Below are 52,640 nucleotides of genomic sequence, written 5' to 3' on the forward strand. Positions count from 1 at the left end.
GGCTGTGGATTTGTGGACGATGCGGCTGGCGCCGCACCGGCAGGCTTGCCGTGGACAACGCTGCGCGTTGCCCACCGCGCCCGCCTTCGCCCACAAGCCCCACAGCCTTCGACCACTATTGGTCAGCGACCCTGAAAGATACAAGGCGCACCGGGCGCGCCAGCGCCCTCGACTGCATCAATCGGGCTTGATGCCCGCCTCGCGCACCACGGCGCCCCATTTCGCGTTCTCGGCCCGGATGTACTTGGCGGCCTGCTCCACGTTGCCGCCGACCGGCGCACTGCCTTCGGCCAGCAGCTGCGAGATGGTGCCTGGCTTGGCCAGCGCCTTGTCGACCGCGGCGTTGAGCGTCTTCACGATCTCCGGCGGCGTGCCGGCGGGCGCGACGATGGCCTTCCAGTCGACGGCCTCGAAGCCCTTGTAGGTCTCGGCGACGGTCGGGACGTCGGGCATCACAGGCAGCCGCCTGGCGGACGTCACGGCCAGGGCGCGCAGCTTGCCCCCCTTGACCATCGCGAGCGCGCCCTGCGGCGTGGCGAACATGTAGTCGGTCTGGCCGCCGAGCAGGTCGGTCAACGCGGGCGCCGCGCCCTTGTAGGGCACGTTGAGCACCTTGAAGCCGGCCCGCTTCGCGAGCACCTCTCCGGCCATGTGGCCGAGCGTGCCGGTTCCGGCGAGCGCCTGCTTGAGGTCGCCGGGCCTCGCCTTGGCGGCGGCAATCAGCTCGGCCAGCGACTTGTAGGGCGACTCGACGTTCACCACCAGCACCACGGGCTGCGAGGCGACGACGGAAACCGCCACCACGTCCTTCAGCGCGTCATAGGGCATCTTGGGAAGCAGCGTCGGATTGATCGCGAGGTTGGCGGTCTGGCCCATGCCGATCGTGTAGCCGTCAGGCTTGGCCTTGGCGACCGCATCGAGCCCGATGGTGCCGTTGCCGCCGCTGCGGTTGTCGACGATGAAGGTCCAGTGCGTGTCCTCGTTGATCTTCTGCGCGATGAGCCGCGTCACCGCGTCGGTCGCGCCGCCGGGGGTGTAGGGCACGAAGAAGCGGATGGGCCTGTCGGGCCAGTTGCCCTGCGCCAGGGCCGGCACGGCGATGAGGGCGGCGGCGCAGGCGATGAGAGCGCGGCGGTGAATGCTTCGCATGGGTTCAGTCTCCGGTGGTGATGTTCTGGGTCTTGAGCGCGGCGATCTGTTCGTCGCTATAGCCGACTTCCTTCAGCAGCTCGCGCGTGTGTTCGCCGAGCAGCGGCGGCTGCAGCCGGATGCCGGGACGCGCGCCGTCGAGCGTGAAGGGCATCAGCGGCACCTTCGACTGGCTGCCGTCGTTCATTCGGATCGGCGCGAGGCCGCCGGTGGCGTTGAGGTGCGGATCGTCGAAGAGATCCTGCGGCTTGGTGATGGGGGCAAAGGGGAGTTCGTTCTTCTCGAACACGGCGCTGAGTTCGGCGGCGCTGTGGCCCGCCAGGTGCGAGCGCAGGATCGGCATCATCCAGTCGCGCGCCAGCACACGGTCGTTGTTGGTCTTCAGGCGCGGATCGGCCAGCATCTCCTCCAGGCCGAAGGCCTTGCAGAAGATGGTCCACTGCTTGTCGCTGACGGCCGCCAGGAAGATCTGCTCGCCGTCCTTGACGGTGAAGACGTCGTACACGGCCCAGGCCGAGATGCGGCTGGGCATCGGGTCGGCGGCCTTGCCCGTGGCGGCGAACTGCATCATGTGCTGCGCCACCAGGAAGATGTTGTTCTCGAACAGCGCCGACTGCACTTCGCAGCCCTTGCCGGTGAGTTCGCGCTGGCGCAGCGCGGCCATCGCGCCGATGGCGCCGAACATGCCGCCCATGATGTCGTTGACGCTGGTGCCCGCGCGCAGCGGGTCGCCGGCGCGGCCCGTCATGTAGGCAAGGCCGCCCATCATCTGCACGACTTCGTCGAGCGCGGTGCGATGCTCGTACGGTCCGGGCAGAAAGCCCTTATGGCTCACGTAGATGAGGCGCGGGTTGAGCTTCTTCAGGCTGTCATAGTCCAGGCCCAGCTTCTTCATGGTGCCGGGCTTGAAGTTCTCGCTCACGATGTCGGCGGTGGCGATCAGGCGCAGCGCGGCCTCGACGCCCTCGGGCTTCTTGAGGTCGAGGGCGATGCTCTTCTTGTTGCGGTTGAAGGTCGGGAAGAAGCCCGCGCCGGAGCCGAGCAGGCGGCGGGTGTTGTCGCCCTCGATCGGTTCGACCTTGATGACCTCGGCGCCCAGGTCCGCGAGCAGCAGGCCGCAGGTGGGGCCCATCACCATGTGGGTGAACTCGACCACGCGGATGCCCGCATAGGGAAGCGGCGTGGACTCAGACATGGGCGCCCCCCTGGATGAAGCCCTTGGGCAAGCCGGCCTCGGGCGTCATGCCGTAGACCGGTTCGCCCGGCAGGCCGGCGACGAGCGGCGCGCGTGCCGCGATGAGCTTGTCGAGGTCGATGCCGGTCGAGATGCCCATGGCCTCGAACATGAAGACCAGGTCCTCGGTCACCACATTGCCCGAGGCGCCGGGCGCATAGGGGCAGCCGCCCAGGCCGCCGAGCGAGGCGTCGAAGGTCCGCACGCCTTCTTCGTAGGCGGCGAGGCAGTTGGCGAGGCCGAGGCCGCGCGTGTTGTGCATGTGCGCGGCGCCCGCCTTGTCGCCGATCTCGGCGCGCAGGCGCCTGAAGAGACGGCGGACCTGTGCCGGGTTGGCATAGCCGACGGTGTCGGAAAGTCCCGACTCGTCGGCGCCGGCGGCGACGCACTGGGCCGCGAGCCGGATGACTTCGTCCTCGGGCACGTCGCCCTGCAGCGTGCAGCCGAAGGCGGTGGAGATGCCGGCTTCGAGCCTGACCTGCGGCGCGATCTCGCGGCGCAACTCGGAGATGGCGCGCACTTCCTCGACCATCTCCTCGCGCGTCTTGCGCACGTTGGCGAGCGAATGCGCCGCGCTGGCCGACACCGGCATCGTGAGCTTGTGGACGCCGGCGGCGAGCGCGGCCTCGGCACCCTTGCGGTTGGGCACTAGCGCCATCACCGTCAGGCCGGGCAGCGTGATGGCGTGGCGCACGACCTCGGCGGCATCGGCCATCTGCGGCAGCAGGCGCGCCGGTACGAAGGAGGCCACCTCGATCTCGCGCACGCCGGCGTTGTAGAGCGCGTCGATCCAGCGCAGCTTGTCGGCCGTGGGCATCGTCGCCTTGACGGACTGAAGGCCGTCGCGCGGGCCGACCTCGCTGATGAGGACATCGGGGGCTGTCATGGTGGGTCTCCTGGCCGGGCGGCCTTGACTGTTCTATCTTACAGAACTATATTCTGCCAAACAGAATTAGACCGTCGGCAGTCCGTCCTGTCAACCCTGTCAAGGAAGTCCCCGTGCCCCGCAAAGCCCAGACCGAATCGGTCTCCGACCTGAACGCCGCGCCCGGCGGCGCGGCGGCGGTCGATCGCGCACTCAGCCTGCTGTCATCCTTCCAGCCGGGGGACGACGCGCTGACACTGGCGCAGTTCGCCGAGCGCACCCAGCTCTACAAGAGCACGGTGCTGCGCCTGCTCGCCTCGCTGGAGCATGCGCGGCTGATCCGCAAGCAGGACGATGGCCGCTATGCGCTCGGCATGGAGATCGCGCGCCTGCACTCGCTGTACGGCGCCTCGCTCTCGCTCGACCGCATCGTGCCGCCCGTGTTGCGCGAATTGGTCGCGGCGACCGGCGAGAGCGCGGCCTATCACGTGCGCCAGGCCCAGGGCGAGCACTGGGCGCGGCTGTGCCTGTACCGGGTCGACTCGCCTCACGTCGTGCGCGACCACGTGCGCGCCGGGGACCTGCTGCCAGCCGACCGCGGCGCCGGCGCGCGCATCCTGATCGCCTTTGGCCCGGAGGCCGAGCGTCCGCGCGCGGGCAAGGACCGCAAGCTCTGCGAGAGCATCCGCGCCCAGGGCTATTGCGCGCTGATCGGCGACCGCACGGCCGAGCTGGCCGGCATCTCGGCGCCGGTGTTCCATGCCGATGGCCGGCTCGCCGCGGCCGTCACGCTGACCATGCCCGCCCATCGGTACGACGAGGCGTATATCGAACCGGTGCGCGCGGCGGCGCGGCGGCTCAGCGGTCAGGTCTGAGCGCGGCGAGCACCGCCCGGTTCTGCTCCGGCAAGCCGACGGTGATGCGCAGCCATTCAGGCAGGCCGTAGCTGTCGAGCGGCGACACGGCGATGCCTGCAGCCAGCAGGCGCGCATGCACGGCCTGTCCGTCGCCGACCCGCACCATGAGGAAATTGCCTGACGAGGGAATGCAGTCCAGCCCGAGTTCGGTCAGGTCCGCGGCGAGTTGGGCGCGTTCCGCGAGATTGAGTTCGTAGGTGCGCGCCAGAAAATCCCTGTCGGCCAGCGCCGCCAGCGCGGCTGCTTGCGCCGGGGTGGTCACGTTGAAGCGCGGCCGCTGGGCGTTCATCCGCGCGGACAGTCCGGGCTGCGCAACGCCGTAGCCGATGCGCAGGCCCGCCAGGCCGAAGGCCTTGGAAAAGGTGCGCGCGACGATCAGGTTGGGAAGCTGCCGCACCCATTCGATGCTGTCGTAGCGCTCCGCGGGACTGAGGTACTCGGTATAGGCCTCGTCCAGCAGCACTGTGGCGTGCGCCGGCACCGCCTGCAGGAATTCGAACAGCGGCTCCGCTTCGAGAAAGGTGCCCGTGGGGTTGTTCGGATTGGCCACGAAGACCAGGCGCGTGTCCTCGCCGATGGCGGCCCGCATGGCATCGAGATCGTGCCCGAACCGGCGCGCGGGCACGACGGTGCTTCGCGCATGGGCATGTGCTGCCGCCTGCCCGTACACGACGAAGCCATATTGCGAATACACGACGCCCTCGCCGGGCTTCACGCTCACTTGCGCGGCCAGTTCGAGGATCTCGCTCGAGCCGCTTCCGAGCGTCAGCCAGCCGGGCGGCACGTCGAGCCGCGCCGCCAGCGCATTCTTGAGCGCGGTGCCGTTGCTGTCGGGGTAGTTGCCCGCGTCTTCGAGCGCGGCGGCCGCGGCGCGGCGTGCCGATTCGGGCATGCCGAGCGGGTTCTCGTTGGAGGCCAGGAGGATCATCTCGTCAGGTTCGGAATTTATTTAAGAGATTCAATATATCCGCCGTGGACGCGGCGCCTGTCAGGGCCTACCCTTTGACGCGAAAAGCCTCGGTGGGTCGAGATTACCTTCATTTTTGTCATTGATAAAACCCACTTTCGACTCTTACTCGTCAACGAGGTATCGAATAAAGTCTTTGCCTGCCCCTGTTCTCAAGGAGAAAAGAACCATGACCGCCCGCACCACCGTTCACGGCCTCCAGGTCGCCACCGAATTGCATCACTTCATCGAAGAGAAGGTCCTGCCCGCGGCCGGCGTCGCCAGCGGCACCTTCTGGAAAGGCTTCGATGCCATCGTCAGCGATCTCGCGCCGCGGAATCTCGCGCTGCTGGCCGAGCGCGACCGCCTGCAGACCGAAATGGACGCCTGGCACAAGGCGCATCCCGGCCCGATCGCCGACATGCCGGCCTACCGCAAGTTTCTCGAATCGATCGGCTATCTGCTGCCGCAGCCAAAGGACGTGAAGGCGACCACCGCCAACGTCGATGCCGAACTCGCGCAGCAGGCCGGCCCGCAACTGGTGGTGCCGATCCTGAACGCGCGCTACGCGCTCAACGCGGCGAACGCGCGCTGGGGCTCGCTGTACGACGCGCTTTACGGAACCGATGCGATCGCGGAAGCCGACGGCGCTGAAAAGGGCAAGGGCTACAACCCGGTGCGCGGCGCGAAGGTGATCGAATTTGCCCGCAATGTGCTCGACCAGGCCGCGCCGCTCGAAAACGGCTCGCACAAGAAGGCGACGGGCTATTCGGTGAAGGACGGCAAGCTGGTGGTCGCGCTGCAGAGCAGCAGCACCGGCCTTGCCGACCCCGCGCAGTTCATCGGCTACCAGGGCGAGGCCGCCTCGCCCTCGTCGGTGCTGCTCAAGCACAACGGCATCCACCTCGACATCCGCATCGATCGGGGCACCGCCATCGGCAAGACCGACGCGGCCGGCGTCAGCGATCTCGTGCTCGAAGCCGCGCTCTCCACCATCCTCGACCTCGAGGATTCGGTGGCCGTGGTGGATGCCGCCGACAAGGTGCTCGCCTATTCGAACTGGCTCGGCATCCTGCAAGGCACGCTGACCGAGGAAGTCACCAAGGGCGGCAAGACCTTCACCCGCGGCCTGAACCCCGATCGCGAATACACGGGCGCGGACGGCAAGCCGGTGAGGCTGCATGGCCGCTCGCTCATGTTCCTGCGCAACGTGGGCCATCTGATGACCAACCCGGCGATCCTCTACGGCGACGGCAAGGAGATTCCCGAGGGGATCATGGATGCGGTCGTCACCACGGCCATCGCCACCGTCGACCTCCAGCGCAAGGGCAATTCGCGCACCGGCAGCGTCTACATCGTGAAGCCCAAGATGCACGGCCCGGCCGAAGTGGCGTTCGCGAGCGAGCTCTTCGGTCGCGTCGAGCAGCTGCTGGGCCTGCCCGCCAACACGGTGAAGCTCGGCATCATGGACGAGGAGCGCCGCACCAGCGTCAACCTCAAGGCCTGCATCGCCGAAGCCGCCGCCCGCGTGGCCTTCATCAACACCGGCTTCCTCGACCGTACCGGCGACGAGATGCACACCGCGATGCAGGCCGGCCCGATGCTGCGCAAGGGCGACATGAAGAGCACGCCATGGATTCAGGCCTACGAGAAGAACAACGTGCTGGTGGGCCTGTCATGCGGCCTGCGCGGCAAGGCGCAGATCGGCAAGGGCATGTGGGCCATGCCCGACCTGATGGCCGCGATGCTGGAGCAGAAGATCGCCCACCCCCGGGCCGGCGCCAACACGGCATGGGTGCCCTCGCCCACGGCCGCGGTGCTGCACGCGCTGCACTACCACCAGGTCGACGTGGCCGAAGTTCAGAAGGAACTGGAGAAGATCGACGCCAACGCCGAGCGCGACAACATCCTGAACGATCTGCTGAAGGTGCCCGTGGCGCCCGAGGTGAAATGGACGGACGCCGAGCGCCAGCTGGAGCTCGACAACAACGTGCAGGGCATCCTGGGCTATGTGGTGCGCTGGATCGACCAGGGCGTGGGCTGCTCCAAGGTGCCGGACATCCACAACATCGGGCTCATGGAAGACCGCGCGACCCTGCGCATTTCGAGCCAGCACATCGCGAACTGGCTGCTGCACGGCGTGGTGAGCGCGGCACAGGTGAAGGCGACCTTCGAGCGCATGGCCGCGGTCGTGGACCAGCAGAACGCGGGCGACCCGCTCTACCGGAACATGGCGGGCCATTTCACGACCTCGGCCGCGTACCAGGCGGCGCAAGACCTGGTATTCAAGGGCATCGAGCAGCCGAGCGGATACACGGAGCCGCTGCTGCATGCATGGCGCTTGAAGGTCAAGGCCGCGGCAGCCTGAGATTGCGCGCCCTCTCCCGAGGGAGAGGGCGCCGGCGAGGGCCTTCAGGCTCGCCGGCCGCCGCCCAGGGTCCGGGCGACTTCGGCCGGGTCCATCCCGTACATCTCCGCGAATTCCGCCACCGTGCGGCCGCTGGCCTCGAAGGCCCGTTGCAGGGCCTCGCGCTTGGCGGTCCGCTCGCCCAACTCGGCGAAGGCCTCGTCGAGCACAGCGGTCGAGAACTCGTCCTGCGCGCGAACGGCCAGCATGTATTCCTCTCGCGACAGGCCCGAGGCCTCGATCGCCTCGACCAAGCGCGCGCGCAGCTTGGGGCGCAAGTCTTCGGGCGTGCGGGCCTGGCGACGGCGAAAGACCTCCAGGATGGCATGGTGGACGTGCTCGGCGGAGACATCCTCCACCGGCTGCCCGTTGAGATCGTGGCGCTTCTCGCCCGCGGCCACGGCCTCGAGGTAGCGCGTGGAGCGCGCATGAAGCCCGAGCGCGACCTTGAGGTCTTCGCGCTTGAATTCGTCCGGATGCAGCGCCAGCAGGTCATGGAACACGCCGAGCTTGAGCGGCAGGAAGCGGGCGCCGAACATCTTGGGATAGAGCTCGAACAGGCGCTCCAGCACGGGGTTGACCTTGCGCTGAGGCCGCTGGCCCTTGGGGGCCGCAGCCTCCCTGGGTCCACCGGGCTTGGCGTTGCGCCGAGGGCGGCCGCCCTCTTTCTTGGCGGCGATTGTTTCTGGAGCGGTGTCGGTTTCGGTCATCGGAGTCATCAATTCAGGCGGAGTGCTTGACCCGAACTGTAATGCCGCCGCTCAGCCGCGCTGCGCCGCCTCGGCCTCGGCACGCAGCCAGCGCACGAAATCCTGCGCGTCGGCATTGGTGGCGGCGCGGCGCGAGGTCTCGATGAAGTAGGCCCGGCGCGACGCCGCGCCTTCGCCCAAGGGGGCGACCAGCCGGCCGCCTTGCACCAGGTCCCGCAGCAGCGGCAGGCGGCCGATGACCACGCCCTGGCCGGCGACCGCGGCGGCCACCGCGTCGGTGTAGAGCGTGAAACGCATCGTGTTCTTCATGCGCAGATCCGTGAGGCCCATCACTTCGAGCCAGGGCTCCCAGTCGGTGGTGGGGGCCTGGGCGGGGTCCGACGCCTCGATGGTCAGCAGCGTCTGCGCCGCCAGGTCGGCCGGTTCGCGCAGTTCGGCGGCGACCTGCGGTGCGCACAGCGGCAGCACCGACTCCTCGAAAAGCGGGGCGCCGGTGCCACGGCCGATCGGCACGAAGCGCACCGCCACGTCGATGCGACTGCGCTCCAGGTCGAGCACCTCCAGCGTGGCCGACACCCGCACGTCGACCAGCGGATGGTCGGCAGTGAAACGCGCAAGCCGGGGAATGAGCCAGAACGAGGCAAAACCCGGTGTGCTGGTGATCGCGACATGGCGCAGGACCGGCGCAGCGCGCAGGCGCGCGGTGGCGTCGCGCAGGCGCTCCAGGCTGTCGACGACGGCGCGCTGCAGCACGCGGCCGGCCTCGGTGAGCGCCAGCGCGCGATGACGGCGCTCGAACAGCAACACGCCGAGGCTGGCCTCCAGCTGCTGGATCTGCCGGCTCACGGCCGACTGGGTCAGGAACAGCTCGCTCGCCGCCAGCGTGAAGCTGAGCGTGCGCGCTGCCGCCTCGAAGCTGCGCAACAGCTCCAGCGGCGGCAGCTCGACCCCCGCTGGTGGGGCTTTCGCATTCTCTGGGCGCATGCAACGAGTTCCCAATCACCGTATGACACGGGAAGGTCGGCTGACTATATTCATTCTCACAGTGAATGCCAAGGAAGCCACCATGAACAGCCAGCCGCAACGCCTCAGCGTGAGCCTGCCGGACAAGGCCATCTTCGAGCTTCCGGATGCCCACGAGGTCGACATCGAATGCCGCAGCGGCGCGGTGTGGATCACGCTCGACCACGACACGCGCGACATCGTGCTGGCGCCAGGGGAGCGCTTCCGCAGCGACACCCACCGGCGCGTGCTGATCGCGGCGCTGGAGCCCTCCTGCCTGCGCCTGCGCGCGGCGGGGCTGTCGGTGGCCAAGGCCTCGGAGGTCCCGCAGCGCGCCAGGTCGCCTTGGCGACTGTGGTCCCACGGGATGTCCCCGGCTTGACCGGGGGCGCCCGGGCGTTGAACCATCGACGCTCGTGGCCATGGATGCGGGTGTCTGCGTCGGGCCTATTCTTGCGGCAATGAGGGAATATCCATGGCAGAGGCATACATCGTGGCCACCGCGCGCACCGCCGGTGGCCGCCGCGGCGGCAAGCTCGCGGGCTGGCATCCGGTCGACCTGGCGGCACAGGTCATCGACGCCTTGGTGGCCCGGAGCGGCATCGACCCGGCCGCGGTCGAGGACGTGATCCTCGGCTGCGTGAGCCAGGTCGGCGAGCAGGCGACCAACGTGGCGCGCAACGCGGTGCTGGCATCGAAGCTGCCCGAATCGGTACCGGGAACCTCGATCGACCGGCAATGCGGCTCCTCGCAGCAGGCGCTGCATTTCGCGGCGCAGGCCGTGATGTCCGGCAGCATGGACGCGGTGATCGCGGCCGGCGTCGAGAGCATGACGCGCGTGCCCATGTTCACGCCCAACGCCTTGGCGGCCAAGGCGGGGCTGGGCACCTGCATGAGCCCCGCGATGCAGCGGCGCTATCCGGGCGTGGAGTTCAGCCAGTTCACGGGCGCGGAGATGATCGCGAAGAACTATGGGCTCTCCAAGGACACTCTCGATCGCTATGCCTTCGAAAGCCACAGGCGAGCGATTGCGGCGAGCCGCGAAGGCGCGTTCGACGGCGAGATCGTGCCCGTCGAGATCCGCCTGGCCGACGGCTCGGGCAGCGGGGAGATGCACACCGTCGACGAGGGCATCCGCTTCGACGCGACCCTCGAAGGGATCGCGGGCGTCAAGCTGATCGCCGAGGGCGGGCGCTGCACGGCCGCCACGGCCAGTCAGATCTGCGACGGCGCGAGCGGTGTGCTGGTGGTCAACGAGCGCGGGCTGAAGGCACTGGGCGTGAAGCCGCTCGCGCGCATCCACCACATGAGCGTGCTGGGCCACGACCCGGTGATCATGCTGGAGGCTCCCCTCCCGGCGACCGCGCGCGCGCTTCGGAAGGCCGGCATGAAGATCGAGGATATCGACCTCTACGAAGTCAACGAGGCCTTCGCGCCCGTCCCACTGGCCTGGCTGCAGGCGCTCGGCGCCGACCCGGCGAAGCTCAATGTGAACGGCGGCGCGATCGCGCTGGGCCATCCGCTGGGCGCGTCGGGCACCAAACTGATGACCACGCTGGTGAATGCGCTCGGCCAGCGCGGGAAACGCTACGGACTGCAGACCATGTGCGAGGGCGGCGGCATGGCGAACGTCACCATCGTGGAGCGACTCTGATGACGGCCGTTCTGTGGGACCTGGAAGACGGCGTGGCCACCCTCACGCTGAACCTGCCCGCCAAGCTCAACCCCATTGCCCTCGACCTGCAGCACGAGTTGCGCGAGGCCTTCGCGCGCGTGCGCGCCGACCATGGCGTGCGGGCCGTGGTGCTCACGGGCGCGGGCAAGGCCTTCTGCGTCGGCGCCGACCTGAGCGCGATGCGCGCGCCCGAGGAGGGCCAGTCGCTCGGCGACCAAACGGCGCAGTGGATGCGGTCGGTGAGCACCCCCCTGATCGAGGAAATGCGCGCGCTGCCGGTGCCGGTGGTGTGCGCGGTCAACGGGGCTGCGGCAGGCGCCGGCGTGGGCCTTGCACTTGCGGGCGACGTGGTGCTCGCGGCGCGGAGCGCCTACTTCTACCTGTCCTTCCTGCCCAGGCTGGGCATCGTGCCGGACCTGGGCTGCACCTGGTTCATTCCGCGCCTGGTCGGTCCCGCGCGCGCGCTCGGCATGAGCCTGCTCGACGAGCGGCTTCCCGCCGAGCGGGCGGCGCAGTGGGGTCTGATCTGGGCCTGCCTTGAAGACGATGTGATGCTGCCCGAGGCACGGCAGACGGCGCAGCGGCTTGCGCGCCTGCCGGCGCATGCGGTGCTCGAAGCGCGCGCCGCGCTGCAGGCGTCCGAGCACCACACACTTTCCGAGCAGTTGAAGTACGAGAGCGAGCGTCAGCGCGAATTGATCGAGAAGCCGAGCTTCGCCGAAGGCGTCAACGCCTTCCTGCAGAAGCGCCAGCCGGTCTTTTCTCCACGGTGAAGCGCATGATCGAACGCACCCTCTTCACACCCGACCACGAGGCCTTCCGCGACAGCTTCCGCCGCTTCATGGACAAGGAGATCGCGCCCTTCCACGAGGCCTGGGAAGAGCAGGGCTACGTCGACCGGGAGGTCTGGAACAAGGCCGGCGCGAACGGCTTTCTCTGCATGGCGCTGCCGGAGGAATACGGCGGCGCGGGCGCCGACCTGCTCTATTCGGTGATCCAGTTCGAGGAGCTCTGGGCGCGCGGCTTCACCGGCATCGGCTACGGGCTGCACAGCGAGATCGTCGCGCCGTACATCCTGCGCTACGGTACGCAAGCGCAAAAGAAGAACTACCTGCCCAGGCTGGCGAGCGGCGAAATGATCGGCGCCATCGCGATGAGCGAACCCGCCGCCGGCAGCGACCTGCAGGCGGTGCGCACGACCGCCATCAAGCAGGCCGACGGCAGCTATGTCATGAACGGCAGCAAGACCTTCATCACCAATGGCTGGCATGCCGACCTGGTGATCGTGGTCGCCAAGACCGACCCGGCCGCCGGCGCCAAGGGCACCAGCCTGTTTCTGGTGGAGCGCGGCACGGCCGGCTTCAAAAAAGGCAAGCGCCTGAAGAAGCTGGGGCTGAAGGCCCAGGACACCTCGGAGCTCTTCTTCGACGATGTGCATCTGCCGGCCGAAGCGCTGCTGGGCGGCGCGGCGCAGGAGAACCGCGGCTTCGTCTGCCTGATGGAGCAGCTGCCGTGGGAGCGGCTGCAGATCGCGATCAGCGCGGTGGCCGCTTCGCAGGCGGCCATCGACCAGACCATCGCCTATGTGAAAGAGCGCAAGGTGTTCGGGCAGCCCGTCGCCGCCTACCAGCACACGCGCTACACGCTGGCAGAACTCCAGACCGAGGTGCAGGTGGCGCAGGTGTTCGTCGACAAGTGCATCGAACTCCTCATGCAGGAGAAGCTGGACACCGCGACCGCGAGCATGGCCAAGTACTGGACCACCGACCTGCAATGCAAGGTGATGGACGCGTGCGTTCAACTGCACGGCGGCTACGGCTTCATGTGGGAATACCCGATCACCCGTGCCTATGCCGACGCGCGGGTGCAGCGTATCTACGGCGGCACCAACGAGATCATGAAGGAGGTCATCACGCGGGCGATGGGGTTGGGCTAGGGCCCGCCCCTGGGCGAAAATGCGGGGCTGTTGGAGAATGCGCCATGACCATCCAGAACGCCTTCTACGCCCAGTCGGGCGGTGTCACCTCCGTGATCAACGCCTCGGCCTGCGGAGTGATCGAAACCGCGCGCCGGCACCCCGACCGGATCGGCAACGTCTACGCCGGCCGCAACGGCATCCTCGGCGCCTTGACCGAGGACCTGATCGACACCGGCAAGGAGTCCGCGGAGGCCATCGCGGCACTGCGCTCGACGCCGGCGGGCGCGTTCGGATCGTGCCGCTACAAGCTCAAGTCGCTGGAGAAGAACCGTCGCGAGTACGAGCGCCTGATCGAGGTCTTCAAGGCGCACGACATCGGCTACTTCTTCTACAACGGCGGCGGCGATTCGGCCGACACCTGCTTCAAGGTGAGCCAGCTGTCGGAGTCGCTCGGCTATTCGCTGCAGGCGATCCATGTGCCCAAGACCATCGACAACGACCTGCCGCTGACCGACTGCTGCCCCGGATTCGGCTCGGTCGCGAAGTACGTCGCGGTGTCGACGCTCGAGGCCTCGCTGGACGTGCGCTCCATGGCCGCCACCTCCACCAAGGTGTTCGTGCTCGAGGTGATGGGGCGCCATGCGGGCTGGATCGCCGCAGCCGGCGGACTTGCGGCGGACCACGGCATTCCGGTCGTGATCCTGTTCCCCGAGATTCCCTTCGACCAGCCGGCCTTCCTCGCCCGCGTGGATGCCCTGGTGAAGCATCACGGTTACTGCACCGTGGTCGTGTCCGAGGGCTGCCACCATCCGGACGGCACCTTCCTGGCCGAGCAAGGCTCGAAGGACGCCTTCGGCCATGCCCAGCTCGGCGGCGCCGCGCCGGTGGTGGCGCAGATGGTCAAGGATGCGCTGGGCTACAAGTTCCACTGGGCGGTCGCCGACTACCTGCAGCGTTCGGCGCGGCACATCGCATCGGCCACCGACGTTCGCCAGGCCTATGAACTCGGTCAGAGCGCGGTGCAGCTCGCGCTGGCGGGCCACAACGCCGTGATGCCGACCATCGAGCGCACCTCGGACGTGCCCTACGCCTATCACATCGGCAGCGCCCCGCTCGATGCCGTGGCCAACACCGAGAAATTCATGCCGCGCGATTTCATCTCGAGCGACGGCTACGGCATCACCGACAAGTGCCGGCGCTACCTGCTGCCGCTGATCCAGGGCGAGGACTACCCCGCATACCGCGACGGGCTGCCGGTCTACGTGACGCTGGCGAACGCTGCGGTCCCCAGGAAGCTGGCGACGTTCGAGATCGCATAGATGGGCATTGCGGCAGCGCCGGACCCCTCACGCTGCCCGCTGTGCGGCGAGTCGAATCGCTGCGCAATGGAAGTCGAACGTGAAACGGGCCAGCCGCAACCCGCCTGCTGGTGCATGCGGGCCGACTTCAGCGCCGCGCTGCTGGCCCGCGTACCCGTCGAACAGCGAGGGCTCGCGTGCGTCTGCGCGCGCTGCGCGGCGCTGGGGGCGGTTCAGGGCTGAGGGTCCGGCGCGGGGCCCGGCAGGGGCTCGCCGCGCTCGCGCTGCTCGGTGATCACCTGGTGGATGAACTGTAGCTTGCCGACGGCCACACGCGGCAGCACGAAGGGGTAATAGTCCGGCTGGCCCATGCTGCGCGACAGCTCGTTGAGCACATTGGTCAGGCGCACCCACCCGTTGAGGAAATCCAGGAAATTCGCCGCATCCGGATGCTCGGGCTGCCAGAGATCGGCCGTGTCGAAGAGGTCGCTGGTGAGTTCGACGTTGCGCGCATCGACGCCGAAGCTCATGGCCGTGTCGACGGTGTCCGCCATGTGCAGGTAATGGGCCCAGGTCTCGGCCCAGTCTTCCCAGGGATGGGCGCTGGCATAGCTCGTGACATAGCGGTCGGCCCAGTCGGGTGGCGGGCCGTTCTCGTAGTGATTGCGAAGGGCGGTGGCGTAATCGGCCCGCTCGTCCCCGAAGAGTTGGCGGAAGCCTTCGATCCACGGCGCGGGAAAGACCAGCAGGTCCCAGTAGTAGTGGCCGATTTCATGCCGGAAATGCCCCAGCAGCGTGCGATAGGGCTCGCGCATCTCGGCGCGGATGCGTTCCCGCACGGCGTCCTCCGCTTCTTCGGCGTTGAGCGTGACTACGCCGGCCTCATGGCCCGTCATCACGTGCGGTCCGCCGGGCATCTTGCTCAGGAAGTCAAAAGCCAGGCCGTGCACCGGATCGCTCAAGCGCGTGACGACAGGCAGGCCCAGCGCGAGCAGCTGCGAGATCAGGCGGCGCTTGGCGAGTTCGAGCTTGCGCCATGAGACGTCATTGCCCTCGGCCGAAAGGTCGGGGATGGTTCGCGTGACGCTGCACGACAGGCAGAAGCCCGGCGCGAGGCCATCGATATGGAATGCCGGGCCGTCGCCCTCGCGCGGCGCGGGGACCATCCAGTTGCAGCCCGCGGCGGTCATCAGATTGGCGCAGCGGCGGTATCTCTTTCCATGGGTGTCGCCGAACACCGTGAAGGTGTCGGGCTCCGCATCTTCCTGGGTAACCGGCGCGAGCGGCACCACGCCCAGGCGCTCGATCACATAGCCCAGCGGCGTGCGGCAGGCCAGGCACTGGCTGTTGCCCAGGAACACGGGGCGCCCGCACTGGCATTGGTAGGCGCGGCTGATGCTCGGCGCCTGCAGGTCCGCGGCGAGCGAGGGCGCGGTCTGGTTGCCGGTTTCGGGGAGCTCGGCGGGGTCGCGGTCTTGGGCTGGGGATTCCATGCGGGTCTTCTTCTGGCGTCGAGATGGGACAGCCAAAGCATTTTGAGGCGCGCAATGCACGGAGCCGGCGCGGAAACACCGATATCCTTGTAGGACGGCCGAACCAGCCAATCCACCCGATGACCCAGACCCCTACCCAATCGCTGAGCGCCCGCTACGGCCCGCGCTATCGATGGCTCCTCCTCCTGTCGGTAATGGTGGGCACCATGGCGTCCATCATGTCCTCCACGATCGTGAACGTGGCGATCCCGGGTATGAGCCATCACTTCTCGCTCGGGCAGGAACGTGCGCAATGGGTCAGTTCGGGCTTCATGGTCGCGATGACGGTGTCGATGCTCACGACGCCGTGGCTGCTCTCGCGCTACGGCTACCGCCGGACCTACGTGGGCACGATGGTCCTGCTGCTGACGGGCGGCGTGGTCGGCGGACTGGCGAATCACTTTCCCGTGGTGCTGATGGCACGGGTCGCCGAGGGGCTCGCGGCCGGCGTGGTGCAGCCGATTCCGGCCATCATCATCCTGCGGGCCTTCGAACCGGACGAACAAGGCCGGGCGAGCGGCATCTTCGGCATGGGCGCGGTGCTCGCGCCGGCCATCGGGCCGAGCATCGGCGGCGTGCTGGTGGACCTGTTCGGCTGGCGCTCGATCTTCTTCATGGTGGTGCCCTTCTGCGTGAGTTCGATCTGGCTGGCCTACAAGTTCGTGCCGACCACCGCCCCGGGCGGCGTGGTGGCCGCGCGCAGCGGCGGGCTGGATTGGCGCGGCCTCGCACTCGGCACGCTGGGCACGCTGTGCCTGCTCAACGGGCTGGTCGCGCTGCGCGGCGATTCGCCGACCCAGGCCGTGCTGCTGCTGACGGGCGCGTGCCTGGCGTTCGCCGCGTTCATCACCTGGCAGAAACGCTTCGCGGCGGCCGGCGGCTCGCCGCTGATGAACCTCGAACTCTTCCAGTACCGGCAGTTCGCGATGGGCAGCATCGTCGCCTTCATCTATGGCACGGCGCTGTTCGGCTCGACCTACCTGCTGCCGGTCTACATGCAGGTGGCCCTGCAGCTTTCGGCCTCGCACGTCGGCACGATCCTGATGCCCGCGGGCTTCGTGCTGGCGATCACCATTGCCGGGGTGGGCCGACTGGCCGACCGGCAACCCACCTGGCTGCTGGTGAGCATCGGGCTCGCGCTGCTCGCCGCCTCCTTCGCGCTGATGATGGCGCTGCGGCTGAACAGCGCGGTCTGGCTGATCGCGCTCTTCGCGATCGTCGGGCGCCTCGGGCTGGGCTTCATCCTGCCTTCGCTGAACCTGGGATCGATGCGCCCGCTGGCCAAGGTGCTGATTCCGCAGGGCGCGAGCGCCATCAACTTCCTGCGCATGCTCGGCGGCGCGGCCGGCGTGAGCATGTGCGCGGTCGTGCTCGAATGGCGGCTGGCCGCCCATGGCGATTCGCTGGCCAATCCGCTCACCAGCACCGCGCGGCTCGCCGCCTTCGACGAGGTGTTCGCCCTGCTGGCCGGTCTGTGTACGCTGGCGATCTGCGCGGCATGGCAGTTGCGCGAAGGTCGCACGGCCGCCGTGCCCCAACAGGAGGCTTGAGACATGTGCCAGTTGCTCGGAATGAACTGCAACACGCCGACGGACGTGACCTTCAGCTTCACCGGCTTCGCCCAGCGCGGCGGACGCACCGACCACCATGTCGACGGCTGGGGCATCGCCTTCTTTGAGGACCGGGGCCTGCGGCATTTCGTCGACCACCTGCCGGCCTGCGAATCGCCGGTGGCCGACCTGATCCGGCGCTACCCGATCCGCAGCCGCAATGTCATCGCCCACATCCGCAAGGCCACGCAGGGCGCGGTGAACCTGCAGAACTGCCACCCCTTCGTGCGCGAGTTGTGGGGCCGCTACTGGGTGTTCGCCCACAACGGCGACCTGAAGGACTACAGGCCGCGGCTGCACGGCAGCTTCCGTCCGGTCGGCAGTACCGACAGCGAGCACGCCTTCTGCTGGCTCATGCAGGAGCTCGCGAAATCGCACGCCGGCGTTCCCAGCGTCGAGGAACTCACGCTCACGCTGCGTGAACTGGCGCCGCGCCTGGCCGCCCGGGGCACCTTCAATTTCATGCTCTCGAACGGGCAGGCGCTGTGGACCCACGCCTCGACGCACCTCTGGTACGTCGAACGGCGGCACCCCTTCGTGAGCGCCCAGCTCTCGGACGAAGACCTGAGCATCGACTTCGCCCAGCACACCACGCCCAAGGACCGCGTGGCGGTAGTGGTGACGGCGCCGCTCACCAACAACGAGAACTGGACCGCCTTCGCACCCGGCGAGCTGGCGGTGTTCGTGGACGGCTGCCGAGGCAGCTGAGCGGCGCCCTACGCTGGCTTCAACTCCGCTTCGAGCGCATCGATGAACATGGCCGGCACGTCGAAGCCGGTCTGTTCGGTGATTTCCTGAAAGCAGGTCGGGCTGGTCACGTTGATCTCGGTGAGCGAACCGCCGATGACGTCGAGCCCGACCAGCAGCAGGCCTCGCTTGCTCAGCACCGGGCCGATGGCCTCGGCGATCCGGCGATCCTGATCCGTCAATGGCTGCGCCACGCCCTTGCCGCCCGCAGCCAGGTTGCCGCGCACCTCCGTGCCCTGCGGAATGCGCGCGAGGCTGAAAGGCACGGGACGGCCGCCGATCACGAGCACGCGCTTGTCGCCCTGCGCGATCTCGGGCACGAAACGCTGCACCATGATCGTCTCGGCCCCGTGCTTGTTGAGCGTCTCGACGATCGACCCGAGGTTCAGCCCGTCCGCCTTGACCCGGAAGATGCCCATGCCGCCCATGCCATCGAGCGGCTTCAGGATGATGTCCCGGTGCTCGGCGTGGAAGGCTCGCACGGCGGCCGCGTCACGCGTGACCAGGGTCGGCGTGGTGAACTCCGCGAACTCCATGATCGCAAGCTTCTCGGGGTGGTCGCGCAGCGCGCGCGGCTTGTTGACGACGCGCGCGCCTTCGCGCTCGGCCTGCTCGAGCAGGTGAGTGGCGTAGATGTATTCGGCGTCGAAAGGCGGGTCCTTGCGCATCAGCACGACGTCGAAGGCATGCAACGGGCTCTCCCGGACCCCCTCGTCGCGGAACCAGTCGTCGGGGTCGCCCGTGAGTACGATCGCCCGTGATTTTGCGGTCACCGGCTGGCCGCGTTGCCAGCTCAGATGGTGCGGTTCGCAGGCCGAGACGGTGTGGCCGCGCCGCTGCGCCTCCCGCATCATCGAGAAGGTGGTGTCCTTGTAGATCTTGAACTGCTCGAGCGGATCGGCGACGAAGAGGATGTGCATGTCAGGAGGTCTTTCCGGCGGTCGGCGATGAAGCCTTGGAAGGTGGCGCCGCATTCGCTGCGCGCGCCTCTTGCTTGATCTTGCATGCAGGCGCGATTTCCCTGCTTGCGAAGGGTCTGCGGCCCAGCTGCTGGATACCGAGCGCCATGGCGCCGGCCACCACGCCCCAGAAGGCGGAGCCGATGCCGGCAATGGTGACGCCCGACAGCGTGACGAGGAAGGTGATCAGCGCGGCCTCGCGGTGCGATTCCTCGCGCACCGCCGCCGCGAGCCCCCCGCCGATGGTGCCGAGCAGCGCCAGGCCTGCGATCGCCGCGACGAGCTCTTTGGGAAAGGCCGTGAGCAGACCGGTCACGGCGGCGCCGAACAGGCCGATCACCACGTAGATCGCGCCGCAGCTCACCGCGGCCGTGTAGCGCCGCGCCGGATCCTCGTGCGCCTCGCGTCCCATGCAGATGGCCGCGGTGATGGCACTGAGGTTGAGCGCGAAGGCGCCGAAGGGTGCGAGCACCAGCGTGGTGAGCCCGCTGAGGGTGATGAGCCTGGAAACCGGCAGTTCGTAGCCCGCGGCGCGGATGGCCGCGACACCCGGCAGGTTCTGCGATGCCATGGTGACCACGAACAGCGGCAGCGCGAGGCTGACCGCCGCCTGCCAGGTGAAGACGGGCATCGTGAACAGCGGCATGGCCAGGCTGAAATGGGCGGCGCCCCAGGCCAGTTCACCGCGCGCGCTCACGAAGAGTGTTGCGACCAGCAGCGTCAGCGGCACCGCGTAGCGCGGCAACAGCCGCCTGCCGACCAGGTAAGTGCCGAGCATCACCAGCACCAGCGGCAGGGCCGTTCTGGCCGCGAGAAAGGCTTCCAGACCGAAGCGCGCAAGCACACCAGCGAGCAGCGCCGATGCGAGCGCCATCGGGATTCTGTTCATCACGCGCTCGAACCATCCGGTGGCCCCCGCGAGAGTCATCAGCAGCGCGCAGACGATGAAGGCGCCCACCGCCTCGCCCATGCCGTAGCCGGCACCGGCGACCGCGAGCACCGCCGCCCCCGGCGTGCTCCAGGCGATCATGACGGGTTTGCGCCACCACAGCGAGGGCAGCGCCGACGCCAGCCCCATGCCGAGCCCCAGCGCCCACATCCACGAGCTGATCATCTCCGGGGTGGCGCCAAAGGCGCGCGCGGCCTGGAAGACGATCGCCACGGAACTCGTGAAGCCCACGAGCACGGCGACGAATCCCGCGGTGAAGGCCGAGAGGCTCAGGTCCTTGAAGAATCGCATGCGGGCGATTGTGCCGGAGCGGTCGGGAGCGCGTTCAACGGGGCTGGAGGGCTTCCTTCACGAGCAGGACCACCCCCGCGACGAGCAGGATGCATAGCAATACGATGACCACATACCCCACCAGCTTCTCGACACGATCGACGGTCTTTTCGCGCTCGCGGCGCAGCGGACTCTTGCCCAGGAACCAGACCATCGCGCCCACGGCGAGAAACAGGAAGAACCAGGCGCCTGGGTGAACCGTCTCAACCGACATGAAGGTCTCCTTTCAGCGACGGGCAATCCCGCCTGAATGGAAACGAATCACCCGCCGCGTGCGCGGCTGTGCCCTGCAGTCCCTGCATCAATCTCTCCCCGACCTGGTTTTGTCGAGGCGCGACGATACCCGAGCACGGATGCGCAGGAAAGGCCCGTTCAGATTTCGATCTTCGATCCGAGCTCGACCACGGCGTTGTTCGGCAGCCCCAGGAAGTCGGCCGCGCCGCTCGCGTTGTGATGCATCTGCGCGAAAAGCTTTTCGCGCCACGGCGCCATGCCGCTGCCCAGGGTCGGTATGACCACGTCGCGCGACAGGAAGTAGCTCGTCGTCATCGGTTCGAGCTGACATCCGCGCAGACGGGCATGCTCCAGCGCGCGAGGCAGGTCGACGTCATTCTTGAAGCCATAGTGCACCACCACCTGCCAGCAATGGTGGCCCAGGGGTTCCATCTCGATGCGCTTGTCCATGGGAATCCACGGCACCTCGTGATTGCGCACGGTGACGAAGAGGTTCTGCTCGTGCAGCACCTTGTTGTGCTTGAGGTTGTGCAGCAGCGCATTGGGGACGACCCCCGGCTCCGCCGTCAGGAACACCGCCGTGCCGTCGACGCGCGCCGGCGGGTTGACGAACACCGAGTCCAGGAAGCCGCGCAGGTCGATGGCCTCCTGCAACTGCATCTTGCCCATCAGTCGCCGGCCTTCCTTCCAAGTCAGCATCAGGGTGAAGATGGCGCCGCCGATCATGAGCGGGAACCAGCCGCCTTCGAACAGCTTGAGCAGATTGGAAGCGAAGAACAGGAAGTCGACGATGAAGAAGGCGCCGGTCGCGCCGATGCACAAGGCCAGGGGGTACTTCCAGGCATAGCGGATCACGAAGAAGGTCAGCACGGTCGTGATCAGCATGTCGGTGGTCACGGCGATGCCGTAGGCCGCCGCCAGGTTGCTGGACGATCGGAACATGACCACCGCGAGCACGATCGCGACGAACAAACCCCAGTTGACGAACGGGATGTAGATCTGTCCCGCAGTGCGCACACTCGTGTGCTCGATGTTCAGCCTCGGCAGGTAACCGAGCTGGATCACCTGCCGCGTGACGCTGAAGGCGCCCGTGATGAGCGCCTGCGATGCGATCACCGTGGCGGCCGTGGCGAGCAGCACCAGCGGCACCAGCGCCCACTCGGGCGCCATCATGAAGAACGGGTTCTTCACCGCCAGCGGGTTGCCCAGCAGCAGCGCGCCTTGCCCGAAATAGTTGAGCGTGAGCGCCGGCATCACGACCGAAAACCACGCGATGCGGATCGGCCGCTTGCCGAAATGACCCAGGTCCGCGTAGAGCGCTTCGGCGCCAGTCACGCACAGCACGGTCGCACCCAGGATGATGAAGCTGGTGACCGGATTGCCCCACATGAAGCGCAGCGCATAGTGCGGACTCAGCGCCTTCAGGATCTCCGGATGGGTCATGATCTGCGACACGCCGAGCAGCGAGATCACGAGGAACCAGGCCAGCGTGATCGGGCCGAAGAAGCGCCCGATGCCGGCCGTGCCGCGCTTCTGCACGGCGAAGAGACAGAAGAGCACCACGAGCGTGATGGGTATCACGTAGTGCATGAACTGCGGCGACACCACCTCCAGGCCTTCGACCGCCGACAGAACGGAGATGGCCGGCGTGATGACGCCGTCCCCATAGAAGAGCGAAGTGCCGAAGATGCCGACCACCAGCAGCACGTGGCGCAGGCGAGGCTTGTCGGCGACGGCCTGTGAAGCCAGCGCCAGCATCGCGACCAGTCCGCCTTCGCCTTCGTTGTCGGCCCGCAGCACCAGAACGACGTACTTGAGCGAGACGATGGTCGTCAGCGTCCAGAAGAACATCGACAGGATGCCGTATACATTCTCGATCGTGAAGGGGACGCGGCCGTGTCCGAATACCTCCTTGACCGCATACAGGACGCTGGTGCCGATGTCGCCATAGACGACGCCGATGGCCGCGAGAATCAATGCAGCGGCGGAGGATTTGGAGGGAGACACGAAGTCGTTGCACAGGGTCGCTGGGGGTGATGAGGCACCCGCCGGGGCGCGTCGACAGCCTCGTCCGGCCGTCGCATCGCCCTCCGCCCTCTCGTTTGCGTTGCTGTGGGGCCGCTATTTTGCCGTCACCAGGAGGCCCCGCAAGGCGCGCCTGGAAATCATTCGTAGATTTCGGCGTCCGGATTGGTCGCTTCCAGCTCGTAACTGGCCGCCACCATGGCCAGGCGGCCGATCACGCCGTACATGTAGAACCGATTGGGTGCGCTCGCGCCGGGCTTCGCACCAGGCTGCGGTAAGTGCGCACTCTCCGAAAAAGCCAATGGAACGAAGCTCGCACCCGGCAGGTTGAGGTTCTCATCCGGATTGCGCTCCGCATGCACGCGGTAGAAGCCGCCCACCACGTAGCGGTCCATCATGTAGACCACGGGCTCCGCCACGCCGTTGTTGACGCGCTCATTGGTGAGGACACCCTCCTGCACGATCAGGTCATCGGGCGCCTGGCCCTCCCGCAAGGGGCTGGCCTTGGCGCGCGCCCTGCGGCCCAGCGCTTCGAGTTCCTTGACATCGCGCACCGTCATCACGCCCAGGCCGCGCGCACCGTTGTCGGCCTTGACGACCACGAAAGGCTTTTCGTTGATGCCGTACTCCTTGTACTTGCGGCGTACCTTGGTGAGCAGCGCATCCACGTGGCTGGTCAGCACGTCCATGCCCGAGCCGTCGGCGAAATTGACACCCGCGGCCTTGGCGTACATCGGATTGATCAACCAGGGGTCGATGCCCAGCAGCTTGCCGAAGCGCTTGGACACTTCTTCATAGCTGTGGAAGTGATTGCTCTTGCGCCGCACCGACCAGCCGGCGTGCACGGGCGGCAGCAGGTACTGCTCGTGCAGGTCTTCCAGGATTCCCGGCGTTCCGGCCGACAGGTCGTTGTTGAGAAGGATGGTGCAGGGGTCGAAGTTCTTCAGGCCCAGGCGGCGCTTGCTGCGCACCACGGGCTCCAGGCACACCGTTTCGCCGTTCGGCAGCTCGATCTTCTTGGAGGTCTTGATCGCCGGATCGATCGAACCCACGCGCACGTTGAGCCCCGCCATATGGAAAATGCGCACCAACTGGGCCACGTTGGCAAGGTAGAAGGTATTGCTCGAGTGGTTCTCGGGGATCACCAGAAGGTTGCGCGCCTCGGGGCAGATCTTCTCGATGGCGGCCTGCGCGGCTTGCACAGCCAGGGGCAGCATCTCCTGCGTCAGGTTGTTCCATCCGCCCGGGTAGAGGCTGGTGTCGACCGGCGCCAGCTTGAAGCCCGCGTTGCGAATATCGACCGAGCTGTAGAAGGGCGGCGTGTGCTCCATCCATTCGAGCCTGAACCAACGCTCGATGGCGGGGGTGGAGTCGAGAACGCGCTGTTCGAGTTCGTTGATGGGGCCGGTCAGGGCGGTGACGAGATGGGGAACCATGCGGCGGCCTTGTTATACGAATTCTGCGACAGAGGGAGACTGGAATTGTAGGATTTGGGGACGGCCGTCCATATGACAAGCATCGTCCGCGCCGCCCCTGACCATGCGATCAGGTTCGCACTTCACCCTGGCCGAGCACCACGTACTTGAGCGAGGTGAGTCCCTCGATGCCCACCGGCCCGCGGGCGTGAAACTTGTCGGTGCTGATGCCGATCTCGGCGCCCAGCCCGAACTCGAAACCATCGGCAAAGCGCGTGCTCGCGTTGACCATCACGCTGGCCGAGTCGACCTCACGCAGGAAGCGCTGCGCATGCATGTGGTCGCGCGTGACGATGGCGTCGGTGTGGTGGCTCGAATAGCGGTTGATATGCGCGATGGCTTCGTCCACGCCTTCGACCACCTTGATGCTGATGACCGCGGCCAGGTATTCCTCGGACCAGTCGGCCTCCACGGCGTCGACCACCGCCGCGCCCGGCACCAGGGCGGCATCGGCGCGCAGGATGCGCGCCGCGACGGGATCGCATCGCATCTCCACGCCCTTGGCCGCGAAGATCGCGCCGATCTCGGGCAGGAAGCTCTCGGCCATCGAGGCCGCCACCAGCAGGCCTTCGGCGGCGTTGCAGGGGCTGTACTTCTGGGTCTTGGCGTTGTCGACGATCTTCAGCGCCATGTCGATCTCGGCGGTGTCGTCCACATACACGTGGCAGTTGCCGTCCAGGTGCTTGATCACCGGCACCTTGGCTTCGCGGCTGATGCGCTCGATCAGCCCCTTGCCGCCGCGTGGAATGATCACGTCGACATATTGCGGCATCGCGATCAACTGCCCCACGGCCTCGCGGTCGGTGGTCTGCACCAGTTGAACGGCCTCCAGCGGCAGGCCCGCTTCGGCCAGCGATTCGGACACCAGCTGGGCCAGCGCCTTGTTCGACTCGATCGCCTCCGAGCCGCCGCGCAGGATCGCCGCGTTGCCGCTCTTGATCGCGAGGCTCGCAGCCTCGATGGTCACGTTGGGGCGGCTCTCGTAGATCATGCCGAACACCCCGATCGGAACCCTCATCTGGCCGACGCGGATGCCGCTGGGCTGCTGCCGCATGCCGATGACCTCGCCGATGACGTCGGGCATGGCGGCGAGTTGCTCGCAGCCGAGCGCCACGGTCTCGATGACCTTCGGCGTGAGCCTGAGCCGGTCGATCATCGGCGCCGACAGGCCGGCGGCCTTGGCGCGCTCGATGTCGCGCGCATTGGCCGGCGCCAGAGCCTCGACGCTTTCGCGCAGGCGGCGCGCAAGGGCCCTGAGTGCCTTGTTCTTGGTGGCGGCGGGAGCCCGTGCCATGAGGGCCGAGGCGGTCTTGGCCTGCAGGCCGAGAGCCTGCACGTGTTCGTTGACGTTGAAGGCATTCATGCGGGCATTTTCCCACGTGCCCAGACCGGTCGGCGCGCAAGCCCGGAAACGCGTTGTTCGCAAAAGAAGAACAACGGGCGCGTGGCGTTCTTCCGCCGCCCAGGTCAATTCAAGCCCGGGCCGACACTGCGCATGCCCGGCACAGCATGAGCGCGAGGCGCTGCAACGCCTGCCATCCGTTGGCAGGCCAGTCGGGCTGCTTCAGGCCCTTCACGATCCCGTCGACCACATGCGCCGCGCGCAGCATGCGCGCGAGTGCACGGTCGTCCAGCCGCGGCAGCACCCGCTCGAAGGCGCGCTCGCGCGGCCCCCAGATGCGGTTCTCGCGCAGCGCCATCGGCAGCGGCCGGCCGGCAGCCATGGCATCCTTCACGCGCTTGAGGGCGCGGATGTCCTCGGCGAGCGCGTAGTGCACCAGCACCTCGGCCTCGCCTTCGGCCTGCAAGCCGTCGAGCATGCGCGCGACCCGCTGCGGATTGCCGGCCAGCACCGCCTCGGAGAGTTTGAAGACGTCGTAGCGCGCGACGTTGTTGACGGCGGCTTCCACCTGTTCCCAGCCGAGTTCGCCCGCAGGATGCAGCAGCGCGAGCTTCTGGATTTCCTGGTGCGCGGCGAGCAGATTGCCTTCGACGCGGTCGGCGAAGAACTGCAGCGTGCGCTGGCCCTCCTCGCCGCCCTTCACGCGCTGGCCCTGCCGCGCAAGGCGCTGTGCGATCCACTGGGGCAGAGCCGCGCGCTCGATGCTTTCGATCTGCAGGCTGACGCCGTTGTTATCCAGGGCCGCGAACCATGCGCCGGTGCGCGTGGCCTTGTCCAGCCGCGGCAGCAGGACCAGCGTCAGGGTGCTGTCGTTGCCCTGCGCGGCCTCGGCGATCTGCTGCAGCGCGACGCTGCCGTCCTTTCCCGGCTTGCCGGAGGGGATGCGGATCTCGACGATCTGCCTGTCCGCGAAAAGACTCAGCGATCCACCGGCGGCCAGCACCGCGCTCCAGTCGAAATGCGCGCCGGCCACGGTGTGGACGCTGCGCTCCGTGTAGCCCTGCGCGCGCGCGGCGGCGCGGATCGCATCGGCCGCCTCCTGCGCAAGGAGCGGCTCGTCGCCATGGATGGTGTAGAGCGGCTTGATGCCCTTCTGCAGATGGGCTTCCAGCTGCGCGGAGCCCAACTGCATCTAGAGCTCCTTGATGGCCGCGAGGCGGCGCATCGTCTGCTGACCGATGTCGCTGAGCATGTCGCGAAACAGCAGTTCGGTCTCGCCTTCCTTGCCGAGCGCCTGGGTCTCGTTGTAGGTGATGTCGCGCTGCTGCTGGATGTCGGTCGGCGGCAGCAGCTCCTTGCCGGCGGGCGTGCGCACCTTGAAGCGCAGCGTCAGCCGCAACTGCAGCTCGCGCGTCTGGCCCGCGGCATTGCTCGAGACCACGATCTGCTCGCGGTTCTCGCCGAGGATGTCGAGAATCGCTTCGGCCGTGTTGGCCCGCTCGGCCGGGATGATCTCGACGGTCCCGCCCGAGCGGATGTTGCGCCGCAGGTAGTTTGCGAACGACGAGCTGCCCGGTATGGAGAGTGTCTTGAACGCATAGACCGGCGCCTTGCGCAGTTCGAAACCGCAGCCGGCCAGCGAGAAGGCGGCGACGGTCGAAACGGCGAGGAGAAAACCGCGGCGCGGCGGGGCATGGCGCGGGGTGGGCATGCTTCTCACAGCACCACGTTGACCAGCCGCCCGGGAACCACGACCACGCGCTTGGGCGTGGCGCCTTCGGCATGCCTGGCGAAGACTTCGCTCGCCAGCACGATCTTCTCGATCTCCTGCTTGGAGGCCGTGGCCGGCACGCGCAGCGATCCGCGCAGCTTGCCGTTGACCTGAAGCATCAGCTCGATCTCGTCCTGTTCGAGCGCGGCCACGTCGACCACCGGCCAGGGCGCGTCGAGCAGTTCGCCCATTTCCTCGCCATAGCCGAGCTGTTGCCAGAGCTGGTGCGTGATGTGCGGCGTTGCGGGATAGAGGCAGCGCAGCAGGATGCCCAGGCCCTCGTGCACCGCTGCCCGGTCGCCCGTGTTGGCGGGATCGGCCTTGAAGCCCTCCAGTGCGTTCAGGAGCTTCATCGCGCCCGAAACCACGGTGTTGTACTGCATGCGCTGGTAGTCGTAGTCGATCTGGCGCAGCACGGTGTGGATCTCGCGCCGCAGGGCCTTGGCTTCATTGCCGAACGCGCTGGGCCGGCCCGGCTTGCCGGCCTCGGCCATGCGGGCGTGCATCGCCACGCCGAAATTCCAGACCCGGCGCAGGAAGCGATAGCTGCCTTCCACCGCCGCATCGTTCCACTCGAGCGTGGCCTCCGGCGGCGCGGTGAACATGGTGTAGAGGCGCGCGGTGTCGGCGCCATACTTCTCGATCAGGTCCTGCGGGTCGACGCCGTTGCGTTCGCTCTTGCCCATCTTGCCCACGCCGCCGTACTCGACGCGGGTGCCGTCGGCCGCCGTGCCGCCGCTGATGCGACCCTGCGCGTCGAGCACCGGCGTCACTTCGGAGGGCGGGAAGTAGTCCTTGCCGCCCTTCTCGTTGCGCTTGTAGAAGATGTGGTTGAGCACCATGCCCTGCGTGAGCAGCTTGGCGAAGGGCTCGTCGACCTTCACCAGGCCGAGGTCGCGCATCACCTTGGTCCAGAAGCGCGCATACAACAGGTGCAGGATCGCATGCTCGATGCCGCCGATGTACTGGTCCATCGGCATCCAGTACTTCGCGCCATCACCCACCATGGCCTCGTCGTTCTGCGGATCGCAGTAGCGCATGAAGTACCACGAGCTGTCGACGAAGGTGTCCATCGTGTCGGTCTCGCGCCGCGCGGGCTTGCCGCAGGTGGGGCAGACGACGCCGGCGTGGAAGCCTTCGTGCTTGGCGAGCGGGTTGCCCGAGCCGTCGGGCACGCAATCGGTCGGCAGCACGACCGGCAGGTCCTTCTCGGGCACCGGCACCGCGCCGTGCTCCTCGCAATGAATGATCGGGATCGGCGTGCCCCAGTAGCGCTGGCGGCTGACACCCCAGTCGCGAAGGCGCCAGGTGGTCTGCATCTCGCCCAGGCCCTTCTGCCCGAGCGCATGCGCCACCGCCTTGACCGCCACGGCATGCGACATGCCGCTGAAATTGTCGGAATTGATGGTCACGCCGCGCTGCTTGTCGGCGTACCAGTCCTGCCAGCGGTGGTAGTCGAAGTGCGGCTCGTCGTCGACCAGCACGACCTGGATGATCTCGATGCCGTACTTGTTGGCGAAGGCGAAGTCGCGCTCGTCATGGGCGGGCACGCCCATCACGGCGCCGTCGCCATAACCCATGAGCACGTAGTTGCCGACCCACACCGGCACCTGCTCGTCGGTGATGGGGTGCTTGACCGTCAGCCCGGTGGGCACGCCCTTCTTTTCCTGCGTGGCGAGTTCGGCCTCGGTGGTGCCGCCGCTCTTGCATTCCTCGATGAAGGCGGCGACCTTCGGGTTCTTCGTGGCGGCATGCACGGCGAGCGGGTGCTCGGGCGCCACGGCACAGAAGGTGACGCCCATGATGGTGTCGGCGCGCGTCGTGAAGACGTACATGCGGCCGCCCTGGATCAGTACGCCCTTGTCGTCCTTGATGTCGTGCGTGAAGGCGAAGCGAACCCCCTCGCTCTTGCCGATCCAGTTTTCCTGCATCAGCTTGACGCGTTCGGGCCAACCGGGCAGCTTGTGCTGCGTGTGGTCCAGCAGCTCTTCGGCGTAGTCGCTGATCTTGAGGTAATAGCCCGGAATCTCGCGCCGCTCGACGGTGGCGCCGGTGCGCCAGCCCTTGCCGTCGATCACCTGTTCATTGGCGAGCACCGTCTGGTCGACCGGGTCCCAGTTGACGAACTGCGTCTTGCGGTAGGCGATGCCCTTCTCGAGCATCTTCAAGAACAGCCACTGGTTCCACTTGTAGTACGCGGGGTCGCAGGTCGCGATCTCGCGGCTCCAGTCGATGGCGAGCCCCATGGCCTGGAGCTGGCCCTTCATGTAGGCGATGTTCTCGTAGGTCCACTTGGCCGGCGGCACCCCGTTCTTGAGCGCCGCATTCTCGGCCGGGAGGCCGAACGCGTCCCAGCCCATGGGCATCAGCACGTTGTAGCCGCTCATGCGCAGGTAGCGCGTGAGCATGTCGTTGATGGTGTAGTTGCGCACGTGGCCCATGTGCAGCTTGCCGCTGGGGTACGGCAGCATCGAGCAGGCGTAGTATTTCTTCTTGCGCGCGTCCTCGGTCACGCGGTAGGCATCGGCGGCTGTCCAATGGGCTTGGGCGGCCGACTCGACGTCACTGGGTTTGTAGCTGGGGTTCATTGGACTTGGGGCAGGCCCCGGCGGCAGGCGGCTGGGGGAAGGCGGATTATCGCGGGTCCCGCGTGGCCCGGTTCTCGCATGCCACAATGATTTTCGAATCGATAGGGGCACGCATGGGCAAGGACTGGTGGCGCGGCGCGGTGATCTACCAGATCTACCCCCGCAGCTTCATGGACAGCAACGGCGACGGTATCGGGGATCTGCCCGGGATTACCTCGCGGCTCGAGTACGTGGCCGAACTCGGGGCGGACGCGATCTGGGTGTCGCCCTTCTTCCTCTCGCCGATGAAGGATTTCGGCTACGACGTCGCCGACTACCGCCAGGTCGACCCGATCTTCGGCACGCTGGCCGACTTCGACGCCCTGCTGGCCCGCGCTCACGCGCTGGGGCTCAAGGTCATCATCGACCAGGTGCTGTCCCACACCTCCAACCAGCATGCTTGGTTCCTGGCCAGCCGGGCGGGCCGCCCGGGGCCCGGCCGCCCGCAGGCCGACTGGTACGTCTGGGCCGACCCCAAACCCGACGGGACGCCGCCCAACAACTGGCTGTCGGTGTTCGGCGGTCCGGCCTGGCAATGGGATTCCCGCCGGCGCCAGTACTACCTGCACAGCTTCCTGCCCGAGCAGCCCGACCTCAACTTTCACTCGAAGGCGGTGCGGGACGCCCTGCTGCGCGAGGTGCGCTTCTGGTGCGAGCGCGGGGTGGACGGTTTCCGCTTCGATGCCTGCAACCACCAGTTCCACGACGCCCGGCTGCGCGACAACCCGCCGGCGCACGGCGGCAAGGTCAGCACCGTGCGGGTCGACAACCCCTATGCGATGCAGCAGCATCTGTACGACAAGAGCCAGCCGGACAACCTGCTCTTCCTGGAGCGGCTGCGCGCGCTGATGGACGAATACGGCACGGTGGCCCTGGGCGAGGTCGGCGACGAGGACGCCCCGCCCGTGATGGCGCGCTACACCGAGCGGGGCAAGCGGCTGCACCTGGCCTACAGCTTCAGCCTCCTGACCGGCGAGCACAGCGCGCTTCACCTGCGCTCCCAGGTCGAGGCGCTGGAGCACGCGCTGGCCGGAACCGACGGCTGGGCCTGCTGGGCCGTCTCAAACCACGACGTGCCGCGCGTCGCCTCGCGCTGGAGCGCCGGCGGCCCCGCCGACACGCGCCGCGACCGGCTCTGGCTGGCGCTGCTGCTCTCGCTGCGCGGCAGCGCCAGCGTCTACCAGGGCGAGGAGCTCGGCCTGCCCGAAGCCGAAGTGCCCTTCGAGCGGCTGCAGGACCCCTACGGCCGCGCCTTCTGGCCCGAATTCAAGGGCCGCGACGGCTGCCGCACCCCGATGCCCTGGCGGGCGGAAGCGGCGCATGCGGGCTTCACGGACGGCGTGCCGTGGCTGCCGGTGGCCGAGCCGCACATCCCGCTGGCCATCGAGCGGCAGGCCGCCGACCCGCGGTCGATGCTCCACTTCAGCCGTGCCCTGCTGCGCTGGCGACGCAGCCTCCCTCTGCTGCGCACCGGCACCATGCTGTTCCACGACGCGCCCGAACCCTTGCTCTGGTTCGAGCGGCGCGATGGGGACACCGCCTTGCAGGCGGTGTTCAACCTCGGCGCCGAGCCCGCCTCCCTGCGCCTCCAGCAGGCGCTCGCGCCGCTGGAGGGAAGCCCGTTCACCGGCGCCCGCCTCGACGGCGGCACGCTCAGCCTGCCGCCCTTCGGCGTCTTCTTCGGAGAGCCGATTGACCCTTCCTGACGACGAAATCCGCGCCCTGATGCGGGCCGAGCATGGCGATCCCTTCGCCGTGCTCGGCCCGCACGAGAGCGGCGAGGGGCTGTGGGTGCGCGCACTGCTGCCAGGAGCTCGGGCCGTGGCCGTGATGCAATCCGCCTCGGGCTGGCCGCTGGCGCTGCTCGAACGGCAGGGCAACTCCGACCTCTTCGCCGCGCTGGTTCCCGCCTCGGGGGCGCGGCTTGGCTACTATTTTCGGGTCGACTGGAACCATCACAGTTCGACACTCGAGGACCCTTACCGCTTTCCGCCCGTCCTGGGCGAGATCGACGTCTGGCTGCTGGCCGAGGGCACGCATCTGCGGCCCTTCGAGCAGCTCGGCGCGCACTTGCGCGAAATCGACGGCGTGCGCGGCGTCGCCTTCGCCGTCTGGGCGCCGAACGCGCGCCGCGTCTCGGTGGTGGGCGACTTCAACCAGTGGGATGGACGGCGCCACATGATGCGCCTGCGCCGCGAGTGCGGCGTCTGGGAGATCTTCGCGCCCCACCTGGCGGTCGGCGACAGCTACGAGTTCGAGATCCTCTCGGCGCAAGGCGAGGTGCTGCGCAAGGCCGATCCCTTCGGCTTCTCCGCGCGCCTGCGCCCCGACACCGCCAGCGTCGTGCACCCGCTTCCGCCGCCCGCCAAGGTACCGCAGGGACGTGCCGAGGCCAACGCACGCGGCGCGCCCATCAGCATCTACGAAGTGCATCTGGGTTCGTGGCGGCGAAAGAACGGCCACGAGTGGCTCGACTACCAGGACCTGGCCGACACCCTGGTGCCCTACGCCCGCGACATGGGCTTCACGCACATCGAGTTGATGCCCATCAGCGAGCATCCCTTCGACGGCTCCTGGGGCTACCAGCCGATCGGCCTCTATGCGCCGAGTTCGCGCTTCGGCACACCGGCGGACTTCCGCGCCTTCGTCGAGGCCGCGCACAAGGCCGGCCTGGGCGTGATCCTCGACTGGGTGCCGGCGCATTTCCCGACCGACGCGCATGGGCTGGGCCGCTTCGACGGCACCGCGCTCTACGAATATGCCGACCCGCGCGAAGGCTTCCACAACGACTGGCAGACGCTGATCTTCAACTATGCGCGCACGGAAGTGCGCAACTATCTGGTCGGCAATGCGCTGTACTGGCTGGAGCGCTACGGCGTCGACGGCTTGCGTGTCGATGCGGTCGCCTCGATGCTCTACCGCGACTACAGCCGCAAGGCGGACGAGTGGGTGCCCAACGCGCAGGGCGGGCGCGAGAACCTCGAAGCGATCGAGTTCCTGCGCCGCATGAACCAGGTGGTCGGGGTCGAACGGCCCGGCGCCATCACCATCGCCGAAGAGTCGACGAGCTTTCCCGGCGTGACGCGCCCCCCCGAGGATGGCGGCCTGGGCTTCCACTACAAGTGGAACATGGGCTGGATGAACGACACGCTGGCCTATGCGGGCATCGACCCGCTCCACCGCAAGCACCATCACCACAAGATCACCTTCGGACTGATGTATGCGCACAGCGAGAACTTCGTGCTGCCCCTCTCGCATGACGAGGTGGTGCACGGAAAGGGCTCGATGATCGCGCGCATGCCGGGGGACAACTGGCAGAAGTTCGCCGGGCTGCGAAATCTCTATGGCTACCTGTGGGCGTATCCGGGGAAGAAGCTGCTCTTCATGGGTGGCGAGTTCGCGCAATGGGCCGAATGGAACGCCGAGCGCAGCCTGGATTGGCACCTGCTCGAGAACGCCTCGCACCAGGGCATCCGGCGGCTTGTGCGCGACCTGAACAACGTCTATCGGCATTTCCCTGCGCTGCATGAGCTCGACTGCGAGCCGCAGGGCTTCGAGTGGATCTGCCATGACGACGCGGACCAGTCGGTGTTTGCCTTTGTGCGGCGGGCGCGGGATGGCGGGTTCGTGCTGGCGGTGTGCAACTTCACGCCCGTGCCCCGACGGGGGTATCGAGTGGGAGTGCCTGCGGCGGGCGCCTATCGGGAGATCCTCAACACGGACGGCTCGATCTACGGCGGAAGCGGCGCGGGAAACGGCGTGCTCGAAAGCGAGCCGGTCGGATGGCATCACAGGGCCCAGTCGCTGGTCATGTCCGTGCCCCCGCTGGCGACCGTGATGTGGGTGTTGGCGTGAAGACCCCGACCCCATGCTGAGCCCTGGCAAGCCCTACCCCCTCGGCGCCGCCCCCGGCCCGGACGGCATCAACTTCGCCCTGGCGGCCCCCAGGGCGAGCGCCGTGGAACTCTGCCTCTTCGACCCCACGGGCGAACACGAACAGCAGCGCCTCCAGTTGCCGGAATGCACCAATGGCGTCTGGCATGGCCGCCTGCCCTCCGGCCGCGCGGGTCTCGTCTATGGCTACCGTGTCCACGGCCCTTGGAACCCGCAGGAGGGACATCGCTTCAACCCTTCCAAGGTCCTGCTCGATCCCTATGCGCGCGAGGTGGTCGGCCGTTACGGCGGCGAAGACGTCTTCCTCGGCCACGACCCGGCACAGCCGGCGCGGCGCGACCCGCGAGACAACGCGCCCCTCGCCCTCAAGGCCCGCGTCACGGCGCCGATGCCGGCCGCCACCGCCCGGCCCTCGCGCATCCGCGCGGCCGATCGCGTGCTCTACGAACTCCACGTGCGCGGGCAGACGCGGCTGCACCCCGACGTACCCCCGGCTCTGCGCGGCAGCTATGCGGGCCTCGCCGTGCCGGCCGTGATCGACCACCTGCAGCATCTGGGCGTCACCACCCTGAGCCTGATGCCCGTGCAGCACCGCGCCGACGAGGAGCGCCTGCTCGCGCAGGGCCTGAGCAACTATTGGGGCTACAGCCCGATCGGCTGGTTCGCCCCCGAAGCCCGCTACTGGAGCGGCCGGCCCGGCAGCACCCCCGCGAGCGAGTTCCGCGCGATGGCCGACGCCGTTCATGCGCGCGGCATGGAGCTCGTGATCGACGTGGTGTTCAACCACAGTGCCGAGACCGACGAACTCGGCCCCACGCTGAGCCTGCGCGGCATCGACAACGCGCTCTACTACCACCTGCGCCAGGACGACCACGCGCTCTACGAGAACTGGACCGGCTGCGGCAACTGCCTGAACCTCGCCGAGCCGCGCGTGGTCCAGCTGGTGATGGACAGCCTGCGCCACTGGTTCACCGAACTCGGCGTCGACGGCTTCCGCTTCGACCTCGCCCCGGTGCTGGCGCGCCGCGCGGGCGGCGCGTTCGATCCGCGCGCGCCCTTCCTGGCGGCCGCCGCGCAGGACCCGCTGCTGGCGCAGGCGCTGCTCATCGCAGAGCCTTGGGACGTCGGCCCCGGTGGCTACCGGCTCGGCGAGTTTCCGCCGGGCTGGCTCGAATGGAACGACCGTTACCGCGACGCGCAGCGCGGCTTCTGGCTGCACCGCAGCGCCGGCCTCGGCGAGTTCGCGAACCGCTTCACCGCGTCGAGCGAGGACTTCAAACACGACGGCCGCGCACCGAGCGCCAGCGTCAACTTCGTCACCGCGCACGACGGCTTCACGTTGCGCGACCTGGTCAGCTACAACGAGCGCCACAACCTCGCCAACGGCGAGAACAACCGCGACGGCAGTGGCCACAACCTCAGCCGCAACTGCGGCGTGGAAGGCGACACCGACGACCCGGCCGTGCTGGCCGAGCGCCGGCGGCTGCAGCGCGCCCTGCTGGCGACGCTGCTGCTCTCGCAGGGCACGCCGATGCTGCTGGCCGGCGACGAGCTGGGCCACACCCAGCGCGGCAACAACAATGCCTACTGTCAGGACAACGACACCACCTGGCAGGCCTGGGACCGGGCCGATGCCGGCCTCGCGGCGTTCGTCGCTCGTGTCCTGGCGCTTCGCCGCGAGGCCGCGCCGCTGCGCCATGCGAACTGGTGGCCCGCCGACACGCCCCCCGGCGCGGTGGGCCCGCGCTGGCTCGCGCCCGAGGGCCATGCCATGACCGCGGCCGATTGGGAGCGCGGCGACCGGCACGCCCTGGCGATCGTGTTCGACGCCGTTCCCCCCGCCGCGAGCTGGCTGGTGCTGGTGAACGCCGAGGAGCACCCGGTCGAGTTCAGCCTCCCGCCGGGACGCTGGCTGCACCGGCTGGCCACCGATCCCCATGACGACGACAACGCCTCCGTCCTGGGGATGGGCCCGACGGAAGGAACCCGCACCCTGCCACCCTCGAGCCTCTGGCTCGCAAATACATAGAAGCCAAACGCCCGCCGGAATGCTAGGCTGGCACCCGTCGAGAAGAAATCCAAGGAGACGAGCATGGACGAAATCACGCAAGCGCCACTGCAAGCCCACCAACTCGTTCGCCGCACCATCGCGCTGGTGCTGGCGGGCGGACGCGGCTCCCGTCTCAAGCAGCTGACCGACCGCCGCGCCAAGCCGGCGGTCTACTTCGGCGGCAAATTCCGCATCATCGACTTCGCGCTCTCCAACTGCCTGAACTCCGGCATCCGGCGCATGGCGGTGGTCACCCAGTACAAATCGCACTCGCTCATGCGCCACCTGCAGCGCGGCTGGAGCTTTCTGCGCGCCGAGCTCAACGAGATGGTCGACGTCCTGCCCGCCCAGCAGCGCGTGGGCGACGAGCACTGGTACCGCGGCACCGCCGACGCCGTCTACCAGAACCTCGACATCATCCAGACCCGCTCCACACCGCACGACTATGTGGTGGTGCTGGCGGGCGACCATATCTACAAGATGGACTACTCGCTCATGCTGATGGATCACGTCCAGCACGGCGGGGGCTGCACGGTCGGCTGCATCGAAGTACCGCGCATGGAGGCCACGGCCTTCGGCGTGATGGCGATCGACGACGAGCGCAGGATCATCGACTTTCTCGAAAAGCCGGCCGACCCGCCGTCCATGCCAGGCAACGAGGCGATGGCGCTGGCGAGCATGGGCATCTACATCTTCGATTCCCAATACCTCTACCAACTGCTGGAGGAAGACAACGCCAATCCCGACTCCAGCCACGATTTCGGCAAGGACATCATTCCGCGCGTGGTGGCGCAGCGCCGGGCGCTGGCGCATCCCTTCGGCATGTCCTGCGTGACGCGGGCGCGGGGCGGCGCGGCCGCCAAGGCCTATTGGCGCGACGTGGGCACGATTGATGCATTCTGGGCCGCCAACCTCGACCTGGCCTCGATCACCCCCGAACTCGACATCTATGACACCGACTGGCCCATCTGGACCTACCAACGACAGCTGCCGCCGGCCAAGTTCGTGCTCGACCGCGCCGGCAAGCATGGCATGACGGTGAACACCATCATTTCCGGCGGCTGCATCGTCTCGGGCTCCAAGGTGAGCAGTTCGGTGCTGTTTTCGGGCGTGCGCATCCACTCGTTCTGCGAGATCAACGAGGCGGTCCTGCTGCCGGATGTGCAAGTCGGCCAGGGCGCGCGGCTGAACAAGGTCGTGGTCGACCGCGCCTGCGTCATTCCGGACGAAATGGTGGTGGGCGAAGACCCGGTGGCCGACGCCGCGCGCTTCGAGCGCACCGAGGGCGGCGTGGTCCTCATCACCCGCGAAATGCTCCAGCGGCTCGCGCCGCAGCCAACTTGATGCGGATCCTGCAAGTCAGCGCCGAAATCTTTCCTCTGCTCAAGACCGGCGGCCTGGCCGACATTGCCGGCGCGCTCCCCCTGGCACTGATGGCCGCCGATCAGGACGTCAGGGTGCTGCTGCCCGGCTTTCCCGCCATCCTCGCCGGCGTGAGCGAGCTCCAGCCCGTGGCGCAGCTCACCGCCCCCTGGGGCGAACGCGCGGGCCTGCTTGCCGGCCGCATCGCGATTCCCGACGGCCCCTCGATCCCCGCCTACGTGATCGACGCGCCCCCGCTCTACGACCGGCCCGGCAATCCCTACGAGGACGCAAACCGCCAGCCCTACATCGACAACGACCGGCGCTTCGCCCTGCTGGGCTGGTCGGCGGCACAAATCGCGCAGGGGCTCGACCCGCGTTGGCAGCCCGAGGTGATGCATGCCCACGACTGGCACGCCGGGCTCGCGCCCGCCTACCTGGCTTTCGCGCAGCGCGGGGGCGGCACGCGCGTCGGCAGCGTATTCACGGTACACAATCTGGCCTACCAGGGGCTGTTCGCGTCGCGGCATTTCGCCGGTCTCGGCCTGCCGGCCGAAGCCTTTAGCGTCGACGGGCTCGAGTACTACGGCCAGCTCTCCTTCATGAAGGGTGGCCTGTCCTATGCCGACCGCATCACGACCGTGAGCCCCACCTACGCGCGCGAGATCCAGACGCCCGAACAGGGCTTCGGCCTGGACGGCCTGATGCGCAGTCGTGCCGACGTGCTCACGGGCATCCTCAACGCGGTCGATGACCAGATCTGGAATCCGGCCCTCGACGCGCTGATCCCCCAGCGCTATGACGCCCGCCGGCTGGGCGGCAAGGCGCACTGCAAGGCCGTGATCCAGCAGGAACTGGGCCTGGCCCCCAAGGCGGACGCGCCGCTCTTCGTGGTAGTGAGCCGGCTGACCGAACAGAAAGGCCTGCACCTGGTGCTCGAAGGGCTGGACGCCCTGTTGGCGCATGGCGGCCAGCTTGCGCTGCTCGGCAGCGGCGATGCGCACTTGCAGGCCGCCTTTCGCGAGCGCGCTGCCGACGCGCCCCAGGCCGTGAGCGTCACGCTGGGCTACAGCGAGGCGCTCGCGCACAAGCTGTTCAGCGCCGGCGACGTGACCCTGGTGCCCTCGCTGTTCGAGCCCTGCGGCCTGACGCAGATGTACGGCCTCAAGTACGGCAGCCTGCCTCTGGTGCATCGCGTCGGCGGCCTGGCCGACACGGTGGTCGACACCACGCTCGAGGACATGGCCAGCGGCGAGGCCACCGGCTTCAGCTTCGACGGCTTCGAAGGCCACGGCTATGCGCGCGCCCTGCGCCGCGCCTTCGCGCTCTACCGGCGCCCGGCCGACTGGCAGGCCGTGCGCGCCAACGCCATGGCCCGGCCCGCCGACTGGGGCACCGCCGCCGCCCGCTATCTCGATGTCTATGCCCAGGCGCTCGCCTGAGGCGCTCGAACCCACTCACGCCGAGCCCACCATGACCATCGAAGACTTCAAGTACGACCACCCCGATCGCGACGTCGCCGCCTTCAAGCGCGCCGTCGCCAACAAGCTCACCTATGCCGTGGGCAAGGACCCGGTGACCGCCAGCCAGGACGACTGGCTGCACGCCACCGCGTTCGCCGTGCGCGACCAGCTGGTCGAGCGCTGGATGGCGACCACCCGTGCCAACTATGCGCAGGACCTCAAGCGCGTCTACTACATGTCGATGGAATTCCTCATCGGCCGCACCTTCACCAACGCGCTGCTGGCGGTCGATCTCTACGACACGGTGCGCGAGGCACTGGCCGACTTCGGCGTGGACATGGAGGCGCTCACCGAACTCGAACCCGACGCGGCCCTGGGCAACGGCGGCCTCGGACGGCTGGCCGCCTGTTTTCTCGATTCCATGGCCACGCTCGGCGTGCCGGGCTTCGGCTACGGCATCCGCTACGAGTACGGCATGTTCCGCCAGAAGATCGTCGGCGGCGAGCAGGTCGAGACGCCCGACTACTGGCTCACGCGCGGCAACCCCTGGGAGTTCCAGCGGCCGGAAGTCACCTTCCGCGTTCGCTTCGGCGGCCATGCGCAGAAACGGGAGCCGTCGCGCGACGGCAAGCCCGCCCCCTACGGCGCGGCCGACTGGGTCGATACGCACGACGTGCTAGCCGTCGCCTACGACACCATCATTCCAGGCTATGGCACACAGGCGACCAACACGCTGCGCCTGTGGTCGGCGCGCGCCACCGAGGAGATCGACCTGTCGGCTTTCAACCGCGGCAACTACATGGCGGCGGTGGAGAGCAAGAACCATTCGGAGAACGTGTCGCGCGTGCTCTATCCCGACGACTCCACGCCCTCCGGCCGGGAGTTGCGCCTGCACCAGGAGTACTTCTTCGTGAGCGCCAGCGTGCAGGACCTGCTGCGGCGCTACCTGCGCAATCACACGAGCTTCGACCTGCTGCCCGACAAGGTCAGCATCCACCTGAACGACACCCACCCCGTGCTCGCCGTGCCCGAGCTGATGCGCCTGCTCATCGACGAACACGGCCTGGGCTGGGACGCGGCCTGGGCGCACACGCAGAGGGTGTTCAGCTACACCAACCACACGCTGATGCACGAGGCGCTGGAAACCTGGCCAGTGGAGATGATCGGGCGCGTGCTGCCGCGGCACCTGCAGATCATCTACGACATGAACGCGCGCTTCCTGGCGACTGTCACCCAGAAGCTCGGCAACGACGTCGAACTGCTGCGCCGGCTCTCGCTGGTCGACGAATCCGGCGAGCGGCGCGTGCGCATGGCCTATGTGGCGGTGCTCGCGAGCCATTCGATCAACGGTGTCTCGGGGCTGCACTCCGAGCTGATGAAGCAATCCATCTTCGCGGACTTCGCGAAGCTCTTTCCGGAGCGCTTCAACAACAAGACCAACGGCGTCACACCCCGGCGCTGGCTGGCACAGGCCAATCCGCCGCTCGCGGCCCTGCTCGACCGGCGCATCGGCAAGGGATGGCGGCGCGACCTCACGCAGCTGGAGGCTCTGCGCCCGATGGCCGAGCAATCCGCCTTTGCGCGCGCCTTCCGCCACGCCAAGCGCGAGAACAAGCTGCGGCTGGCCAACTGGGTGGAGCAGCACCTGCACATCGACCTCGACACCGACGCGATGTTCGACGTGCAGGTCAAGCGCATCCACGAATACAAGCGCCAGTTGCTCAACGTCCTGCACGTGATCACGCGCTACCAGCGCATCATCGAGGCGCACGAGGAGGGCCGCACCTGCGAGCTCGTGCCGCGCGTGGTGGTGTTCGCGGGCAAGGCGGCATCGGCCTACCTGGTGGCCAAGCAGGTGATTCGCCTGATCAACGATGTGGCGACGGTCATCAACAGCGACCCGCGGGCCGGCAAGCTGCTGAAGGTGGTGTTCCTGCCGAATTACAGCGTGAGCCTGGCCGAGATCATCATGCCGGCGGCGGACCTGTCGGAGCAGATCTCCACGGCCGGCACGGAGGCCTCGGGCACCGGCAACATGAAATTCGCGCTCAACGGCGCACTGACCATCGGCACGCTCGACGGCGCGAATGTCGAGATGAGGGACAACGTCGGCGAGGAGAACATCTTCATCTTCGGCAACACCACGCCGCAGGTGGCCGAGATCCGTGCAAGCGGCTACCAGCCGCGCGACATCTACGAATCGAACCCCGAACTGCAGCGCGTGCTCGACGCGATCCGCGACGGCGTGTTCTCGCCCGGCGAGCCGTCGCGCTACCAGGGCATCTTCGACGCGCTGGTGAACTGGGGCGACCATTACCTGCTGCTGGCGGACTACGCGAGCTATGTCGAGACGCAGGCGAAGGTGGATGCGCTCTACAAGGATGCCGACGCCTGGACGCGCAAGGCCATCCTCAACGTGGCCGGCATGGGCGCCTTCTCATCGGACCGGACCATCGCGGAGTACGCGCATGAAATCTGGCATACCAAGCCAATAAAGATCTGACCCCCAGGCTGCGCGCACTTCGTGTCACTTCGCCCACCCCCTTGCGGGGGCAACACCGGCGGCCCGGCAGAGCCGGTTCCGCCGTGCTTCCGGGTTTCTGGGTCGGGGCTATCTGGGGTGGGCGGGGCTGGGGGGTGCTTCGGTGACGAAACCGATGCGGCTCAGGCCCGCCTTGTTCGCGATGCCCATCAGCTCGACAACCCTGCCATAGGGCACGGTCTGGTCGGCGCGCAATTGCACCTCGGTGTCGGGGCTGGCGGCGGCAGCCTTCTGGAGACGGACCGCGAGTTCCTCGGGAGTCACGGGCTGCTCGTCGAGGAACACCTTGCCGGCGGCATCGATCGAGAGGCTCACGAACTTCGGCGTGTCAGTGGGACGGCCCGCATCGGTGCGCGGCAGGTCGAGCTTGATCGAACTCGCCATCAATGGCGCGGTAATGATGAAGATCACCAGCAGCACCAGCATCACGTCGACCAGCGGCGTGACGTTGATGTCGGACAACGGACGCTGGCCGCCCGCACCGGTCGAGCGCCCGCCAGTGGCGGCGCTGCCCAGGGATGTGCGACCGAAGGCCATGGCGTGTGCGCCTAGGCCGGCACGGCACCGGCCGGCGGCGCTTCGCCAGGAGGGCCGCCAAGCACGCCGAGCAGGTCGTGCGCGAAACCTTCGAGTTCGGCCTCGATGCGGGCAACCACCCGGCCGAACACGTTGTAGGCGAGCACGGCCGGTATCGCAACCGCCAGGCCGAAGGCGGTCATGACCAGCGCTTCGCCAACCGGGCCAGCCACCTTGTCGATGGTGAAGCCCCCCGTCTCGCCAGCGATGGCCATGAGCGCGCCGTAGATGCCCCAGACCGTGCCGAGCAACCCGACGAAGGGCGCCGTGGCGCCGACCGTGGCCAGCAGGATCTGGCCGGCCTGCAGGCGGCGCAGGGCCGCATGGAGCGCATCGCGCAGCACCCGCGTGAGGCGCTGGCCCAGGTCACCAGCGCCGCCGAGCGTGGCGCCATCGGCGCGCAGCGGGAGATTCTTCACGGCGCTCACCGCCGGCCAGACCAGCGCAGCGCGATCGAAAGCCTTGAGGCTGGCCTCCGCGTCGCCCAGCGAAGGCGACTGCCAGAACGCCGCGATGCTGCGCACCACGTCGCGCGTGCCGCCGCGCAGCAGCCAGGCCTTCCAGAGGATCACCACCCAACTCGAGACGGACATCGCGAACAGCAAGGCTGCCACCGAGCGGCTGACGCCGTCGCCGTGCGTGAGCAGCTGAAGGACGCTCATGCCCGATCAGCGCAGCCCGAGTACGTCGAACATGTCGAACAGGCCGCTCTTCTTGTCCGCCAGGAAGCGCACGGCACGCAGGCTGCCCTGCGCATAGGTCGCGCGGCTGGACGACTTGTGCGTGATCTCGATGCGCTCGCCGGTGCCCGCGAACAGCACCGTGTGGTCACCCACGATGTCGCCGCCGCGGATGGTCGCGAAGCCGATGGTCGAGGGATCGCGCTCGCCGGTGATGCCCTCGCGCCCGTAGACGGCGCATTCCTTGAGGTCGCGCCCGAGCGCGTCGGCGATGACCTCGCCCATCTTGAGCGCCGTGCCCGAGGGCGCATCGACCTTGTGGCGATGGTGGGCTTCGATGATCTCGATGTCATAGCCGGTCGACAGCGCCTTGGCCGCCATTTCCAGCAGCTTGAAGGTGACGTTGACGCCAACGCTCATGTTGGGCGCCATCATGATCGCGATGTCCTTCGCAGCATCCGCGATCTCGGCCTTCTGCGCGTCGCTGAACCCGGTCGTGCCGATCACCATCTGCACGCCGAGTTCGCGGCAGGCCGCGAGATGGGCCATCGTGCCCTCGGGCCGTGTGAAATCGATCAGCACCTGCGCGTCCACCATGCCCGTGCGCGGATCGGCCACGATGGGAACGCCGCTGACGAAGCCAAGGAAAGCCGCCGCGTCGTTGCCGACCGCGGTGCTGCCCGGGACGTCGAAGGCGCCGGCGAGCCGGCAGTCCTGCGCTTCGCGCACGGCTTCGATCAGCATGTGGCCCATGCGGCCGGAAGCACCGGCAATGGCGATCCGCCGCAGGGGCGGCGTGGAGGAAGAAGAGGATTCAGTCACGCGTTCGGGCCTTGAAGAGTTGGGGCCTTGAAGAAATGCCGTCGGGCCGGCCGCGCGGCCGACGCCCGCTCAGCGCGTCGATTCCAGCGGGGGATAGCTGGGTGGGAGCGGCGGCAACGGGGCCGCCGGGGCCGCCTCGGCCTTGTCCTGGGCGGCCGGTTCGTACTTCTTGAGCTGGTCTTCCGTCGCTTCCAGCTTGGGCACCTTGCCGCTGACCTTGCGCCTGTCCAGCTTGGCGACAAACTCTTCTTCGCTCGGCATCGGATCGCCTTCGAAGCGGTCGAGCAGCTCGCCGTTGAAGTACAGCGTCAGGCGGCGCTGCTGGGGCTCGACGCCCTGGCGCCGGATCGTGAACACGTAGTCCCAGCGGTTGGCGTGGAAGACATCGGTCAGCAGCGAGGTGCCGAGGATCTCGCGCACCTGCTGGCGCGACATGCCGGGTTTCAGTGCCTCGACCTGCTCCTTCGACACGAAGTTGCCCTGGACCACTTCGACCTTGTAGGGCGTGATCGCGACGAGTGCGCTGCGCGAACTCTCGGTAATGCTGCTGCAGGCGCCGAGACACAGGCCGGCGGCGACGGCGCCGACAAGGGGCCAAAGGCGACGGTGTGGAATGGCGGACATGGGCAAAGGGGGTAGCGATATGATCGAATCATTGTAGCGGCTGGCCCCCGGCGGGCCCTCCCGCACGGCTGGCGAGGAACCACCATGGCCAACATCGACGAACTCAAAAGCACCGGCCTCAAGGCCACCCTTCCGCGCCTCAAGATTCTCGAGATATTCCAGAACGGCGGACAGCGCCATATGACAGCGGAAGACGTGTACCGCGTGCTGCTCAACGAGCACTCCGACATCGGCCTGGCGACGGTGTACCGGGTGCTCACCCAGTTCGAGCAGGCCGGCATCCTGGAGCGCAGCCACTTCGAGAGCGGCAAGGCGGTCTATGAGCTCAACGAGGGAAAGCACCACGATCACCTGATCTGCACCTCCTGCGGCAAGGTCGAGGAGTTCTACGACGCTGAGATCGAGCGCCGGCAGCAGATGATCTCGAAGGACAAGGGCTGGATCCTGCAGGACCATGCGATGTCGCTGTACGGCCTCTGCGGCGATTGCGCGAGCCGGCACTAGAAACTGACAGCCCCCCCGGCTTCTCACTGCGCTTCGCTGCGTGTAATTCGCCACCCCCCGAGGGGCTGAGGTCCGCGGCGGCTCAGTCGTCGTCGCGGGCGCTTTCCATTGCCTTGTGATGACGGGCGACGAAGTCGGCATAGGTGTCGATCCCCCGCAGTTGCAGGATCGAATTGCGCACCGCCGCCTCGACCAGCACGGCGATATTGCGGCCGGCCACCACCTGGATGATCACCTTGCGCACCGGAATCCCCAGGACGTCCTGGGTGAGCGGCGCCGAAGGCATGCGCTCGTAGTCGCGCTCGAAGCTGTCGCGCCGCACCAGGTGCACGATCAGCTTGAGCCGCATCTTCCGGCGCACGGCCGTCTCGCCGAAGATCGCGCGGATGTCGAGCAAGCCGATGCCGCGCACTTCCAGCAGGTTCTGAAGCAACTCGGGGCAGCGGCCCTCCAGCGTGGTCTGGTTGATGCGATAGAGGTCGACGGCGTCATCGGCCACCAGCCCATTGCCGCGCGAAATCAGTTCGAGGCCGAGTTCGCTCTTTCCGAGCCCCGATTCGCCCGTGATCATGACGCCCAGGCCCAGGATGTCCATGAACACGCCGTGCATCGACGTGCGCTCGGCGAAATGCTTGGACAGGTAGGCGCGCAGCAGGTCGATGACGAAAGCCGAGGATTCGCGCGTGGCGAACAGGGGCAGTTGCGCGCGCTCGCAGATCGACAGCAGTTCGTCGGGCGCGGCCTGCCCATCGGCCAGCACCAGCATGGGCGGCTCGAGGGTGACGATGCGCGCGACACGCCGCACGCAATCCTCGGGCGTACCGCGTGTCAGGTAGGCCACCTCGCGCGCGCCCAGGATCTGCACGCGATATGGATGGATGTAATTGAGGTAACCGACCAGGTCCGCGGCCGACTGGGCGCGGCTGATGACGTCGGAGTCGAACTGCCGCTCCGAGGCGCCCAGACCCGCGAGCCACTCCCACCGGAGCGAGCCGCGAAACTCCTCGAACATCGCATCGGCACTGATGACGGTCGGTTTCATGCGTTCGCGGAGTCAGTCGTGGGCAGCCGCCGGGAGGCGGCGCGGCACACACATTGGCAAGCCGGACGGCTCACTTAGGCGACTTGGGCCGACTGCCATCCCGCAATCAGGGCGTGAAGCGCGGCGGCGTCCGTACTTGATTTGATCTGCTCGCGCAGGCTGGCATCGCTCAGCAGCTCCGCGATCTCGGAAAGAATTTCGAGATGCTTCTGCGTGGCCGCTTCCGGCACCAGCAGAAAAATGAGCAGCACGACGGGCTGCTCGTCCGGCGCGTCGAACCCGATCGGATTCGCGAGCTGGAATACCGCGGCCATCGGCGCCTTGAGGCCCTTGATGCGTCCATGCGGAATCGCAACGCCGTGCCCCAGGCCGGTGGACCCCAGGCGCTCGCGGGCGAACAGGCTGTCGGTGATAAGGGCACGGCCGAGGCCATGCAGGTTTTCGAAGAGCAGACCTGCTTCTTCGAAAGCGCGCTTCTTACTTGTGGCGTCAACGCTCACGAGTACTTGAGCGGGCGGCAGGATGGACGCGAGTCGGTTCATGTTGGGTGCAGGGCGGGGGCGATTATGCACCTGCCCCGGAAAAAGCAAAGGGCCGCCCCAAGGCGGCCCGCAAGAGTGTTTGCCCGAAGACCAACTACATCACGCGTTTCGGCGCTTCGTGATGGTGGTCCTGCAAGCGGTCCTTGTGCCGGACGACCTGCCGGTCGAGCTTGTCCACCAGCTCGTCGACGGCGGCGTAAAGATCAGCGTGGCTCGACTCCGCGAACATGTCATTTCCCTTGACGTGAATGTTGCATTCGGCCCGTTGCCGACGCTCCTTTTCCTTCTGCTTTTCCACCGTGAGGATCACCTTCACATCGACCACCTGGTCGAAGTGTCGGGTGATCCGATCCAGCTTGCTCGTGACGTAGCTGCGCAAGGCTGGGGAAACGTCGAGATGATGACCGCTGATCGTCAGATTCATGAATGACCTCCTGGAATTGACGGTTGGGGAAAAAGCCGTACCCCCGTGAAGAGGCATGGCCGACGAAAAAGAAAGAGAGGCTGAGAAAGAAAAGAGAAGAAGGCAGAAGTGGGAAGGAAGGGGGGAGAGAGGAGGAGAAGGGACGGTCGATTCACTATGCCCATGCCGTCATCGAATTGCAATGCCCTTGTGCTTGGGCCCGCCCGCACCCATGACCAAGGCCGCCGGATTGCTATCGAATTGATAGCTTGTCACGCCAGTGTGACGGGGGCCGCGGGACGACGTAGAACCAATGTCGACGTGGTCCGGCGCACGCGGGTGACCCTTCCGCCAGCAGGGCCGAATCGCTCAGCGCCAGGCGGCGCGCATGCGGCTGAGCAGGTCGATCGTCGCTGCTGGCGGTGGCACATGAGGCGCACGCTCGGGCGGCGGCGGCCAGGTCTGCTGATCGAAGGCTTGGGCATCGGCCGCCGAAATGAATCGCGTCCGGCCCGCGTAAACATGCCGGTCGCCGCGGACGGCCTGCTGCGTGACGTAGAAGCGTTGAGGCACCAGCAGGTGCAGATGGTCGCGCGCGCGGGTCATGGCGACATAGAGCAGTCGCCGCTCCTCCTCGAGTTCGCTGGCCCCCTGCGCGACATCCGCCGGTATGCAGCCGTCGACCACGTTGAGCACATGCACCGAGGTCCACTCCTGTCCCTTGGCCGAATGGATGGTGGAGAGGATGAGGTAATCCTCGTCGAGCAGCGGCGGGCCCGCCCGATCGCTCGTGGCCTCCGGCGGGTCCAGGGTGAGTTCGGTCAGAAAGCGCTCGCGCGAAGAATAGCCGGCGGCCAGCCGGGCCAGTTGTTCGATGTCGAGGCGGCGCGGCCCGGCGTCGTCGTGGAGCCGCTCGAGGTGCGGCAGATACCAGCCCAGGGCGAGTTCCATGTCGCCCGGCCAGGCCAGCGCGGGCGCACGCAGCGCTTCGTACACGGCCGCGAAACGCGCCCACTCGGTCTGCGCCGCGGAGGGCGCGACAAAGTCCCGCACGACGGCACCCGGTTCGGCGGCCTGCGCCATGGCTTCGAGCAGGCGCGTAGACGTCGCCGGGCCGATGCCCGGAATCAGTTGCGTCACCCGGAAACCGGCCATGCGGCCCCGCGGGTTCTCGGCGAAGCGCAGCACGGCGAGCAGGTCCTTCACGTGCGCGGCCTCGAGGAACTTGAGGCCGCCGTACTTGACGAAAGGAATGTTGCGCCGCGCGAGCTCCAGTTCGAGCGCCGCGCTGTGCGAGGAGGTGCGAAACAGCACCGCCTGCGATTTGAGCGCCAACCCGCCCTCGCGGTGCGCGAGGACGCGATCGGCCACCCAACGCGCCTGCTGGGCCTCGTCGGGCACCAGCACCAGTTGCGGCCGCCCGGCCGAGGGCTTGTCGGTCCAGAGCGTCTTGGCGTGGCGTTCCGCCGCCCGGGCGATCACCGCGTTGGAGACATCGAGGATGGGCTGCGTCGAGCGGTAGTTGCGTTCGAGCGTGACCACGCGCGCCGGCTGGGTGAAATGCCCCGGAAAGTCGAGGATGTTGCGCACGGTTGCGCCGCGGAACGAGTAGATCGACTGGGCGTCGTCTCCCACCACCGTGACGCCGCGGCCGTCCGGCTTGAGCGCGCGCAGGATGGCGGCCTGCAGCAGGTTCGTGTCCTGGTACTCGTCGACCAGCACATGGTCGAAACGCTCGCCGATCTCGGCAGCGAGCGCTGGCTCCGCCACCATCTCGGCCCAGTACAGCAGCAGGTCGTCGTAGTCGAGCACGTGCTGCTGCTGCTTGGCCTCGACGTAGGCGCCGAACAGGCGCTTGAGTTCCGACTCCCATTCGGCGCACCACGGAAACGCATGCTTGAGGACCTCGGCAAGCGGCGCGCAGGTGTTGACGGCGCGCGAGTAGATCGACAGGCAGGTGCTCTTGCGCGGAAAGCGCCGCTCCATGGACGCCAGCCCGATGTCGTTGCGCACCAGGCCCATCAGGTCTTCGGCGTCGCCGCGGTCGTGGATGGTGAAGTTCTCGTCCAGGCCGATCCGGGCCGCGTATTCGCGCAGCAGGCGGGCGCCGACGCCGTGGAAGGTGCCGGCCCAGGGCAACGCCGGCGGCGCCCCCTGCGATGCCAGGCCCAGCACGCGCGCCAGCACCTGGCCGGCGCGCCGCTCCATTTCCTGCGCGGCGCGGCGGGAGAAGGTCAGCAGCAGGATGCGCTGCGCATCGGTGCCCCGCGCGATCAGGTGGGCCACGCGGTGCGCCAGCGTGTTGGTCTTGCCCGAGCCGGCGCCGGCGATCACCAGCAACGGCCGCGCATCGGGCTGCGCCGCCTCGCCCCCGGCCCCGTGCGCGCCGTGCTGCACCGCCGCGCGCTGCGCGTCGTTGAGCTTCCCGAGTGCGGCGGCGAGACGCTCGGCCTGGGTGGTGGGTGCGGGTGTCGCAACGCTCTGCATCGCCGCAACTTTACTGTATGTCCATCCAGACGTCCGAGTGATTGCCCAAGGGCCGGTGACATAATCGCGCCGCACCGCATTTGGAGTCGCCGCATGGACCTTCCGCCTCCGCGGCTTTCAACTCCCGTCTGACGGCCCGTCGGCGAGGAGCTTGAAAGCGCCCCTTCCTCGCCCATCCGCCCAGACATTTCACGGGAGTGAGCCTTGCTCAACATCTTCACGCTCGCCAATGGCCGCCTCGTCCAGGAAGAGATCGAAGCGCTGGAAGAGCTTTCCAAGTTCCAGCCCATCTGGGTCGACCTCGAATCGCCCACGGTCGAGGAAAAGCGCTGGATCAAGCAGTACTATGGCCTGTCCATTCCCGAAGACGCGATGGACGAGGACATCGAGGAATCCGCGCGCTTCTATGAGGAAGACAACGGCGAACTGCACATCCGCAGCGACTTCCTGATCGACGACGACGAGAACCCGCGCTCCGTGCGCGTGGCCTTCATCCTCAACCAGCACAACACCGAACTGCGCAGCCGCGGCGTGCTGTTCTCGATTCACGACGAGGACGTGCCGGTGTTCCGCCTCCTGCGCATGCGCGCGCGCCGCGCGCCGGGACTGATCGAGGACGCGAAGGAAGTGCTTCTCAAGCTCTTCGACGCCGACGCCGAATACTCCGCCGACACACTCGAGAACATCTACGACGAACTCGAGATCGCCGGCAAGAAGGTGCTCGAAGGCAACGTGAGCGACGAACTCGCCGGCGAGGTGCTGGGCGCCATCGCGCGGCAGGAAGACCTGAACGGGCGCATCCGCCGCAACGTGATGGACACGCGCCGCGCCGTGAGCTTCATGATGCGCAGCCGCATGCTCAATGCGGAGCAGTTCGAGGAGGCGCGGCAGATCCTGCGCGACATCGAATCGCTCGACAACCACACGGCCTTCCTGTTCGAGAAGATCAACTTCCTGATGGCCGCGACCGTCGGCTTCATCAACATCAACCAGAACAAGACCATCAAGATCTTCTCGGTCGCCAGCGTGGCGCTGCTGCCGCCGACGCTGATCGCGAGCATCTACGGCATGAACATGCAGTTTCCGGAGATCGCCGCGCTCGGCGCCGCCGGCTACCCCTACGTGCTCGTCCTGATGGTGGTCAGCGCGCTGGGGCCGATGCTGTACTTCCGCAGCCGCGGCTGGCTCAAGTAGCGAGCCCGTCCGGCGCCGGCTCGGGCAGCGAGCCCAGCCAGGCGTCGATCACCGCCAGGCTGTAGCGGCTCGCGACCGCAGCGACGAAGCGCAGGAAATCGGCGTGCGCCGCATCGTCGGCGCGATCCGAAATCGTCCGGATCGCGGCGAAGGGCACGCCATAGTCGTGGCACACCTGCGCCACCGCCGCGCCCTCCATCTCGACCGCCAGCGCATCGGGCAGGTCATTGCGCAGCGCCGCGCTTTCCGAAGCGGTCGACACGAAGCGGTCCCCGCTCACCAGCAGGCCGCGATGAAGCCTCGGTGCCGTCAGGCCGAAATCGTCGATCACCTGCTGCCCGAGCAGCGACAGCGGATCGCGCAGCAGATCGCGCGCGACGGCCGCGAGGGAATCGCTGATCGAGGTGTCGGTCGCGAAGCGCGCGTGGCCCGTCAGCGGCACCTCGTACTTCGGGAAGATCGGCGAGGCGTCCAGGTCGTGCTGCAGCAGCCTGGTGGCGACCACCACGTCGCCCACCAGCACGCCGGGTGCCAGCCCGCCCGCGACGCCCGTGAAGACGATCGCGCGGACGCCGAAGCGCTCCAGCAGCACCGTGGCCGTCGTGGCTGCCGCGACCTTGCCGATGCGCGAGAGCACCGCGACGATCGGCTGCCCTCGCAGATGGCCCACCCAGAAGTCGCGCCCGGCCACGCGCACGCGCCTCTCGTCGGGCATGACCGCGAGCAGGGCGCCCAGTTCCTCCTGCATCGCCGCGACGATCGCGACCGGCGCCGTCATGTGCTGCCCTCGCCCGTGGCCTATTTCTTGTCGCGCAGTTCGCGACGCAGGATCTTGCCGACCGGCGTCTTCGGCAGGTCGGTGCGGAACTCGATCAGCCTCGGCTGCTTGTAGCCGGTGAGGTTGGCGCGGCAGTACTCCCGCACTTGCGCCTCGGTGAGATCGGGATTCTTTCTCACGATCACCAGCTTCACCGCCTCGCCCGTCTTCTCGTCGGCGATGCCCACGGCAGCGCATTCCAGCACGCCCGGGATCTTCGCGACCACGTCCTCGATCTCGTTCGGATACACGTTGAAGCCCGAGACCAGGATCATGTCCTTCTTGCGATCGACAATCCTGAAGAAGCCCCGCTCGTCCATCACGCCGATGTCGCCGGACTTGAAGTAGCCGTCGGCCGTCATGACCTTGGCCGTCTCGTCCGGGCGCTGCCAGTAGCCCGCCATCACCTGCGGCCCCTTGATGGCGATCTCGCCCGGCTGGCCCATCGGCACTTCATGGCCGTCGTCGTCCAACAGCTTCAGCAAGGTGCTCGACAGCGGCACCCCGATGGTCCCGGTGTAGGCGGTGCTGGTGGTCGGATTGCAGGTGACCGAGGGCGAGGTCTCGGACAGGCCGTAGCCCTCGCAGATCGGGCAGCCGGTCTTCTCGAGCCACAGCTTGGCCACCGCCCCCTGCACCGCCATGCCGCCGCCGACCGAGACCTTCAGGTTCTTCCAGTTGACGGTCGCGAAATCAGGATGGTTCGCCAAGCCGTTGAACAAGGTGTTGACGGCCGGGAAGCTGTGGAATGTGTGCTTCGACAGCTCCTTGAGCACGCCCGCGATGTCGCGCGGATTCGCGATCAGGATCACCTTGCCGCCGGTTCGCATGCCAAGCATCATGTTCACCGTGAAGGCGAAGATGTGATAGAGCGGCAAGGCGCAGACGCTGGTGGGCTGTTCGCTGGCCGGGACCTTCTGCATGACCGGTTCGTTCCAGGCCTCCGACTGCAGCACATTGGCGATCACATTGCGATGCAGCAGCACCGCGCCTTTGGACACGCCGGTCGTGCCGCCCGTGTACTGCAGCACCGCCACATCGTCGGGCCCGATCGCCACCGGCTGCGGCGCGCGCCCCGCGCCCTTGTCCAGCGCATCGTTGAAGCGCACAGCGCCGGGCAGGCTGTACGGGGGCACCAGCTTCTTGACGTTGCGCACCACGTAGTTGACCAGCGCGCCCTTGAGCATGCCCAGGCGGTCGCCCATGGCGCTCAGCACGATGTGCTTGACCGGCGTGGCCGCGAGGCAATGCTGCAATGTCGTGCCGAAGTTCTCCATGATCACGATCGCCTTGGCGCCCGAATCCTTGAGTTGGTGCTCCAGCTCGCGCGGCGTGTACAGCGGATTGACGTTCACCAGGATCAGGCCGGCCCGCAGGATGCCCGCGACCGAGATCGGGTACTGCGGGCAGTTCGGCATCATGACCGCGACGCGGTCGCCCTTGACCAGGCCCAGCCCCTGCAGATAGCCCGCGAAGGCCCGGCTCAGCCTGTCGACCTCGGCATACCCCACGTCCTTGCCCATGAAGCTATAGGCCGTGCGCCCGGCGTACTTCGAGAAGCTCTCCTCCATCAACGCGACCAGCGAGGGGTAGCGCGAAGCGTCGATGTCGGCGGGCACGCCCTGCGGATAGCTGCCGAGCCAGGGGCGGTCTGTCATGCGTTGTGTCTCCTCTTGCGGGAATGCGGGGGGCTGCCGCGTCTGCGCGCGGCATGCGGCACGAAGGCACGGGGGACAGTCTTATTCGATCGCCTTGGCCATGTCTTCCACCACCTTCTTGGCATCGCCGAAGACCATCATGGTCTTGTCCATGTAGAACAGCTCGTTGTCCAGCCCCGCGTAGCCCGCGGCCATCGAGCGCTTGTTCACGATCACCGTCTTGGCCTTGTAGGCCTCCAGGATCGGCATGCCGTAGAT

General features: G+C 67.5%; 45 protein-coding genes. 18 read left to right on the forward strand and 27 right to left on the reverse strand.

The genetic code is table 11. The annotated features are described in order from the left end of the window. Positions 1–177: 177 nt before the first annotated feature. Genes AC1DNF_RS27415 through AC1DNF_RS27425 form a run of 3 tightly spaced genes read right to left on the reverse strand, consistent with a single transcriptional unit; the run spans position 178 to position 3,269 of the window. Positions 178–1,149, reverse strand: a complete 972-nt coding sequence (locus AC1DNF_RS27415; RefSeq protein ID WP_478151806.1) for a Bug family tripartite tricarboxylate transporter substrate binding protein — start codon at positions 1,147–1,149, stop codon at positions 178–180. A gap of 4 nt (positions 1,150–1,153) precedes the next feature. Further along, a complete protein-coding gene (locus AC1DNF_RS27420) occupies positions 1,154–2,344 on the reverse strand; it encodes a CaiB/BaiF CoA transferase family protein (protein WP_478151807.1) in 1,191 nt (396 codons plus the stop codon). Then, on the reverse strand, positions 2,337–3,269 hold the full coding sequence (locus AC1DNF_RS27425) for a hydroxymethylglutaryl-CoA lyase (protein WP_478151808.1): 933 nt from the start codon (positions 3,267–3,269) through the stop codon (positions 2,337–2,339). The genes AC1DNF_RS27420 and AC1DNF_RS27425 overlap by 8 nt, the downstream gene beginning before the upstream one ends. Positions 3,270–3,382: 113 nt before the next feature. Here AC1DNF_RS27425 and AC1DNF_RS27430 point away from each other — a divergent pair, with 113 nt between their 5' ends. Beyond that, positions 3,383–4,123 carry an IclR family transcriptional regulator gene (locus AC1DNF_RS27430; protein WP_478151809.1) on the forward strand — a complete coding sequence of 247 codons (741 nt, stop codon included), beginning with the start codon at positions 3,383–3,385 and terminating at the stop codon, positions 4,121–4,123. Here the strand turns inward: AC1DNF_RS27430 and hisC are convergent. Continuing rightward, complete coding sequence (gene hisC, locus AC1DNF_RS27435; protein ID WP_478151810.1) at positions 4,107–5,093, reverse strand: histidinol-phosphate transaminase; 987 nt, start codon at positions 5,091–5,093, stop codon at positions 4,107–4,109. The genes AC1DNF_RS27430 and hisC overlap by 17 nt on opposite strands. Positions 5,094–5,301: 208 nt before the next feature. Here hisC and AC1DNF_RS27440 point away from each other — a divergent pair, with 208 nt between their 5' ends. After that, the gene (locus AC1DNF_RS27440; protein ID WP_478151811.1) at positions 5,302–7,479 is read left to right on the forward strand and encodes a malate synthase G; all 2,178 of its coding nucleotides are present in this window, start codon (positions 5,302–5,304) and stop codon (positions 7,477–7,479) included. Between the two features lie 44 nt (positions 7,480–7,523). On the opposite strand, the gene AC1DNF_RS27445 is transcribed toward AC1DNF_RS27440, so the two are convergent. Both AC1DNF_RS27445 and AC1DNF_RS27450 read right to left on the reverse strand, forming a co-directional pair. Further along, positions 7,524–8,228 carry a ProQ/FINO family protein gene (locus AC1DNF_RS27445; protein WP_478151812.1) on the reverse strand — a complete coding sequence of 235 codons (705 nt, stop codon included), beginning with the start codon at positions 8,226–8,228 and terminating at the stop codon, positions 7,524–7,526. Positions 8,229–8,279: 51 nt separating this feature from the next. Continuing rightward, on the reverse strand, positions 8,280–9,212 hold the full coding sequence (locus AC1DNF_RS27450) for a LysR substrate-binding domain-containing protein (protein ID WP_478151813.1): 933 nt from the start codon (positions 9,210–9,212) through the stop codon (positions 8,280–8,282). 82 nt (positions 9,213–9,294) lie between these two features. Here AC1DNF_RS27450 and AC1DNF_RS27455 point away from each other — a divergent pair, with 82 nt between their 5' ends. The 6 genes from AC1DNF_RS27455 (at position 9,295) to AC1DNF_RS27480 (ending at position 14,364) form a co-directional block, all read left to right on the forward strand. Then, positions 9,295–9,612 carry a DUF2917 domain-containing protein gene (locus AC1DNF_RS27455; protein WP_478151814.1) on the forward strand — a complete coding sequence of 106 codons (318 nt, stop codon included), beginning with the start codon at positions 9,295–9,297 and terminating at the stop codon, positions 9,610–9,612. A 93-nt stretch (positions 9,613–9,705) separates the two neighbouring features. Continuing rightward, positions 9,706–10,884, forward strand: a complete 1,179-nt coding sequence (locus tag AC1DNF_RS27460; RefSeq protein WP_478151815.1) for an acetyl-CoA C-acetyltransferase — start codon at positions 9,706–9,708, stop codon at positions 10,882–10,884. Next, the gene (locus AC1DNF_RS27465) at positions 10,884–11,678 is read left to right on the forward strand and encodes an enoyl-CoA hydratase-related protein (RefSeq protein WP_478151816.1); all 795 of its coding nucleotides are present in this window, start codon (positions 10,884–10,886) and stop codon (positions 11,676–11,678) included. Before AC1DNF_RS27460 ends, AC1DNF_RS27465 begins: the two co-directional genes overlap by 1 nt. Before the next feature lie 5 nt (positions 11,679–11,683). After that, entirely contained in the window at positions 11,684–12,841 is a 1,158-nt protein-coding gene (locus tag AC1DNF_RS27470) for an acyl-CoA dehydrogenase family protein (RefSeq protein WP_478151817.1), read from the forward strand. A 44-nt stretch (positions 12,842–12,885) separates the two neighbouring features. Beyond that, positions 12,886–14,142 carry a 6-phosphofructokinase gene (locus AC1DNF_RS27475; protein WP_478151818.1) on the forward strand — a complete coding sequence of 419 codons (1,257 nt, stop codon included), beginning with the start codon at positions 12,886–12,888 and terminating at the stop codon, positions 14,140–14,142. Continuing rightward, on the forward strand, positions 14,143–14,364 hold the full coding sequence (locus AC1DNF_RS27480) for a cysteine-rich CWC family protein (protein WP_478151819.1): 222 nt from the start codon (positions 14,143–14,145) through the stop codon (positions 14,362–14,364). Here AC1DNF_RS27480 and AC1DNF_RS27485 read toward each other — a convergent pair. Beyond that, the gene (locus AC1DNF_RS27485; RefSeq protein ID WP_478151820.1) at positions 14,355–15,614 is read right to left on the reverse strand and encodes a zinc-binding metallopeptidase family protein; all 1,260 of its coding nucleotides are present in this window, start codon (positions 15,612–15,614) and stop codon (positions 14,355–14,357) included. The genes AC1DNF_RS27480 and AC1DNF_RS27485 overlap by 10 nt on opposite strands. Positions 15,615–15,733: 119 nt before the next feature. Between AC1DNF_RS27485 and AC1DNF_RS27490 the strand changes: the two genes are divergently transcribed. Further along, positions 15,734–17,203, forward strand: coding sequence for an MFS transporter (locus AC1DNF_RS27490; protein WP_478151821.1), 1,470 nt, complete (start codon positions 15,734–15,736; stop codon positions 17,201–17,203). A gap of 3 nt (positions 17,204–17,206) precedes the next feature. Then, entirely contained in the window at positions 17,207–17,971 is a 765-nt protein-coding gene (locus tag AC1DNF_RS27495; protein ID WP_478151822.1) for a class II glutamine amidotransferase, read from the forward strand. A gap of 8 nt (positions 17,972–17,979) precedes the next feature. Here the strand turns inward: AC1DNF_RS27495 and gshB are convergent, their stop codons facing one another. The 9 genes from gshB to leuS all read right to left on the reverse strand — a co-directional run bounded on the left by gshB (position 17,980) and on the right by leuS (position 29,683). Further along, positions 17,980–18,930, reverse strand: coding sequence for a glutathione synthase (gshB, locus tag AC1DNF_RS27500; RefSeq protein ID WP_478151823.1), 951 nt, complete (start codon positions 18,928–18,930; stop codon positions 17,980–17,982). A 1-nt stretch (position 18,931) separates the two neighbouring features. Further along, complete coding sequence (locus AC1DNF_RS27505; RefSeq protein ID WP_478151824.1) at positions 18,932–20,209, reverse strand: benzoate/H(+) symporter BenE family transporter; 1,278 nt, start codon at positions 20,207–20,209, stop codon at positions 18,932–18,934. A 34-nt stretch (positions 20,210–20,243) separates the two neighbouring features. Continuing rightward, positions 20,244–20,462 carry a hypothetical protein gene (locus AC1DNF_RS27510; protein ID WP_478151825.1) on the reverse strand — a complete coding sequence of 73 codons (219 nt, stop codon included), beginning with the start codon at positions 20,460–20,462 and terminating at the stop codon, positions 20,244–20,246. A gap of 158 nt (positions 20,463–20,620) precedes the next feature. Then, the gene (locus AC1DNF_RS27515; RefSeq protein WP_478151826.1) at positions 20,621–22,489 is read right to left on the reverse strand and encodes a potassium transporter Kup; all 1,869 of its coding nucleotides are present in this window, start codon (positions 22,487–22,489) and stop codon (positions 20,621–20,623) included. 158 nt (positions 22,490–22,647) lie between these two features. Continuing rightward, positions 22,648–23,943 (reverse strand): glutamate--cysteine ligase, encoded by a 1,296-nt coding sequence (gshA, locus tag AC1DNF_RS27520; protein WP_478151827.1) that lies wholly within the window; start codon positions 23,941–23,943, stop codon positions 22,648–22,650. 109 nt (positions 23,944–24,052) lie between these two features. Continuing rightward, complete coding sequence (locus AC1DNF_RS27525; RefSeq protein ID WP_478151828.1) at positions 24,053–25,345, reverse strand: glutamate-5-semialdehyde dehydrogenase; 1,293 nt, start codon at positions 25,343–25,345, stop codon at positions 24,053–24,055. A gap of 109 nt (positions 25,346–25,454) precedes the next feature. Continuing rightward, a complete protein-coding gene (holA, locus tag AC1DNF_RS27530; protein WP_478151829.1) occupies positions 25,455–26,516 on the reverse strand; it encodes a DNA polymerase III subunit delta in 1,062 nt (353 codons plus the stop codon). Next, the gene (locus AC1DNF_RS27535; RefSeq protein ID WP_478151830.1) at positions 26,517–27,035 is read right to left on the reverse strand and encodes an LPS-assembly lipoprotein LptE; all 519 of its coding nucleotides are present in this window, start codon (positions 27,033–27,035) and stop codon (positions 26,517–26,519) included. Between the two features lie 5 nt (positions 27,036–27,040). After that, a complete protein-coding gene (leuS, locus tag AC1DNF_RS27540) occupies positions 27,041–29,683 on the reverse strand; it encodes a leucine--tRNA ligase (RefSeq protein ID WP_478151831.1) in 2,643 nt (880 codons plus the stop codon). Positions 29,684–29,796: 113 nt separating this feature from the next. Between leuS and AC1DNF_RS27545 the strand changes: the two genes are divergently transcribed. The 6 genes from AC1DNF_RS27545 to AC1DNF_RS27570 all read left to right on the forward strand — a co-directional run bounded on the left by AC1DNF_RS27545 (position 29,797) and on the right by AC1DNF_RS27570 (position 40,994). After that, complete coding sequence (locus AC1DNF_RS27545; RefSeq protein ID WP_478151832.1) at positions 29,797–31,428, forward strand: alpha-amylase family glycosyl hydrolase; 1,632 nt, start codon at positions 29,797–29,799, stop codon at positions 31,426–31,428. Beyond that, complete coding sequence (glgB, locus tag AC1DNF_RS27550; RefSeq protein ID WP_478151833.1) at positions 31,415–33,577, forward strand: 1,4-alpha-glucan branching protein GlgB; 2,163 nt, start codon at positions 31,415–31,417, stop codon at positions 33,575–33,577. Before AC1DNF_RS27545 ends, glgB begins: the two co-directional genes overlap by 14 nt. A 13-nt stretch (positions 33,578–33,590) precedes the next feature. Then, positions 33,591–35,645 (forward strand): glycogen debranching protein GlgX, encoded by a 2,055-nt coding sequence (gene glgX, locus AC1DNF_RS27555; protein ID WP_478151834.1) that lies wholly within the window; start codon positions 33,591–33,593, stop codon positions 35,643–35,645. Positions 35,646–35,708: 63 nt separating this feature from the next. Next, entirely contained in the window at positions 35,709–37,010 is a 1,302-nt protein-coding gene (gene glgC / locus AC1DNF_RS27560) for a glucose-1-phosphate adenylyltransferase (RefSeq protein ID WP_478151835.1), read from the forward strand. After that, positions 37,010–38,470 carry a glycogen synthase GlgA gene (gene glgA, locus AC1DNF_RS27565; protein ID WP_478151836.1) on the forward strand — a complete coding sequence of 487 codons (1,461 nt, stop codon included), beginning with the start codon at positions 37,010–37,012 and terminating at the stop codon, positions 38,468–38,470. The genes glgC and glgA overlap by 1 nt, the downstream gene beginning before the upstream one ends. 31 nt (positions 38,471–38,501) lie before the next feature. Then, positions 38,502–40,994, forward strand: coding sequence for a glycogen/starch/alpha-glucan phosphorylase (locus tag AC1DNF_RS27570; protein ID WP_478151837.1), 2,493 nt, complete (start codon positions 38,502–38,504; stop codon positions 40,992–40,994). A 108-nt stretch (positions 40,995–41,102) separates the two neighbouring features. On the opposite strand, the gene AC1DNF_RS27575 is transcribed toward AC1DNF_RS27570, so the two are convergent. The 4 genes from AC1DNF_RS27575 to AC1DNF_RS27590 all read right to left on the reverse strand — a co-directional run bounded on the left by AC1DNF_RS27575 (position 41,103) and on the right by AC1DNF_RS27590 (position 43,735). Next, complete coding sequence (locus tag AC1DNF_RS27575) at positions 41,103–41,570, reverse strand: ExbD/TolR family protein (protein WP_478151838.1); 468 nt, start codon at positions 41,568–41,570, stop codon at positions 41,103–41,105. An 11-nt stretch (positions 41,571–41,581) separates the two neighbouring features. Further along, positions 41,582–42,271 carry a MotA/TolQ/ExbB proton channel family protein gene (locus tag AC1DNF_RS27580; protein ID WP_478151839.1) on the reverse strand — a complete coding sequence of 230 codons (690 nt, stop codon included), beginning with the start codon at positions 42,269–42,271 and terminating at the stop codon, positions 41,582–41,584. 6 nt (positions 42,272–42,277) lie between these two features. Continuing rightward, positions 42,278–43,078 carry a 4-hydroxy-tetrahydrodipicolinate reductase gene (dapB, locus tag AC1DNF_RS27585; protein WP_478151848.1) on the reverse strand — a complete coding sequence of 267 codons (801 nt, stop codon included), beginning with the start codon at positions 43,076–43,078 and terminating at the stop codon, positions 42,278–42,280. A gap of 102 nt (positions 43,079–43,180) precedes the next feature. Continuing rightward, complete coding sequence (locus AC1DNF_RS27590; protein WP_478151840.1) at positions 43,181–43,735, reverse strand: outer membrane protein assembly factor BamE; 555 nt, start codon at positions 43,733–43,735, stop codon at positions 43,181–43,183. Between the two features lie 84 nt (positions 43,736–43,819). On the opposite strand from AC1DNF_RS27590, the gene fur reads away from it, so the two are divergent. Further along, positions 43,820–44,239, forward strand: a complete 420-nt coding sequence (gene fur / locus AC1DNF_RS27595; RefSeq protein WP_478151841.1) for a ferric iron uptake transcriptional regulator — start codon at positions 43,820–43,822, stop codon at positions 44,237–44,239. 82 nt (positions 44,240–44,321) lie between these two features. Here the strand turns inward: fur and hprK are convergent, their stop codons facing one another. The 4 genes from hprK to AC1DNF_RS27615 form a co-directional block, all read right to left on the reverse strand. Then, positions 44,322–45,281: an HPr(Ser) kinase/phosphatase gene (hprK, locus tag AC1DNF_RS27600; RefSeq protein WP_478151842.1), complete on the reverse strand. Its 960-nt coding sequence runs from the start codon at positions 45,279–45,281 to the stop codon at positions 44,322–44,324. Positions 45,282–45,355: 74 nt separating this feature from the next. Next, entirely contained in the window at positions 45,356–45,823 is a 468-nt protein-coding gene (locus tag AC1DNF_RS27605; RefSeq protein ID WP_478151849.1) for a PTS sugar transporter subunit IIA, read from the reverse strand. A 94-nt stretch (positions 45,824–45,917) separates the two neighbouring features. Beyond that, positions 45,918–46,247, reverse strand: a complete 330-nt coding sequence (hpf, locus tag AC1DNF_RS27610; protein WP_478151843.1) for a ribosome hibernation-promoting factor, HPF/YfiA family — start codon at positions 46,245–46,247, stop codon at positions 45,918–45,920. A 348-nt stretch (positions 46,248–46,595) separates the two neighbouring features. Continuing rightward, the gene (locus AC1DNF_RS27615; RefSeq protein ID WP_478151844.1) at positions 46,596–48,713 is read right to left on the reverse strand and encodes an ATP-dependent helicase; all 2,118 of its coding nucleotides are present in this window, start codon (positions 48,711–48,713) and stop codon (positions 46,596–46,598) included. A gap of 204 nt (positions 48,714–48,917) precedes the next feature. Between AC1DNF_RS27615 and AC1DNF_RS27620 the strand changes: the two genes are divergently transcribed. Then, positions 48,918–49,907 carry a magnesium and cobalt transport protein CorA gene (locus tag AC1DNF_RS27620; RefSeq protein ID WP_478151845.1) on the forward strand — a complete coding sequence of 330 codons (990 nt, stop codon included), beginning with the start codon at positions 48,918–48,920 and terminating at the stop codon, positions 49,905–49,907. On the opposite strand, the gene AC1DNF_RS27625 is transcribed toward AC1DNF_RS27620, so the two are convergent. The 3 genes from AC1DNF_RS27625 to AC1DNF_RS27635 all read right to left on the reverse strand — a co-directional run. Further along, positions 49,900–50,685 carry a 5'-methylthioadenosine/adenosylhomocysteine nucleosidase gene (locus tag AC1DNF_RS27625; protein ID WP_478151846.1) on the reverse strand — a complete coding sequence of 262 codons (786 nt, stop codon included), beginning with the start codon at positions 50,683–50,685 and terminating at the stop codon, positions 49,900–49,902. The two genes, AC1DNF_RS27620 and AC1DNF_RS27625, sit on opposite strands and share 8 nt — an antisense overlap. Before the next feature lie 20 nt (positions 50,686–50,705). Beyond that, positions 50,706–52,382, reverse strand: coding sequence for a long-chain-fatty-acid--CoA ligase (locus AC1DNF_RS27630; RefSeq protein WP_478151847.1), 1,677 nt, complete (start codon positions 52,380–52,382; stop codon positions 50,706–50,708). Positions 52,383–52,463: 81 nt separating this feature from the next. Next, positions 52,464–52,640 (reverse strand): NAD(P)(+) transhydrogenase (Re/Si-specific) subunit beta (locus AC1DNF_RS27635; protein ID WP_478149011.1); only part of this gene is annotated, 177 nt, incomplete at its 5' end.

The organism is Variovorax sp. 01T432 (assembly GCF_056398605.1).

Excerpts from the sequence above, each read along its gene's own strand:
- AC1DNF_RS27415 (WP_478151806.1), bottom strand. The coding sequence starts at position 1,149 with ATGCGAAGCATTCACCGCCGCGCTCTCATCGCCTGCGCCGCCGCCCTC.
- AC1DNF_RS27420 (WP_478151807.1), bottom strand. The coding sequence starts at position 2,344 with ATGTCTGAGTCCACGCCGCTTCCCTATGCGGGCATCCGCGTGGTCGAG.
- AC1DNF_RS27425 (WP_478151808.1), bottom strand. The coding sequence starts at position 3,269 with ATGACAGCCCCCGATGTCCTCATCAGCGAGGTCGGCCCGCGCGACGGC.
- hisC (WP_478151810.1), bottom strand. The coding sequence starts at position 5,093 with ATGATCCTCCTGGCCTCCAACGAGAACCCGCTCGGCATGCCCGAATCG.
- AC1DNF_RS27440 (WP_478151811.1), top strand. The coding sequence starts at position 5,302 with ATGACCGCCCGCACCACCGTTCACGGCCTCCAGGTCGCCACCGAATTG.
- AC1DNF_RS27445 (WP_478151812.1), bottom strand. The coding sequence starts at position 8,228 with ATGACCGAAACCGACACCGCTCCAGAAACAATCGCCGCCAAGAAAGAG.
- AC1DNF_RS27450 (WP_478151813.1), bottom strand. The coding sequence starts at position 9,212 with ATGCGCCCAGAGAATGCGAAAGCCCCACCAGCGGGGGTCGAGCTGCCG.
- AC1DNF_RS27455 (WP_478151814.1), top strand. The coding sequence starts at position 9,295 with ATGAACAGCCAGCCGCAACGCCTCAGCGTGAGCCTGCCGGACAAGGCC.
- AC1DNF_RS27460 (WP_478151815.1), top strand. The coding sequence starts at position 9,706 with ATGGCAGAGGCATACATCGTGGCCACCGCGCGCACCGCCGGTGGCCGC.
- AC1DNF_RS27465 (WP_478151816.1), top strand. The coding sequence starts at position 10,884 with ATGACGGCCGTTCTGTGGGACCTGGAAGACGGCGTGGCCACCCTCACG.
- AC1DNF_RS27470 (WP_478151817.1), top strand. The coding sequence starts at position 11,684 with ATGATCGAACGCACCCTCTTCACACCCGACCACGAGGCCTTCCGCGAC.
- AC1DNF_RS27475 (WP_478151818.1), top strand. The coding sequence starts at position 12,886 with ATGACCATCCAGAACGCCTTCTACGCCCAGTCGGGCGGTGTCACCTCC.
- AC1DNF_RS27480 (WP_478151819.1), top strand. The coding sequence starts at position 14,143 with ATGGGCATTGCGGCAGCGCCGGACCCCTCACGCTGCCCGCTGTGCGGC.
- AC1DNF_RS27485 (WP_478151820.1), bottom strand. The coding sequence starts at position 15,614 with ATGGAATCCCCAGCCCAAGACCGCGACCCCGCCGAGCTCCCCGAAACC.
- AC1DNF_RS27490 (WP_478151821.1), top strand. The coding sequence starts at position 15,734 with ATGACCCAGACCCCTACCCAATCGCTGAGCGCCCGCTACGGCCCGCGC.
- AC1DNF_RS27495 (WP_478151822.1), top strand. The coding sequence starts at position 17,207 with ATGTGCCAGTTGCTCGGAATGAACTGCAACACGCCGACGGACGTGACC.
- gshB (WP_478151823.1), bottom strand. The coding sequence starts at position 18,930 with ATGCACATCCTCTTCGTCGCCGATCCGCTCGAGCAGTTCAAGATCTAC.
- AC1DNF_RS27505 (WP_478151824.1), bottom strand. The coding sequence starts at position 20,209 with ATGCGATTCTTCAAGGACCTGAGCCTCTCGGCCTTCACCGCGGGATTC.
- AC1DNF_RS27510 (WP_478151825.1), bottom strand. The coding sequence starts at position 20,462 with ATGTCGGTTGAGACGGTTCACCCAGGCGCCTGGTTCTTCCTGTTTCTC.
- gshA (WP_478151827.1), bottom strand. The coding sequence starts at position 23,943 with ATGGTTCCCCATCTCGTCACCGCCCTGACCGGCCCCATCAACGAACTC.
- AC1DNF_RS27525 (WP_478151828.1), bottom strand. The coding sequence starts at position 25,345 with ATGAATGCCTTCAACGTCAACGAACACGTGCAGGCTCTCGGCCTGCAG.
- holA (WP_478151829.1), bottom strand. The coding sequence starts at position 26,516 with ATGCAGTTGGGCTCCGCGCAGCTGGAAGCCCATCTGCAGAAGGGCATC.
- AC1DNF_RS27535 (WP_478151830.1), bottom strand. The coding sequence starts at position 27,035 with ATGCCCACCCCGCGCCATGCCCCGCCGCGCCGCGGTTTTCTCCTCGCC.
- leuS (WP_478151831.1), bottom strand. The coding sequence starts at position 29,683 with ATGAACCCCAGCTACAAACCCAGTGACGTCGAGTCGGCCGCCCAAGCC.
- AC1DNF_RS27545 (WP_478151832.1), top strand. The coding sequence starts at position 29,797 with ATGGGCAAGGACTGGTGGCGCGGCGCGGTGATCTACCAGATCTACCCC.
- glgX (WP_478151834.1), top strand. The coding sequence starts at position 33,591 with ATGCTGAGCCCTGGCAAGCCCTACCCCCTCGGCGCCGCCCCCGGCCCG.
- glgC (WP_478151835.1), top strand. The coding sequence starts at position 35,709 with ATGGACGAAATCACGCAAGCGCCACTGCAAGCCCACCAACTCGTTCGC.
- glgA (WP_478151836.1), top strand. The coding sequence starts at position 37,010 with ATGCGGATCCTGCAAGTCAGCGCCGAAATCTTTCCTCTGCTCAAGACC.
- AC1DNF_RS27570 (WP_478151837.1), top strand. The coding sequence starts at position 38,502 with ATGACCATCGAAGACTTCAAGTACGACCACCCCGATCGCGACGTCGCC.
- AC1DNF_RS27575 (WP_478151838.1), bottom strand. The coding sequence starts at position 41,570 with ATGGCCTTCGGTCGCACATCCCTGGGCAGCGCCGCCACTGGCGGGCGC.
- AC1DNF_RS27580 (WP_478151839.1), bottom strand. The coding sequence starts at position 42,271 with ATGAGCGTCCTTCAGCTGCTCACGCACGGCGACGGCGTCAGCCGCTCG.
- AC1DNF_RS27590 (WP_478151840.1), bottom strand. The coding sequence starts at position 43,735 with ATGTCCGCCATTCCACACCGTCGCCTTTGGCCCCTTGTCGGCGCCGTC.
- fur (WP_478151841.1), top strand. The coding sequence starts at position 43,820 with ATGGCCAACATCGACGAACTCAAAAGCACCGGCCTCAAGGCCACCCTT.
- hprK (WP_478151842.1), bottom strand. The coding sequence starts at position 45,281 with ATGAAACCGACCGTCATCAGTGCCGATGCGATGTTCGAGGAGTTTCGC.
- AC1DNF_RS27605 (WP_478151849.1), bottom strand. The coding sequence starts at position 45,823 with ATGAACCGACTCGCGTCCATCCTGCCGCCCGCTCAAGTACTCGTGAGC.
- hpf (WP_478151843.1), bottom strand. The coding sequence starts at position 46,247 with ATGAATCTGACGATCAGCGGTCATCATCTCGACGTTTCCCCAGCCTTG.
- AC1DNF_RS27615 (WP_478151844.1), bottom strand. The coding sequence starts at position 48,713 with ATGCAGAGCGTTGCGACACCCGCACCCACCACCCAGGCCGAGCGTCTC.
- AC1DNF_RS27625 (WP_478151846.1), bottom strand. The coding sequence starts at position 50,685 with ATGACGGCGCCGGTCGCGATCGTCGCGGCGATGCAGGAGGAACTGGGC.
- AC1DNF_RS27630 (WP_478151847.1), bottom strand. The coding sequence starts at position 52,382 with ATGACAGACCGCCCCTGGCTCGGCAGCTATCCGCAGGGCGTGCCCGCC.